Source organism: Photobacterium phosphoreum (assembly GCF_002954725.1).
GTDB classification, from domain to species: domain Bacteria; phylum Pseudomonadota; class Gammaproteobacteria; order Enterobacterales; family Vibrionaceae; genus Photobacterium; species Photobacterium phosphoreum.
On sequence record NZ_MSCQ01000001.1, the window covers coordinates 279,231 to 333,291 of the forward strand.

Here is a 54,061-nt window from a genome sequence, read left to right on the forward strand (position 1 = left end):
ACGTTGATATATGTTAACAATCAGTCCTCAATATAGATTCTGTCCATGTCTTTCTTGATGTTACCCGATATGAAATAATTTAGAGGGTATCTTATAGTTGTCTCTCTCTAATAGTGGGTGTTAATTAATTTATTGAAGTCGTATCAGTATTAATATTGTGATGCCATACAGATAGGAGTAGACCGTTAAGCATACAGCCCACGTCTATCTATATTTATACGTTATGCTTCTATGTTGAATACATTGGTCTTCAGTTCATCATGTAGTGTGACCATATCAACACCTGATGACCCATAGCGACCATAAGTAATACTTTGAGCATGACCTAAGAGCTTTCTTGTAAAGGCTTCAGGCATTCCCTTGTTGAGACATAGAGTTGACATCGAGTGTCTTAGACTATGAAACGTAGCAGTTTTAGGAAATGATTCATTGTTTTCTTTGTATCGTTTGAAAACCTTACTGAACAATTGAGTGATAGACCTTGTTGCTTGGGTCAGTCGGAAAATATAGTCAGAATTATCTTGGCAGGTTGAAACTACATCTTCCATGAAGTGTTGTAGATTAAAACCATACGCACCATCGATTAATGGAACACAGCGTTCACTGGTTGCATTCTTTAATGTATTACCTTCATGTTCAGCGTTAATTGAAATATAAACAACATCATCAATAGTTCTAATGTCAGCCTTGCGTAGTTGAAGAATCTCAGCTTGTCTTGCTCCTGTTATTGCCGCTAATGAGACAACCCTGAAGTGGCATAGTTAATTTGGCCACCTAGTTAGAGGTGATATCATCACCTCATAATTTAATAGGTGACACTATGACTAAAAGAATACGTCCTAATTTTACACCCGAATTTCGATTGGAATCTGCACAACTCGTTTTAGATCAAGGCTACTCGGTAAAAGAAGCTGCTGAAGCGATGAATGTTGGTAAATCAACAATGGATAAGTGGGTTCGACAGCTTAAAGATGAACGTGGTGGGATTACACCTAAAGCAACACCAATGACGCCTGACCAACTTAAAATTCGTGAATTAGAAAAGAAGATTAAACGGATTGAAATGGAGAAAGAAATACTAAAAAAAGCAACCGCTCTTTTGGTATCGGACTCATTCAAAACTTCATATTAGTTGATGAATTAAAAGCTTATTATCCTGTATCTATCATTTGCAATGTCTTTAATATTCATCGCAGTAGCTATAAATATTGGACTAAACGGCCTAAAACGCAGCCAAAAGAGCAAGTACTATTATCTAGTGAAGTGAAGGCTGCACATCGTGCCAGTGGTGGCTCTGCAGGAGCCAGAACGATTGCAGGTATCGTTACAACTAAAGGCGTGCCGTTAAGTCGCTATAAAGCCACTAACATCATGAAACAATTAGGGTTAGTTAGTTGCCAGGTTAAGAAGCATCGTTATAAAAAAGCAGAAAATGAACATCTAAATATCCCTAATACATTAGATCGCCAGTTTGCAGTTACTGAGCCTAATCAGGTTTGGTGTGGCGACGTGACATATATTTGGTCAGGACAACGCTGGTTGTACCTTGCTGTTGTGATTGATTTATTTGCCCGTAAAGTGATTGGTTGGGCAACGTCAGGCTCACCCAATACAGATCTAACAGGTAAAGCCCTTTCGATGGCTTATGAAGTTCGAGGAGCCCCTAAAGGTGTCATGTTTCATTCCGATCAAGGCTGTCATTACACAAGTAAACAATTTCGCCGATTACTTTGGCGGTATCAAATTACACAAAGTATGAGTCGACGTGGAAATTGTTGGGATAACGCCCCAATGGAACGCTTTTTTAGAAGTTTTAAAACAGAATGGATGCCAACTGCGGGTTATCGCTCATCGAATGAAGCTAAAGTGGCGATCACTAAATACATTATCCGATATTACAACCAAGTCAGGCCCCATCAATATAACGGTGGCTTGACGCCTAATGAATCAGAACGCCGATTTAATAATGAATACAAATCAGTGGCCAATTTTACTTGACCACTTCACCCATTTTAGGTATGGAGCAAAGTCTTGTTTTGAGTTGTGTTTATAGTCATTGTGCATATATTGGACGAATTTGTTTAATTCACCTTCAGGAATATGCTTATCGACAGCTTTATTTTTGTCTTTGATATTAAGCTTAATAGCTGGTGATTTGTTCGTTAATAGCTGACACATATCGGCATAGCTAAACAGACTGGTAATGTCAGACATTCTTGAATTGAGGGTTGAAGTCTTAAGTTTCTCTGCAAGTGTATCTCTTACCCTGATTAAATCATTACGTGTTATCGCATTGATGTCTGTTTCGTGTAGTTCACAAGCGGTAAATGACTGAATCAGAGTTACCCTAAATGATGTCTTACGGTTCTCAAGTGTTTTAGCTGACCATTCATTATTAGCTATTTTCTCGTTGATGTAGGTATCAATTAGTTGAACCATGTTTATGGTTTCTTTCTTCTTTATCATCGGTTGAGTGTTGCTGGTGGTCATGCTTTCGGTAAGCGATAAGTTATCATTAGAGATTGCCATTAATGGTTCATGTTGTTGGTTTTGTGCAAGTGTTAGTGTCTGTTTATAACGATTAAGAAATTCATGTTGCTCAATAGATGTTGCAGATTGCTGAGCTTCTTGAGCTACCATTAAGTGACCTTTGTAAAACCAGTCAGGTTTACTTGTAGTTAGTAGCTCTTTAGCAAATGAACGTATATAGGCTCTCATTTCATCAAAATCAATAAATGAACCAGCTTGCTGTAATAGTGCATCTTTTAAGTATTCTGAGTTGCTCATTGCAACATTCCTTCTATTTGTTCTAAGAGATATGGTGCATGACGACAGGTGAATGCCTTTATGCCCACGATGTGATAGCCGCATGTAGAAACCTTTTGAACCTCGATTCAGTATTGAAAAGTAGATACAAGTTTTCTCTGTAGTGTGACTATCGCTATGGTATGAGTTTGTCTTTCCATAGTGGGTGTTAAAGGCTGCAAGGTGACCTGATTGATGACCTTTGTGGTGACCTAACTCTCTTTCTAAAGGGGATTGTGTTGTCATGAGTGCTCACTATTCTACTTAGAACAATGACTTATAAATAAGTATGATGAATGGATATTATTGAGTGGGAATAACCACTGATTTGTTCACAATAATTGAATAATAAAAAGCACCTACGGGTGCTTTTTTTATGGCTGTTATTTAATGCTGCCAAAGCAAAATGACTCTTTTTATTTGGTGGTTGTTAATATCTTGTTTGGTTTATGTTTTTTGTAAGTTTCATATTAACGATTGGTTACAATATGTTGTGGTAGGTAGGTGTTATAAGTAGGTCTATAACACTGTTTGTTGTGGTAATTTCATTACAATCGTTCAGCGAATATTCAGATTATATTTGGGCGAAAAACACAATGAGATCGACTGCATGTAAGTAGATCCGCACCGCAAACACAACCAGCGTAAGGACATGGCATTACCATGAACGAAAAAACACTAAAGCAAGCACCACCTCCATCGACGAGTGCGATGGACAAGTTTTTAAATGGTATTGAGCGTGCAGGTAATAAGATTCCTGATCCCGCTTTACTGTTCTTTTGGGGTTTAGTAACCGTTTGGGTTCTTTCTGCTGTGTTATCGCAGTTTGATTTCGGCCTTGTACATCCAGTCACTAAAGAAGTGGTACAAGTCAATAACTTGCTAACTGGCGATGCACTCGCGAGCTTCTTGGCGAACATGGTGAAAAACTTCACTGGTTTTGCGCCATTAGGTATTGTTTTGGTTGCTATGTTAGGTGTTGGTGTTGCTGAAGCGTCAGGCTTTATTAATACTGGCCTTAAAAAAATGCTGAATGTGACACCGGCTAAGTTACTAACGCCGATGTTGATTTTAGTGGCTATCGTATCGCACACCGCTGCTGATGCAGGTTATGTGTTAGTTATCCCACTGGGTGGTATTATCTTCCACGCTGCTGGTCGTCACCCTCTAGCAGGTATTGCTGCAGCATTTGCGGGTGTTTCTGGTGGTTTCTCTGCTAACTTTATTCCTTCTGGTATCGACCCATTATTAGCGGGCTTCACTCAAGAAGCTGCACGTATCATGGATCCAACTTACATTGTTAACCCGTTAGCGAACCTAATGTTCACCGGTTTATCATCATTTATTATTGTTGGTATTGGCTGGTACATCACTGATAAAGTGATTGAGCCTCGCCTACAAAAAACAGCGATTGATGCTGATGCTGAAGAAGCGCCTGATATGGGTTCTTTTACGCCACTAGAAAGTAAAGCATTCTCATACGCTGGCTGGACAATGGTTGTAGGTATCGTGCTATTAGTTGCAGCAGTATGGCCTGAAACATCACCACTGCGTTCACCAACAGGTGAAGTAGCTGCCTTTAATGCGCCAGTGATGCAATCTATCGTACCGCTGATTTTCATCCTGTTTGTTATTCCAGGTATTATCTACGGTAAAGTGGCTGGTACGTTTAAGCAAAGTGCTGATGTGATTAAAGCAATGTCGACCACAATGGCGGGCATGGCTGGCTTTATGGTAATGGTGTTCTTTATTGCTCAGTTCTTGGTCGCGTTTACGCAATCAAACTTAGGTACGCTATTAGCACTTTCTGGTGCACAGCTACTGCAACAAATGAACTTACCTGGTCAAGTCACCATCGTTGGTATGATTTTACTAACAGCTAGTGTTAACTTATTGGTCGGCTCAGCGTCTGCTAAGTGGGCATTGATTGGTCCGATCATGGTACCAATGTTAATGGCAGTAGGTATCTCGCCTGAATTAACCCAAGCGGCTTACCGCGTAGGTGATTCTGTTTCTAACATTATTTCACCAATGATGGTGTTCTTCCCATTAGTGGTGGTTTACATGCAACGTTATGTGAAGAGTTCTGGTATTGGTACATTAGCATCAATGATGATGCCGTACTCAATTGCAATGCTTATTGGTTGGACTATCTTCCTATTAGTATTCTGGACCCTAGGCATTCCTCTAGGTGTTCAAGCACCTTACACTTACAGCATGTAATAAATAGACTGTAATAACGGTAGTTAGCTTTAATAGATAGTTAGTATTAATACAGCGTTATCGTGAAACAAATAAAAAGCCTCGAACAGTTTGACTGGTCGAGGCTTTTTTGTGTCTCATTAAACCCTGTCTGCAAAGAGGAATTTAATAAAAATTAGTGGTTATTTATTGAAATTTTCAACGTGGAAACGAAGATGATCGTCAATAAATGAAGCCATGAAGTAGTAGCTGTGGTCATAACCATCTTGCATACGTACTTCTAGTGGATAGCTATTTGCTTCCGCTGCCGCAACCAAGGTTTCAGTGCGAAGCTGACCATCATTGTAGAAATTATCGTGTGTACCTTGATCAACCAGCATCGGTAATTTAACGTCAGCAATACGCATCAATTCACTTGAATCATATTGCTTCCAGTTTTTAGTATTACTACCAAGGTACCCAGTAAGCGCTTTTTGTCCCCAGGCACTATTTATTGGATTAGCAATCGGACTAAATGCTGATGCAGAGCTATAACGCTCAGGATTACGTAATGCAATCATCAATGCACCATGTCCACCCATAGAGTGACCACTAATTGCACGCTGATTGGTTACAGGGAAGTGTGCTTCAATCAATGTTGGTAATTCATTCACAATGTAATCATACATATGGTAATGACGGTTCCACGGTGCTTCTGTTGCATTAACATAGAAACCAGCACCAAGGCCGAAGTCATACGCACCTTGTGGGTCGTCAGCAACACCTTCACCACGGGGACTTGTATCAGGGGCAACAATAGCAACACCTAACTCGGCAGCCATGCGTTGTGCTCCTGCTTTTTGCATAAAGTTTTCATCAGTACAGGTCAGCCCTGATAACCAGTAAATAACCGGTACTTTTTTTCCTGCGGCACATTGTGGTGGCAAGTAAATAGCAAAACGCATATCGCAATTAAGAGCTTCTGAGCGGTGAGTATATTGCTTATGCCAGCCGCCAGCACTTTTATTACAGCTAATATTTTCTAAAGGCATTGGATTTGATCTCTTGTTAAAGCTGCGCAGAGTGTCGATGCTCTGCGCATTTTTTATAGTATTCTTATAGTAAAGCGTACTTTATAAAATTTAACTTATAAATACTTACTTATCGAAGTGAATAACCGTACGGATACTCTTACCTTCGTGTAATAGGTCAAAAGACTTGTTGATGTCTTCTAGGCCCATGTTGAATGAGATGAAATCGTCAAGCTTGAACTCACCCGCCATGTAACGGTCAACGATACCTGGAAGCTCTGAACGGCCTTTAACACCACCGAATGCAGAACCACGCCATACACGACCAGTCACTAGTTGGAATGGACGGGTAGAGATCTCTTGACCCGCACCAGCAACACCGATGATTACTGATTCGCCCCAACCTTTATGACAACACTCAAGTGCAGAACGCATCACGTTAACGTTACCGATACACTCAAATGAGTAATCAACGCCGCCGTCAGTCATTTCAACAATTACTTCTTGAATTGGCTTGTCAAATTTCATTGGGTTGATGCATTCAGTTGCACCTAATTTCATTGCTAGGTCAAACTTACTTTCGTTGATATCAATCGCAATGATACGGCTAGCTTTAGCCATAGTACCACCGATGATTGCAGCAAGACCGATACCGCCAAGACCAAAGACAGCGATAGTGTCGCCTTCTTTAACTTTAGCTGTATTAAGGACTGCGCCCATACCTGTAGTTACGCCACAACCAAGCAGACATACTTCTTCAAGTGGTGCTTCTTTGCTGATTTTAGCGAGAGAAATTTCTGGAAGTACAGTGTACTCAGAGAAAGTAGAGCAACCCATGTAATGGAAGATAGGCTGACCGTCTTTGTAGAAACGGGTCGTGCCGTCTGGCATTAGGCCTTTACCTTGGGTTTCACGTACTGCCTGACAAAGGTTAGTTTTACCAGATAGGCAGTATTTACATTTGCCACACTCAGCAGTGTAAAGAGGGATAACGTGATCGCCAACTTCAACACTTGTTACGCCTTCACCGATCATTTCAACGATACCGCCACCTTCGTGACCAAGGATCGCAGGGAAGATACCTTCTGGATCGTCGCCTGATAATGTGAATGCATCAGTGTGACATACGCCAGTAGCAACGATGCGAACTAATACTTCGCCAGCACGAGGTAACATTACATCAATTTCTTCAACAGAAAGAGGTTGTTTAGGACCCCATGCGATAGCAGCTTTTGATTTGATAAATTTGTCAGTCATAATCTTCACTCTAGTTGTATTTATTTCTACTTCGTCAAAAGTAGATGAAAATTGGGTGAAAAGGAAAAATAATTATTTTATTGCTCCGTTTCGATGGTTGCTATTGTATTTGTTTCTCGAATAATGATAATTACCTAAAAGTGCAAATTACTTTTACATATGTGTAATAATCGATGGTGTAATCGTCATTTTGACGTTCGATCATGTTATCAGTAGGTATTGAAAATGTTTTTATGGGAAGGAGTAACCGAGTTTGTTGCTGTAGCAGAAACAGAAAGTTTCACGGCTGCATCTAAACGACTTGGTATTTCGACTGCGCAAGTGAGTCGACAGGTAAGTGCGTTAGAAAATAGACTTAATACTAAATTATTTTATCGTACTACGCGTAAGGTTTCATTAACTGAAGAGGGCAATGTTTATTATCAACATTGTCGTCAGGTATTAGATGGCCTTGAAGACGCTGAACGCGCGATCAGTAATTTACGCGGTAAACCACAGGGGTTGATCAAATTAACGGCGCCTGTGACTTATGGTGAAAAATACATTATGCCGTTGGTTAATGATTTTATGTTGCAGTACCCAGAAGTGGAAGTGACGATTGATTTTACTAACCGTCAAGTTGACTTAGTAGAAGGTAGCTTTGATTTAGCGATTCGATTAGGGCGTTTAACCAGTTCATCGATGATGGCTAAGCGTTTAACCAGTCGTACGATGTATGTTTGTGCTTCGCCCGCCTATTTACAGAAATTTGGTATTCCACATTCTTTATCTGAATTACGTCAACATAATTGCTTGATTGGTAATTATGATCATTGGCGCTTCCAAGAATCAGGCAAAGAAAAGAGTATTCGTGTGAGTGGTACGCTTAATTGTAATAGCGGTTATGGTTTACGAGATGCGGTTATTAAAGGTATCGGTTTAGCGCAGTTACCCGATTATTATATTGATAAAGATTTAGAGTCTGGCGATATAGTACCGATTTTGACTAATTACCAAGAGCCCGATGAAGGTATTTGGGCACTTTACCCGCATAACCGCCATTTATCACCTAAAGTGAGAATGCTGGTTGATTATCTTGCAGAGCAACTCCCTCATGTTAGCCATTATGATTTGTAAGTAGTGATAACTGATGTCAAATAAAATTCAAGAAACAGTATCGCCTACCGTTAGTGATGATGCATTTATGCGTCGTGCGATGGAGTTAGCGGCTCAAGCAGAAGCCGAGGGTGAGGTGCCTGTTGGCGCAGTTGTGGTGCATAAAGGGGTGATTATTGGCGAAGGCTGGAATCGTTCTATTGGCCATCATGATGCGACAGCCCATGCTGAAATGATGGCGTTACGCCAAGCAGGACAAACGCTACAGAACTACCGTCTGATTGATACTACTTTATATGTAACGTTAGAACCCTGTCCTATGTGTGCGGGGGCGATGGTGCATAGCCGAGTCGGAAAAGTGGTGTTTGGTGCGCATGATGCTAAAACGGGTGCTGCTGGAAGTACCATGAATTTACTCAGTTATGAGGGGGTCAATCATCATGTCTTATTTGAGGGGGATGTATTGGCGACTGAATGTCGCGCGCAGTTACAAGCTTTTTTTAAGCGTCGTCGAGCAGAGAAAAAAGCGGCTAAGATAACAGCAAGGCAACAACCTGACGTTTGAGATGGGAAATGTGAAACAAAAGAAGCTCGGCAGTCATTTATACACATATAAATTATTCCGAGCTTTTTTTTTATTATGAAAGGCAACCGTGTTCAGTGGTTGCGCTTAAAATGTAGCTACGTTGACGCCAGAGAATTTTTTTACGGATATTACTGCTGAGGCGCTTACGGCGGGTTGCTGCTGAAGTAAGACGTTTTGCGATATGTTGAGTTTTTGATCTTAATTGCGTGAATTTCATGGATCCATCCATTGAGTCGATATTACGGTGAAACAATAAACCCGTGGATAAGCTGTGCTGTCACCGCTAACAATGCCATTATTTACTGTTGTTGATTTTATTATGCATAACAGTGCGCATTTTGATAGTGATCTTTATAGGTTAATGATCAAACGTTGATCAAACTCCCACTGTGTGAAAAATCAGACGATTATTCTAACTACTGTGGGAGGAGGATGAGGTTATCTGCTCTTAATGATCTCTTTTTATCGCTATTATGGTAATAGTGACGCCTCTTTTTTTAGCGGTACGGGTGTGGGTGTGGGTGTTGGTTGTGTTTGTGGGGTACTAATCGTTTGCAGACCATCAACAATCTTCAAGTTATCATTTTCAAACTTATTGCTGTGAGCACGCTCGTAACCAATAATACTTTGATAGTAACGACGAATACCTTCAACATAATTTAACGCTTCATCGCCACGAGCATAACCATAACGAGACTGAGTGTAATATTTACGTTGCCCTAATAATGGTAGTCGTTGTTTAACATCAACCCAAGTATTGGGATTGCCCCCTTGTGATTTTGTCAATCGACGGGCATCCATTAAATGGCCAAAGCCGACATTATAAAAGGCGAGTGCAAACCAGACTTTCTCATGTTCTTCGACACTGTCAGGTACACGAGCGATCATCTTACGTAAATATTCACTGCCACCACGAATACTTTGTTCTGGATCTAAGCGGTTAGTCACCCCCACCGATTCTGCTGTTGGTAAAGTGAGCATCATCATGCCACGGACACCGGTTGGTGATACCGCTTGCGGGTTCCAATGTGATTCTTGATAAGACAGTGCTGCTAATAAACGCCAATCAAAGCCGTTGGCATGTTGTTTAAAGAGTGCTTCCCATTGAGGTAAGGTTGTATTTACAGCGCGTAAAAAAGCACGAGTATCAACATAGTCAAATTGATCGATATGACCAAAATATTTCTCTTCGAGTTGGGCCATGGTACCGTTTTGTTTCATCTGCCCAAAAAACTCAATTATTAACGCATACAAACTATCGTTACTGCTTTGTTTTACAAACCAACTTACAGGTTCATCTTGAGTTAATTCAAGCGCAACAGCAATATCTGGATGAATTCGTTGCAGTAATGCCACATCAACAGAATCGGCAACGGTATAATCGAGTTCACCTTTGGCGACTTTAATTAATAGATCATTGATGTCTGACTCTGGAATCGATTGCCATTGTAGGGTGGGATAATTTTCACGAATAAGCTGTAATTTTTGCTCGTGACTCGATCCACTGACTACCGCTAAGCGTTTTTTATTTTCAGCCAGTTCAGCGAGATTACGTGGTCGGCGTTGGCCTTTTTTATACACCACAATTTGGCTAGCGTAATAATAAGCGGGTGCAGGATGAAAACCTTGGAGGCGATCGGGGGTGACTGCCAGTCCTGCCGCAATAATATCAATATCACCACGCTCTAATGCAGGAAATAACTCAGATAAGGTAAACATCGCCGTTATTTCAAGTTTAACCCCAAGCTTTTTCGCAAATGCCTGTGCAAGTTCATAATCTAACCCTGTTGGTCCATCAGCCCCAATATAATAAGACAATTGGTTATTTAAAGTACCTACCCGTAATACGCCACTGTCCCGAATTTTCTCAAGGCTGGTGGGCTTGTTTTCTTGCCATTGGCAGCCGGCGGTGAGTATCGCTAATAATAGAATGCTCATAAAGCGACGTAGTAGAGTGAAGAATTTAATATTTATCAACTAAGCAGACCCACAGTAAAAATTAACGACTATTTATATCAAACCCTGCTAATTGCGCAAAGTTGAACTGTGAAGTTGATGAGCATAATTTAGAGATTGGAATAGATAAGTGAATATGTATGACTTTTATGGTTAAAAAATGACCCAAAAATAATAGGGGGGAGTATTTTTTTGATATTTTTATAAGGATTGAAAAAAAAACGCGCAAACGGTTGCGTCAGGTGTTACGTCACAAAAAAAATTCCATTATACTAGGTGCTCGTGAACAGTTGCGTAATAGTGAAGCAGTGCATAATGATGTACTAGGTGTTATTGAGGTAAGTTTCTATGTTAGTGGAATTTACCTCAATATCACTTTTTTTAACCTGCTAATCGAGAGACCTTTGCACATGGAAATTTTGCGTGGTTCACCCGCTTTGTCTGAGTTTCGCGTTAATAAGTTACTTGAGCGTTGCCATGAGTTAAATCTGCCAATTACCAGTATTTATGCTGAATTTGCGCATTTTGCTGATGTGGCAGCAACGTTAACAGCTGATGAACAAGCTAAACTTACAAGTCTACTCACATACGGCCCAACGATTGCAGAGCACGAGCCTAAAGGTTTATTGCTACTTGTTACTCCTCGTCCTGGCACTATCTCTCCTTGGTCTTCAAAATCGACCGATATCGCGCGTAACTGTGGTTTAAGTTCGATTAAACGTCTTGAGCGTGGCACAGCATATTATGTTGAATCATCATCCGCGCTAACCGCAGTACAATTAAATGCTTTAAAAACATTACTTCATGACCGCATGATGGAAGTGGTACTGGATAATGTTGATGCTGCTGCAGCGTTATTTATTCAAGCACAGCCTGCTGCAGTTAAAAGTGTTGATATTCTAACGGGTGGCCGTCAAGCATTAGAGCAAGCGAACCTCACCTTAGGTCTTGCATTGGCTGAAGATGAAATTGATTACTTAGTTGAAAATTTCACTACACTTGAACGTAATCCGAATGACATTGAATTAATGATGTTTGCTCAAGCGAACTCAGAACATTGTCGTCACAAGATTTTTAATGCTGATTGGACTATTGATGGTATCGATCAACCAAAATCATTATTTAAAATGATTAAAAACACCTATGAGCATAACCATGAACACGTATTGTCAGCGTATAAAGACAATGCTGCTGTAATGGAAGGTTCTCATGTCGGTCGTTTTTTCCCTGATCCACAATCTCGTCAATATAGTTATCATCAAGAAGATACCCATATTTTGATGAAAGTTGAAACCCATAATCACCCAACCGCAATTTCACCGTGGCCGGGCGCAGCAACAGGTTCTGGCGGTGAAATTCGTGATGAAGGCGCAACGGGGATTGGTGGTAAGCCTAAAGCAGGTTTAGTCGGCTTTACAGTATCTAACTTACGTGTACCTGGTTTTGAACAGCCATGGGAAACCGATTTTGGTAAGCCTGATCGTATCGTGACTGCGCTTGATATTATGCTGGAAGGTCCATTGGGTGGTGCGGCATTTAATAACGAATTTGGTCGTCCAAACTTATTGGGTTATTTCCGTACTTACGAAGAAAAAGTCACCTCTCATGCGGGTGAAGAAGTGCGTGGTTACCATAAGCCAATCATGATAGCGGGTGGCATGGGTAATATTCGTGCTGATCATGTGCAGAAGAAAGAAATTCCTGTTGGCGCGAAGTTAATTGTTCTTGGCGGTCCGGCAATGAACATTGGTCTTGGTGGTGGTGCGGCGTCATCAATGGCATCAGGCCAATCAGCAGAAGATTTAGATTTTGCTTCAGTACAACGTGAAAACCCAGAAATGGAACGTCGTTGTCAGGAAGTGATCGATGGCTGTTGGCAGATGGGTGATGACAACCCAATTGCTTTTATTCACGATGTAGGTGCTGGCGGTATTTCTAACGCCTTACCTGAGTTAGTCAATGACGGTGAGCGTGGCGGTAAATTCCAGTTACGTAATGTACCTAATGATGAACCAGGTATGAGCCCTCTTGAGATTTGGTGTAATGAATCACAGGAGCGCTATGTCCTCGCGATTGCTCCTGAAAATATGGCAACATTTGATGCGATTTGTGAGCGTGAACGTGCCCCTTATGCAGTAGTAGGTGAAGCAACGGCTGAGCGTCATTTAACCCTTGAAGATAATCATTTCGATAACACCCCGATTGATATGCCAATGGATATTCTATTGGGTAAAGCACCGAAAATGCACCGTGATGCACAAACATTAACCGTGATTGGGCAGCCTCTTGATCGCAGTGAAATGACGGTTGAAGATGCGACTCAGCGAGTACTACGTTTACCTGCGGTTGCCGAAAAAACGTTCTTGATCACTATTGGTGATCGCAGTGTGACCGGATTAGTTGCACGTGATCAGATGGTTGGTCCTTGGCAGGTGCCTGTGGCTAACTGTGCGGTAACAGCTGCAAGTTATGATAGCTACCACGGTGAAGCGATGTCGATGGGTGAGCGTACTCCAGTGGCATTACTTAATTTTGGTGCCTCTGCACGTTTAGCCGTTGGTGAAGCAATTACCAATATTGCAGGTACTGATATCGGTGATATGAAGCGGATTAACTTATCGGCTAACTGGATGTCACCTGCGGGTCACCCCGGTGAAGATGCCGGTTTATATGAAGCAGTGAAAGCCATTGGTGAAGAATTATGCCCAGCATTAGGGTTAACGATTCCAGTGGGTAAAGATTCAATGTCGATGAAAACTAAGTGGCAACAAGATGGTGAAGAAAAAGAAGTGACTTCGCCATTGTCATTAGTGATCACTGCTTTTGGTCGCGTTGAAGATGTTCGTAAAACCGTTACACCGCAATTACGCACTGATAAAGGCGAATCAAGCTTATTGCTGGTGGATCTTGGTTGTGGTCAAAACCGTCTTGGTGCGACCGCTTTAGCACAAGTTTATAAGCAGTTAGGTGATAAAGCCGCTGACGTTGATAGTCCTGAATTACTAAAAGGCTTCTTCTATGCGATGCAAACCTTGGTGCGTGATGAGAAATTATTAGCTTACCATGATCGTGGTGATGGTGGTCTGTATGTTACCTTAGCTGAAATGGCATTTGCGGGTCACACTGGTGTTGAAGTGGATATTAATACCACCGCAACCGATGGATGCAATGACGTATTAGCGGCGTTGTTTAGTGAAGAACTTGGCGCTGTGATTCAGGTACGTAGTGATGATGTTGAGGCAGTACAAGCAGTATTAGCCGCTCATGGTTTAGCAGCATGCAGCCATATTATTGGTACTGTGATTGATGAAGACACAATCCGTATTTGGAATGGTAATGATGTAGTGCTTGAGCAAAACCGCACTGAGTTACGCGCAATTTGGGCGGAAACAACTTACCAAATGCAAGCGATGCGTGATAACCCAGCAGGTGCATTACAAGAATTTGAAGCTAAGAAAGACAATCAAGACCCGGGTTTACATACCAAGTTAACGTTTGATATTAATGCCGATGTTGCAGCGCCATTTATGGCACCAGCGATTAACTTTGGCGCGAAACCGCAAATGGCAATTTTACGTGAGCAGGGCGTTAACTCTCATGTTGAAATGGCAGCGGCGTTTGATCGTGCTGGCTTTGAAGCTAAAGATGTTCATATGAGTGATATTCTTAGCGGGAAGATACAGCTTGATGGCTTTAATGGTTTAGTGGCTTGTGGTGGTTTCTCTTACGGTGACGTATTAGGTGCTGGTGAAGGCTGGGCGAAATCAGTGTTGTTTAACAATATTGCTCGTGACCAGTTTGCTGCATTCTTTAATCGTCCGGATACGTTGGCACTTGGTGTGTGTAATGGTTGTCAGATGATGTCTAACTTACACGAGCTTATTCCAGGTGCTGATTTATGGCCGCGTTTTGTACGCAATGAATCAGAGCGTTTTGAAGCGCGCTTTAGTTTGGTTGAAGTACAAAAGAGTGATTCGTTATTCTTTAATGAAATGGTTGGCTCACGGATGCCAATTGCAGTTTCACATGGCGAAGGTCGAGTAGAAGTCCGTAATGCTGAGCATTTGGCTGCGATTGAGCAATCTGGCACCATTGCGCTACGTTACCTTGATAACTACGGCAATGTGACTCAAAACTACCCGGCTAACCCAAATGGTTCGCCAAACGGTATTACAGGTTTAACCACTCAAGATGGCCGTGTCACTATTATGATGCCGCACCCTGAGCGTGTATTCCGCACGGTGGCTAACTCTTGGCACCCAGATGACTGGAGTGAAAATAGCCCATGGATGCGTATGTTCCGTAATGCACGGGTTAATTTAGGCTAAGGTCTGAGTCTGTTAAGTTAATCTAAAGCTGCCACCTACAGTGGCAGCTTTTTTGATACTGTTATTGTGACAATGATATAAATAAATATGAAATTGACATTGATCACATTAACCATCAATAAACATTGGGATAATTAACATAACCAATACGTAAAAATGGCCACGCTGTGGTTACAAGGATGAAACAATGGGATTGGATATTCCCAGCAATTACCGTCTAATTGGCGCGACTAAGCTACTCGCTATATTAGTAATTATAGGCTTGATCCAACATATTGAAATGTTAGTTCATGCATTAAGATTTGATTTGCTTGGTATGGCACCCGTGAGCGTCATTATATTAGTGTTGATCTCTGGAATTATAGCCTGTACTGGATTACTTCTTGGTAAAAAATGGGGTTTTATCCCACTTTACTTCTATATTCCAGCGGTAACATTATTTCTGCAATTTAGTCTAATTCCTTTCATACCCAATGTTTTTCCTGCTAAATATCATGATATTGCTATTATGGTGATCAATGGCTTGGTATTACTGTATTCAGTGTTGCTGCTTTTACGGCGCATGGAGACGAATTACATTCAAAAATATTAAATGTGATTAAATTACCGCATTGAATCTGTGATAATAACCCTAATTTAATCAAGTCGGTGATCGTAATCGCGGTGCCGATCTTCTGCTCAGCAAAGGATGATGATAATGAAAAAAATTGAAGCGATTATTAAGCCGTTTAAACTTGATGATGTCCGTGAAGCGTTAGCTGAAGTCGGTATCACGGGCATGACAGTGTCAGAAGTTAAAGGCTTTGGTCGTCAAAAAGGCCATACAGAACTTTATCGTGGTGCAGAATACATGGTTGATTTTTTGCCTAAAGTGAAAATTGAAATTGTAGTGACTGATGAAGTTGCCGAGCAATGTATTGAAACGATCGTCGAAACTGCGCAAACAGGCAAAATCGGTGATGGTAAAATCTTCATGTTTGATATTGAGCGTGTCGTGCGAATTCGTACTGGCGAAGAAGATGAAGATGCGATTTAAATTGTGATGGCTAAGCACGATTAAAATACCAAAGAGGGGCTGCGAATACGTAGCCTCTTTTTTATGGCTAAGTAGATAGCGTGAGATGAATCCGCGAGTATTCGTATTGATTGCTGTGATGCTAAAGAAAACCGTATTTAGGACTTTCTGATTTAGATCTATTTATGTAAGATAGTCGACAGATAAAAAGTAAAACGAAAACGTTTGCGTCCACGTGGCGTCTAGGTTTGTGGTTTTTCGTTTTTTACTTAAAATAGTATAAAACTTAGCTGAGTCAGGAGATACAGATGTTAAAGCGCGATATGAATATTGCTGATTATGATGCGGAACTATTTGCAGCGATTCAGGAAGAAACAGCCCGTCAGGAAGAACACATCGAGTTGATTGCTTCTGAAAACTATACTAGTCCGCGTGTAATGGAAGCACAAGGTTCTCAGCTGACAAATAAATATGCTGAAGGTTACCCTGGCAAGCGTTACTACGGCGGTTGTGAGTTTGTTGATAAAGCAGAGCAACTTGCGATTGATCGTGCGTGTCAGCTATTTGGTGCCGAATACGCAAACGTCCAGCCACACTCAGGCTCTCAAGCAAATAATGCTGTTTACATGGCATTATTGAATGCTGGCGATACAGTATTAGGTATGAGCTTGGCACATGGTGGTCACTTAACCCATGGTTCACCAGTAAATTTCTCTGGTAAGTTATACAACATCATTCCTTACGGCATTGATGAAAATGGTCAAATTGACTACCAAGAAATGGAAGCATTAGCGTTAGAGCATAAACCAAAAATGATCATTGGTGGTTTTTCTGCTTATTCTCAAGTTGTTGATTGGGAAAGAATGCGTGAAATTGCAGATAAGATCGGTGCATACCTGTTTGTTGATATGGCCCACGTTGCAGGTTTAATTGCCGCTGGCGTTTACCCTAACCCTGTTCCTCATGCGCATGTTGTAACAACAACAACCCATAAAACATTAGCCGGTCCTCGTGGTGGTTTGATTCTGTCAAACGAAGGCGAAGACCTTTACAAAAAGCTTAACTCTGCAGTCTTCCCTGGTGGTCAAGGTGGCCCATTAATGCATGTTATCGCTGCTAAAGCGGTGGCATTTAAAGAAGCCATGGAACCTGAGTTTAAAGTTTACCAAGCCAATGTGGTTGTAAACGCAAAAGCAATGGTTGAAGAGTTTATCAAGCGTGGTTATAACATCGTCTCTGGTAGCACTGAAAATCACCTATTTCTTGTCGATTTAATTGATAAAGGCATTACAGGTAAAGAAGCAGATGCAGCACTGGGTGCAGCGAACATTACTGTAAACAAAAACAGTGTACCTAATGACCCACGTAGCCCGTTTGTAACGTCAGGTATTCGTGTTGGTACGCCTTCTATTACTCGTCGTGGTTTTAATGCCGATGATGCACGTCAACTTGCGGGTTGGATGTGTGATGTGTTGGATAACATCAATGACGCTGCCGTTATTGAAGCGACTAAAGTGAAAGTGCTTGAAATTTGTAAGCGTCTTCCTGTTTACGCATAATTTAATACTGATACGGTAATTTCAGCGCCGTAATTGCACATCAATATAAGGCTTACCTGCTTAGAGGTGAGCCTTTTTTGTTTTGTAAATAACATAAGATGCATCATTATTAATGATTATTGTTACTTTTAAGGCGATTTTTTAGAAAAAAAAGGGTGATAGTCTTATTAAAGTGATGAAATGGGTTACACTGAGTCGATTGAATGTAGGAGGCTAAATGCATTGTCCTTTTTGCGGTGCAAATGACACCAAAGTAATCGATTCTCGATTGGTTGCAGATGGCCACCAAGTGCGTCGACGTCGCCAATGTTTAGCGTGTAATGAACGCTATACTACGTTTGAAACGGCAGAGCTTGTGATGCCTCGCGTAGTAAAAACCAACGGTAACCGTGATCCGTTTAATGAAGAAAAATTACGCGGTGGTATTCAACGTGCGTTAGAAAAACGCCCCGTGAGTACTGATGATATTGAACGTGCGATTAATAGCATTAAATCTTGCCTTCGTGCCACGGGTGAACGTGAAGTTCCGTCGGAGATGATTGGCAATTTAGTGATGGAAGCATTAAAAGAATTGGATAAAGTTGCTTATATCCGTTTTGCTTCTGTTTATCGCAGTTTTGAAGATATTCGTGAGTTTGGTGAAGAAATCGCCAAACTGGAGCGTTAAGATCCATAATCGTTAAGATCCATAATAATGACACCGACTGATCAACAAATGATGTTGCGAGCGATAACGCTTGCTAAGCATGGCCGTTATACCACAGCACCTAATCCTAAGGTTGGGTGTGTGATTGTTAATGATGGCGACATTGTCGGTGAAGGCTATCATTATCAAGCTGGACAACCCCATGCTGAAGTGTTTGCACTACGGCAGGCACAACATCGAGCACAAGGTGCAACGGTGTATGTTACTTTAGAACCTTGTTCTCATCATGGTCGAACGCCCCCTTGTGCTGAAGCATTAATTAATGCCAAGGTTGCGCGGGTTGTATGTGCGATGGTAGATCCTAATCCTAACGTTGCTGGGCGCGGTATTGCGTTGTTGAAAGCGGCAGGGATTGAGGTTGATGTCGGTGTTTTAGCAATAGAAGCTCAAACACTAAATCCTGGTTTTATTAAGCAAATGACCCATCAAATGCCGTATGTCGAACTTAAATTAGCCGCGAGCTTAGATGGAAGAACGGCATTAGCCAATGGTGTCAGTAAGTGGATAACCGGTCCTAAAGCGCGAGCAGATGTGCAACATTTTCGTGCACAGGCGGGGGCGATATTATCCACCAGTGCCACCGTCATCGCCGACAATCCATCACTGAATGTACGTTGGAGTGAATTGGGCGAGTCAGTACAACAAGCTTATCCTCAAGCTGCATTACGTCAGCCAACGCGGGTTATTATTGATAGTCAGAATCGACTCACACCCGAGTATCAACTCTTCAACTTACCAGGAGAGACCATTCTTGCTCGTGCTATGCTCGGCACAGAAGTATGGCCTGATTCCGTACAACAATGGCAAATTCCGACTCAAACCAACAGCCAACAACTTGATCTTGTGGCTTTACTGTCGCAATTGGCTGACTATGGTATTAATCATATTTGGGTTGAAGCGGGCGCGAGTTTAGCGGGCGCATTATTACAACAACAATTGGTTGATAGTTTGATTTTATATCAAGCACCAAAATTGATGGGCAGTGATAGTCGCGGTTTAATTGATATTAGCGGGCTGACCACAATGGCACAAACACCACTATTAACCATTACCGATGTGGCTATGGTTGGTGAAGATATTCGTATTATGGCAACAGTACAAAATAATAAATAAAATAGTGAAATTAAGGGTTTATCATGTTCACTGGAATTATAGAAGCTGTCGGTAAAATATCTGCACTAACACCGAAAGGTGCTGATATTTCTGTTACCGTTGATTCAGGTTCGTTAGATTTAGCGGATGTTAAGTTAGGCGATAGTATCGCGACTAACGGCGTATGTCTCACCGTCGTAAAACTAACAGGTAAAGGTTATGTTGCTGATCTTTCATTAGAAACATTGCACCGAACAGCTTTTGCGAATTATAAAGCCGGCCAAGTGGTTAATTTAGAAAAAGCCATGTTAGCGACCACTCGTTTTGGCGGCCATATGGTTTCTGGACATATTGATGCTGTGGCTGAAGTCATTGAGCGTCAACATATTGGTCGTGCGATTGAATTTTGGATCAAAGTACCGCCACAGCTTGCAAAATATATTTCAGAGAAAGGGTCAGTGGCTGTTGATGGTATCAGTTTAACGGTGAATGCTGTTCGTGGTGACGAGTTCAAATTAACGATTGTGCCACATACGGCAGCTGAAACGACCATGGCTGATTTTAGTGTTGGTCGTAAAATTAATCTTGAGGTTGATGTTATCGCGCGTTACCTTGAACGGCTAATGCTGGGCGATAAAGCCGCAGAGAAACAATCTCAAGTAACAATGGATTTATTGGCGAGAACAGGGTTTCTCGGTTAAGCATTGCTTTGTGGTCAATAGATCAACAAAAGCAACATAAGAATAAGGGTAGGATTATGGCTTTAAGTAGTGCAAAAGAAATCATTGATGATATTCGCCAAGGTAAAATGGTTATTCTGATGGATGATGAAGATCGCGAAAATGAAGGCGATCTGATTATTGCATCAGAGAAAATCACCCCTGAAGCTATTAATTTTATGGCTATGTATGGCCGTGGTTTAATTTGTTTAACATTAAGTAAAGCACGTTGTCAGCAATTGAGCCTGCCACTGATGGTTCAAGATAATACTGAACAATTTGGTACGCCTTTTACCATTTCTATTGAAGCTGCAACTGGAGTAACGACGGGTATTTCAGCCGCAGATCGTTCTCGTACAGTACAAGCTGCTGTTGCTGCTGATGCAACGGCTGCCAATATTGTTATGCCTGGCCATATTTTCCCATTGATGGCACAAGAAGGTGGCGTGTTAACTCGTGCAGGCCACACTGAAGCGGGTTGTGATATTGCACGTTTAGCGGGTCTTGAACCATCAAGTGTTATTGTCGAAATTCTCAATGAAGACGGCACTATGGCGCGCCGTCCACAATTAGAAGTTTTTGCTGAGAAACATGGTTTAAAGCTCGGTACTATTGCTGATCTTATTGAATACCGTAATCATCATGAAACCACCATAGAACGTGTGGGTGAATGTAAGCTCAATACTGAGTTTGGTGAGTTTGATATGATCACTTACCGCGATAAAATTGATGATCAAATTCATTATGCATTGTGTAAAGGTGATATTGAGGCCGATGCTGCCACATTAGTTCGCGTCCATTTACAAGATACCTTTAAAGATATTCTACAATCAGGTGCGACGCAGTGGACATTACCTGCAGCAATGCAACGTATTAGTGCTGAAAATGGCGTGCTAGTGGTGTTGAGTAAGCAAGAGCCTACTGATAGCATTATTAACAAAGTTAAAAATATTGCAGCTCAAAATGAAGGTCGACCACAAGTAAAGGCGAGTCCGTATAACCCATCACGTCAAGTGGGTATTGGTTCGCAAATTTTATCTGATTTAGGTATCGGTAAAATGCGTTTGTTGTCATCAAGTACACAACGTTATCATTCACTGTCAGGTTTTGGCCTTGAAGTGGTTGAATATATTTGCGAATAAGCAGTTATATTCACTTTTTGCCGTAAAGTATTGAGCATTATTATGTTTGATAATGCTCACTTATTGGTTAGTTCACTCACCAATAAGCAATAAATATTAACAAATCCTCTGAAACCGACGGTTGTGCATAGCAGACATATCGTAAAGTGTGTTAGACTCCCGCGGTTTCTCAAACTGGAAAGACATAGTCACAGGAAGGCCCATGAAGGTAATTGAAGGCGCCATCGCGGCACCAAACGCAAAAATTGCTATCGTAATTGCACGCTTTAATAGCTTTATTAACGAAAGTTTACTTTCAGGTGCATTAGATGCGCTGAAACGTCAAGGTCAGGTTAGTGAAGATAATATCACTGTTGTTCGTTGCCCTGGTGCTTATGAACTCCCGCTTGTTGCCCAGCAAGTCGCGAAGAGTGATCGCTATGATGCTATCGTAGCATTAGGCTCAGTTATTCGCGGTGGAACACCTCATTTTGACTATGTTGCCGGTGAGTGTAATAAAGGTCTAGCACAAGTTGCACTAGAGTATAATACTCCAGTTGCTTTTGGTGTATTGACTGTAGATTCTATAGAACAAGCCATTGAGCGTGCCGGTACCAAGGCTGGTAATAAAGGGGCAGAGGCTGCACTAAGCGCGCTCGAAATGGTAAATGTCCTGTCCCAAATCGAATCCTAATGGGGGTTACTGTGAAACCAGCCGCGCGTCGTAATGCACGTCAATTTGCTGTACAAGCAATTTATTCTTGGCAACTTACTAAAGGTAATGTTGCTGATATTGAGCAATATTTCCTTTCAGGCGATAAGTTTGAAGAAGAAGAACATCAAGCTGATGCGCCTGCATGTAAAGCGCCAGAAACTGATGTTGCTTATTTCCGTGATTTATTTGCAGGTGTTGTATTAAGCCATCAAGAACTTGATAGCAAAATGCGTCCATACTTGTCTCGTCCACTTCAGGATCTAGACCAGATGGAACTTGCGCTACTTCGTCTTGCAATGTATGAAATGGTTAAGCGTGAAGACGTACCATTTAAAGTTGTGATCAACGAAGCGATTGAATTAGCGAAACTCTTCGGTGCTGAAGATAGCCACAAATTCGTCAATGGCGTATTAGATAAAGCTGCGCCAACTCTACGTAAAAAAGATAAATAATTTTTTATTACGTTGAGTACGATGAAAGAAGTCAGCTTATTAGCTGGCTTTTTTTTATTTAGGGAAAAGAGAACTATGGCAAAAAATGAATTTGATATCATCAATTATTATTTCGCTCAACAACAATTGCAACGTGATGATGTCGTTTTAGCGATTGGTGATGATTGCGCATTAGTGGATGTGCCTGTTAATTATCATGTTGCGGTCAGTACCGATTCTTTGGTTGCTGGTACCCATTTTTTAGCCGATGCCGATCCTGCATTGGTTGCGTATAAAGCGTTAGCGTCGAATTTAAGTGATTTAGCCGCAATGGGAGCCACACCAGCATGGGTATCATTAGCGTTAACATTACCCACCATTGATGAAGCGTGGCTAGCGCCTTTTTGCCATAGTTTTTTTGAGTTAGCGAATAAGTATAATATTCAATTGATAGGTGGTGATACCACCAAGGGCCCATTGAGTATTACTTTAACCGTGCAAGGATTAGTACCTCGGGGGCAGGCATTAACCCGCCGTGGTGCGCAAGTCGGTGATGATGTTTATGTTACTGGTGATCTTGGTGATAGTGCTGCAGGGCTTGCATTAATCTTAAATCAATCGTCGTCACAACAATACAATGCTAACTTGGTGACAACACTTGTTGATCGGCATTTTAAAGCCCAGCCGCGGGTGAATGTGGGTGAGGCTTTGCGTGGTATTGCGTCGGCGGCATTGGATATCTCTGATGGTGTGATTGCCGATGTAAAACATATCGCTCAGGGATCTGAGGTCGCGATTGATATTGATGTTGAGCAGTTACCGTTATCTGCTGAATTATTGGCTTTTTGTGGTGAAGATCGCCAACGAGCACAACAGTTAGCATTAACCAGCGGTGAAGAATACGAACTGTGTTTTACAGCGTCAGTTGCCAATCGAGATGCATTAAAAGCGGCTTTAGCGCATACTAATGTGAAATATAGTTGCATTGGTAAAGTGAAAGCGGGTAGTGGTCTGTCATTACTGCAGTTAGGTAAACCACTAACGTGGCAATTATCTGGTTGGGATCATTTTGTCGAAACAAATAATTAAGGTATTCGCGTGAGCACAAATCCAAAAGATTTATTAAAAATGAACAATCCTTGGCACTTATTAGCCACAGGGTTTGGCAGTGGTTTAGCTAAATATATTCCTGGAACCATGGGAACGCTGGCTGCAATTCCGCTATACCTTATTCTGGCTCAATTACCGTTTGGTTGGTATTTAGTGGCGGTATTGGTGGCGGCTCTGATCGGGATTCGAATTTGTCACATTACGTCTAATGACATGAAAGTGCATGATCATGGCAGTATTGTGTGGGATGAATTTGTTGGATTTTGGATCACAATGGCAGTAGCACCTACCGTGTCATGGAAATGGATATTAGCCGGTTTTATTTTATTCCGCTTTTTTGACATGTTAAAACCATGGCCAATCAGTTGGTTAGATAAACATGTCGAAGGTGGCTTTGGGATCATGATTGATGATGTTCTGGCTGGCTTTATGGCAATGATTTCGTTGTGGTTTGTTGGTTATTGGTTAGGTTTCTAAGTTTCACCTTAACGAGCAAGCAATAAAAAAGCCATGAATAGTTTATTCTTCATGGCTTTTTTTGATACTTTTTTTAGGCGAATAATGCTAATTCACAATTATTGAGCAATGTACGCAAGGATTTGTTTTTCAATACCTGGGCCATCAAGTTCTAGCATCTGGTGTAACTCAGCTTGAGTACCTTGTTCAATGAAACGATCAGGTAGGCCAATAGTTAACACCGGTTTAATGCATTTTTGTTGCATCAAGAACTCAATCACACCGCTACCTGCACCGCCAGCAATGGCATTCTCTTCAACTGTTACTAACACATCGTGGGTAGCGGCAAGTTCAAGAATTAATGCTTCATCTAGAGGTTTTACAAACCGCATATCAGCGACAGTAGCATTTAAATTTTCAGCGGCATCTAAGCTATAGCCTAGCATTGCACCAAAGTTTAAAATAGCCACTTTCTCACCTTGACGACGAACAATACCTTTACCAATTTCAAGTGCTGTCATGGTGGTTTCAACTTCAGTCCCTAAGCCACAGCCACGCGGATAGCGTACTGCACTAGGACCTTGATGTTGATGGCCGGTATAAAGCATTTGACGACATTCGTTCTCATCGCTTGGCGCCATGATCACCATGTTGGGAATACAGCGCATAAAGCTAATATCAAATGCACCTTGGTGAGTTTGACCATCAGCACCCACTAATCCAGCACGATCAATCGCAAACATTACCGGTAAATTCATAATGGCAACATCATGAATGAGTTGGTCATAACCACGTTGTAAGAACGTTGAGTAAATTGCCACAATCGGATGATAACCACCAATTGCCATACCACTTGCTAGGGTAACTGCGTGTTGTTCGGCAATCGCAACATCAAAATATTGGTCAGGGTATTCTTTTGAAAAGCGTACCATGCCAGAGCCTTCACGCATGGCTGGTGTAATCGCCATCAGCTTGTCGTCCACAGCCGCCATGTCACACAGCCAGTCACCAAAAATTTTAGAAAAAGTGGGGCTAGTATTTTTGGCTTTAGGCAGAGGTTTTTCACTTAAATCAAATTTTGGAACGGCATGATAATTAATCGGATCGGCTTCTGCTGGTGCATAGCCTTTACCTTTTTTGGTCATGATATGTAGAAATTGCGGCCCTTTAAGGTGACGCATATTTTTGAGTGTTTTCACTAACTCATCAATATCATGACCATCAATGGGACCAATATAATTAAAGCCAAGCTCTTCAAACATCGTACTTGGAACAACCATACCTTTAATATGTTCTTCTGCGCGTTTAACGATTTCTTTAATCGGTGGCGCATTAGACAGTACTTTTTTGCCACTTTCACGAATAGAAGCGTAAAAGTTACCTGACAGTAAATGGGCTAAGTGGTTACTTAAACCACCAACATTTTCAGAAATAGACATCTCGTTGTCATTGAGAATAACTAACATATCACTGTGTATGTCACCAGCGTGGTTCATGGCTTCAAACGCCATGCCAGCGGTAAGTGCACCATCGCCAATAATGCTGACAACTTTACGCCCTAGCCCTTCTTTTTCTGCTGCAATCGCCATGCCTAAGCCGGCACTGATTGAGGTAGAAGAGTGGCCTACTGACAATACATCGTATTCACTCTCGTCACGCCAAGGAAAAGGATGCAGCCCATCTTTTTGGCGAATAGTTGACATCTTATCGCGACGACCCGTTAAAATCTTATGTGGGTAAGCTTGATGACCAACATCCCAGATCACATGATCAAATGGGGTATTATAGACATAGTGAAGCGCAACGGTCAGTTCGACTGTACCGAGTCCGGAGGCAAAGTGGCCGCTAGTTTGGCTAACCGTCTTGAGTAAATAAGTACGTAACTCATTACAGACTTGAGGCAGACTTTCTGCGGGCAATAATCGTAATTCATCTGGCGTATTTGCTAATGCGAGATGCGGGTATTTTGAGATATCCAAAGTCATAACTGTTCGGCGCTTTTACTTATTTTAGTTATTGCGCTCGATAACATATCGGGCAAAAACTTCCAATTGATAGGTATTGTAAGGTATTGCTGCTAACGCTTGTAGCGCCTCTTGATAAAGTTGTTGCGCTTTTTGTTGTGCGCCCTCTAGCCCAAGTAGTGCTGGGTAGGTACTTTTATCAAGCTCAATATCTGAGCCTTGAGGTTTGCCTAACGTTTCAGTGTCGCTGATAACATCTAAAATGTCATCTTGAACTTGAAATGCAAGGCCAATAGCGTCGGCATACTTATCTAGCTGAGGTAGAACTTGACGTCCTTTGTCGCCAGCAGCTAGTGCACCTAGGCGAACGGCACAACGGATTAATGCGCCTGTTTTGTGTTTATGTATTAATTCTAGTTGCTCAAGACCAACATGTTGGCCTTCTGCTTCTAAATCTAGTGCTTGTCCAAGACACATGCCAGCAGCACCAGAGGCTTGAGCTAATTCACTGACCATGGCAATGCGTTGTTGATGTCCTTCTGGACTCAATCGGCCTTGGGCAATAATCTCAAAAGCTAATGTTTGTAAGGCATCACCCGCTAAAATAGCGATCGCCTCATTAAATGCAATATGACAAGTCGGTTGGCCGCGGCGTAAGGCATCATTATCCATGGCGGGTAAATCGTCATGAATTAACGAATATGCATGAATGCATTCAACAGCCGCCGCCGCAGTATCGAGATCATCATAATCGACCCCCAACATTTCACCTGTTACATATGTCAGGTAAGGGCGTGCGCGCTTGCCACCGAGTAGAGTACCATGCTTCATTGCTTCTAGCAGGGTTTGATCTGAAAAAGGTTGTTTTGTTAACCAATCTATTAAGCATTGGTTATTACGTTGTTGCAGCGTTTTAAGCGTCTGCGATAGCGGTACACTATTCGTCATGGCTTGGCTCAAAGTCTGTTAGTGGTGCATTATCGTCAGCGCGTAATAGGATTTCTACTCGCTGCTCTGCTTGGGTTAACTTTAACTGACTGTTACGAGCCAATGAAATACCACGCTCAAATTTCTTTAGCGCGTCTTCCAGTGGGATATCACCCGATTCTAGTTCATTGACAATGGCATCTAGCTCATCAAGTGCGGCTTCGAATGCCATATTTTCTGGTTTTTTTGCTGCCATATCATTTTCACTCTTATCTAGGTGCAAGAAAAATAACGTAGTGACTATCTAAGGTCAAATTATGTCACAGTAATCTGTGCCACAGACAGTAGTTTTCATCGTTGATAACGATAAAAATCACTTAATAATAGAAATAAAACCCTAAATGAAACGTGATGATGGTCGATAAAGAGTTAGCTTGCGGTAGATAGTGCTATTGATGTTTATCCTATGGTCGCAATATTTTGTTTTATGGGCGATATGGCGCTGTTATTTAATGAACAGTGAACAATATCCTATAAATTATTGTTCTATGTTAATTGGCTGTCAGATCGTTAGATTAATCATCAAAAAGGACAGTTAAGGAGACTTTGCGTGGATTTGGCAACACTGATTGGATTATTTGGTGCGTTCGCTTTTATTTTAATGGCGATGCTCGTAGGCGGTGATTTGGTGATGTTTGCTGATACATCGTCAGTCTTCATTGTTATTGGTGGTAGCTTATTTGTGGTACTGATGAAATATAATGTCAGTCAGTTTTTTGGCGCCGCTAAGATTGCTGCTAAAGCGTTTATATTTAAAACTGATAAACCCGATGATCTTATCGCTCAAATTGTCACGATGGCAGATTCTGCACGAAAAGGTGGCTTTTTAGCGCTTGAAGAAATGGAAGTCGAAAATCCTTTTTTACGCAAAGGCATTGATTTACTTGTTGATGGTCATGATGCCGATACGGTGCGAATGATGTTAAGAAAAGACATTGCCTTAACCAATGAGCGCCATGAACAAGGGGCGAGTATTTTTTCATCGTTAGGTGATGTTGCGCCAGCAATGGGAATGATTGGCACCCTAATTGGCTTGGTCGCAATGCTGTCGAATATGGATGATCCTAAATCAATTGGTCCAGCAATGGCTGTAGCATTGTTAACCACATTATATGGTTCTATCTTGGCGAATATGGTGGCATTACCTATCGCCGATAAATTGATGCTACGTAAAAATGAAGAACGCTTGAATCGACTGTTGATCCTTGATGGGGTATTGGCTATTCAAGAAGGCCAAAATCCGCGAGTGATAGATAGTTATTTAAAAAATTATCTGCATGAGAAAAAACGTCGCTTAAATTTTGATGAATAAGAGCTAACGATGGATTCTTTACCACCAAAGTATAAAAAGGGTTCGCCACCATGGATGGCAACTTTTGCGGATCTAGCAACGCTGTTGATGTGCTTTTTCGTCTTGCTGTTATCATTTTCTGAAATGGATGTACTAAAATTTCAACAAATTGCGGGCTCGATGAAAAATGCTTTTGGGGTTCAAAATGTATTAAATGTTAATGATATTCCCAAAGGCACCAGTGTTATCGCCCAAGAATTTCGACCAGGTCGTCCAGAGCCAACCCCGATTGAAGTGATTATGCAGCAGACGATAGATATCACTAAAAACGGATTAGATTTTCAAGTAGGTCATGCCGAACGTGAAGGGGGATCGCGTAAAGATGTTAGCACATTAGATAGTGGTAACAATGATCAGACCTCTGAACAACCTCAGCAGCAACAAGAACAGTCTCAAGCACAAGCAGAGATAACGGAAGCATTAACCCAAGCGTTAGCACGAGAGATCAGTGACAATACAGTAGAAATTGAATCGTTTGGACAGCAGTTGGTGATCCGCATTAAAGAAAAAGGTGCGTTTCCAGAGGGGTCTGCATTTTTGCAGCCTAAATTTATTCCGCTTATTCAGCAAGTGACTGAGTTAGTAAAAGATGTACCCGGTATGATTCGAATCAGTGGTCATACTGATAACCAACCCCTAGATTCTGAACTTTACCGTTCAAATTGGGATATATCATCGCAACGTGCTGTTTCCGTTGCTCAAGCGATGGAGCAAGTAAAAGGCTTTGATCGCCAACGGATGCGGGTTGTTGGTATGGCAGATACTGCGCCGCTTGCGGATAATAAAACCTCGCAAGGTCGAAGTCGTAATCGGCGGGTTGAAATTTCGATCGTACAAGGTAAACCGCATTATTCTGAGGACGTCAGCGCCAAAAAATAATCAGTGATGGTTTTTTTAGCGTGATATTTGCTGGTTGGCATGATTATGACTAAGGTAAACACTACATAAATACCAATAATAATCGCGTGACTCCGTAAGATAAGTGATGCTGTTAGCATATCCTTGTTTCAGTGGCAGACACCTTGCTGTATAATTTGCGCCTTTAATTCCGTTTGGTACTTTATTCTGTTTGGTACTTTAGACCCAGTGAAGCGAAGTGTGTTATGAAATTTATAGTTAAACCACATCCAGAGATTTTTGTTAAAAGTGATTCAGTACGTAAGCGTTTTATCAAAATTCTTGAGTCTAACCTGCGCATTATTTTAAAGCGTCAGTCTGAGTCTGTTAGCGTTTATAACCGTCGTTTTTCGTTAGAAGTGAACGAACCTGATGAAACTAAACGCGACATGGTGCTTGCAGTCTTAACGCAAACGCCTGGTATTCACCATTCACTTGAAGTTCAACAGACGGAATTTACTGATCTTCATAATATCTTTGAGAAAACACTAGAACTTGTTGGTGATAGTCTTGAAGGTAAAACATTCTGTGTACGCGCAAAGCGTGTGGGTAAACATGACTTTACCTCGATTGAAGCAGAACGTTATGTTGGTGGTGGTCTTAATCAAGCGATTGAGTCTGCAAAAGTAAAACTTAAAAAACCTGACATTACGGTTAATATTGAAATTGAAAATAACTTACTTAACCAGGTGTTATTCCGCCATAAAGGTTTAGGTGGTTTCCCGCTTGGTACTCAGGAAGATGTATTAAGCCTGATTTCTGGTGGTTTTGATTCGGGCGTTTCAAGTTACCTTCATATTAAACGTGGCAGTAAAGTACATTACTGTTTCTTTAATCTTGGTGGTCCTGTCCATGAGATTGGTGTTAAGCAAGTTTCCCATTTCTTATGGAAAAAATACGGTTCATCTGCCAAAGTTAAATTCATTGCAGTTGATTTTGATCCTGTTGTTGGCGAGATCTTAGAAAAAGTCGATGATGGTCAAATGGGCGTGATCCTTAAGCGTATGTTTATGCGTGCTGCGGGTCGTGTTGCTGAGAAGTTTGGTATTCAAGCATTAGTGACGGGTGAAGCGTTAGGTCAAGTATCTAGTCAAACGCTAACGAATTTACGTCATATTGATAACGTGACAGATACTTTGATTCTGCGTCCACTGATCAACTGGGATAAAGAAGATATTATCGATGTCTCGCGTCAGATTGGTACCGAAGATTTTGCGGCAACGATGCCAGAATTTTGTGGTGTGATTTCAAAGAGCCCAACAGTTAAAGCTGTAAAATCAAAGCTTGAGATTGAAGAAGCTAAATTTGATTTTACTATTCTTGATCGCGTTATAGATGAGGCACGAGTGATGGATATTCGTGAAATCGAAAAACAGAGCCAAGAACAAGCCCCTGAAATTGAACTCGTCGAGCAAATCTTAGAAGATGCTGTGGTACTTGATATTCGTAGCCCAGATGAAGAAGATGAAAGTCCGCTTGAATTAGACGGTATAGAAGTGAAGCATATTCCATTCTATAAGTTAGCGACTCAATTTGGTGACTTACCAAAAGATAAGACTTACTTACTTTACTGTGCCCATGGTGTGATGAGTCGTTTACAAGCCTTATACTTGAAAGAGAATGGCTTCGAAAACGTAAAAGTGTATCGCCCATTATAATTTAAATAAATGACATATTGGCAGGAGTAACTCTGTCGTTATGACATTAAAAAAGCCCTTAATGATCTGATCATTGAGGGCTTTTTTTATGCTAAAAACAAGATGATTATTAACGCTCAGGCATAATATCGTAATGCATATTTGGCCACACAACCATTGATTCAGCGATAGTCGCTGTTTTGGCTTTGTTGGTGAGTTGAGTAACGATATCAAGCGCAAATTCTTGGGCAGTGCCCGGACCTTGGCTGGTCAGTAATTGCGCATGCTTGTCATAAACCACGCGCTTAGGACGTAATTGTGCCGCTGGAATTTGATCATGAAAAGCGGGGTGACAGGTCATTAACGCTTTAGTAAACATGTCATTAGCAGCAAACATAATCGCAGGAGTCGCACAAATAGCGGCGATTAATTTACCATCATAATGGTGCTGTTTAACAAACTCGACCACCAATGGACTATCACGGAAATGTTCTGCACCTGCTACACCACCCGGTAATACCACGGCATCAAATTGTTCATCGGCAATAGCGATCAATGCGGTATCGGCCACCAATTTAATGCCGCGCGAGCCATCGACAATTAATGCGCCATCTTCTGCAGCACTGGCAACCGTTACATCAAATTGAGCTCGTTTTAAAATTGCGATAGTGTTAATCGCTTCCATCTCTTCAGTGCCGGGGGCAATACACACTACGATTCGAGGACATAATTCATTCATGGTCTTGTGACTCCCTATGTTTAATCGCCTGCCACAGTTGCTGATTTACTGGTGTATTAATGTGGTGGTGCTGGGCTTGTTGGACTAAATAACCGCTAATATAGTCGATTTCTGTTAAGCGGTGATGATAAATATCACGATTCATTGATGAATAGTTATTTGCGGTTGCCTTGATAACAGTATCGACTTGGTGACGTAATTGTTGTGGGGTAGTGCTAAAACCTTCGGCAGTCATTACTTGGGCGACTTCGAAGCAAATACTGTCTAGCGGTGAGTGATAGCAAGAGTGTGCTAAGTCACCATTGGAGCATTGATTTATGGCTGTCAGTGGATTAATGGCACAATTGATGGCCAGTTTTTGCCAAAGAGGCTGATAGATAGTGGCATGCCATTGGCTCGGGGATAATGCCGCATTAAACAGCCCTGCTATATGGGATTGAGCTTGTGCTTGCTCGTTGATTGCCCCGAGCCATGTTTGACCTAAACCTGTGTGTTGGATTGTTGTAGGGGTCGGTTTAAATGCAGCTTGAGAGGTAGTGGCATAGATAATTGGGTTATGCGGTAATAACTGTTGAACTTGTTGCTGGCTACCAATGCCGTTATGCATAATAACCACCACACAATCAGTGCTCAAATAAGGCAAGAGTGGGGTAAGTGCTGTGATGACTTGAAATGCTTTGACGGTAACAATCAGTAACTCACTGGCTGCGAGAGCATGTGGATCATTACAGTTGAAATGATAGTTATTTGTTGTGGTTGACGAGGTTAACTCACTAAAATGGAGTGTTGTTTCTGTCTCAGAATTTCTGGTCCATAACTGCACATTGTGTTGCTGTTGGGTTAGTTTTATTGCCCACAGTGCGCCAATCGCACCAGCACCTAACAGGGTTATGTTCACTTTATAGTCCGTTATTAGCTTAATTTTTTATTATAATAACATTATGACTAATCGTGGTGATCAAAAAAGGCGCCATCAGCGCCTTTTTTATGGTGTTATACCGTCAGCTTAGAACTTGTAAGATAGGCTGAAGTATTGTGAAACACCTGATGATTTAAAACCAGCAGAGTCTTTAATACCGTAGACATTATGGTAAGCCTTTAGACCGTAACCAACTGCGTAGCGATCTGTGTGCCATACGATACCGTTGTACATCACGCCGCCATTGCTTGCTGTTGCTCCGTACTTCTCTTTCATACCAAATTGGTAATCAATGTAACCTTGGTAAGAGATGAAAGTACCGTTTTCAAAGGTGTAAACAGGCTTGAACCAGTTAGTTGATACTTGGTAACCGTTCCAGTCTTTAACGTTCATGTCATATAATGAGTAAACGTTAAAGCCCATTTTGCCTAACCATGGCACTTCAATATCAGAGCCTAGACCAACGAAGTAGTTATTTACGCCGCCGTTGTTACCGCCCCAGTTAAATAGTGTTGCTACATAAAGTTCTTTTACTGGACCGAAAGATAGATCTTTACCTGTTAATGCGTCAAGAGAGATGCGCGGTGCAAATTTCATGAACATTTTATCTGGAGCTGATGCTTTATCGCTGCTATCTGAGTTAGTCAGGTTAAAGACATCAACATAACCATAAAGATCAAAAATTCCTGAGCGACCGCCAAATTCCATTTCTAGGTAGTCATGACCTGAATGTGCATCTGCTGGGCGAGGTAATTCTTTTAGCGCGTACATTAAGTTGAACTGCATCCATTTGAAATCATTTTTATGGATGTTGTCAGAGTAATCTGCTGCATTAGCTAACGAAGGTAGTGCTGTTGCTGCTAAAACGCTTAATGCTACTAGTGATTTGCGCATTTTGTTATCTCGCTCATGTTGATCTAGATGGTGGGATTTTGGCCGCCCCGTTTTGTTGGCGCTGATTCTAGTGCTTTATTACGCATTTGGGAATGAAACGATTGCGCAATCCTTTTCTATTTGTGATCACGATCCAGTGTAATCGATTACACTAGTTAAAAATGTGACATTGATCCATGAGGTAATGATTAAAATGAACTTTAATTCGCATAAATAGACTAACGAGTTCGCGTTATTTGGCATGTTTTTTGGGGCGATAAAAAATAGGAAGTTAACCGTAATGGCTAACTTCCTTTGGTATACTTGCTTTTATTAAGGATATTTAAGGCTGGTGGGTTGGTGTCGCTGTAATATTAAGCGCTGAATTATTAGCTAATAGACGAATTAATATCAGTACCGGAATACCCATTAAAGCGGTGGTGAAGAAAAATACATTATAGCCAAAGTGATCGATGTAAACTCCCGAGAAGCCAGCAATGAATTTCGGGAATAACACCATTATCGAGCTAAAGAGTGCGTATTGGGTGGCAGAGAATGCGACATTGGTAAGACTCGACATAAAGGTAATAAACGCCGCCGTCGCAATGCCAGCACCAAGGTTGTCAGCTGAAATAACCACCGTTAACATTTCAAGATTATTGCCGACATAGCTAAATACGATAAACAGCAGATTAGTGATTGCAGATAATACCGCACCTAATGCCAATATCTTGAGGGTGCCAAATTTGCTGACCAAGATCCCGCCAAGTCCGGCCCCTGCAATGGTCATTACAACCCCAAAAACTTTAGAGATTGAAGCGACTTCATTTTTAGTAAAACCCATATCGACGTAGAACACATTTGCCATTACGCCCATTACAATATCTGAAATACGGTAACAGCTAATCAGCAGTAATATAAGTAACGCATTTTTGCCGTAACGCTGAAAGAAATCCTGAAATGGCATAATAACCGCGGTGTAGAACCACGCACTTAAATTAGCATGATGTTTGTTATAACCTTTATTGATAAGTTTCTGTTTGTAATCTTTTTCGATGGTATTTATCGCGTGATTATCAATGATCGGTTCTTTGACGATTAAAGTGGTAATTACACCAATTAACATCATTGCAGCCATCATAAAGTAAGCACTTTTCCAACCACTAGGATCATAGTCAGTATCTGAACCAAACCAAGCGGCAAAAGCTAATGCGCCCGCGCCTGCCATGATCATCGCTAAGCGGTAACCGGCTAAATAGGTTGCTGATAATGCAGCTTGCATGCGCTCGGTCGCGAGTTCAATACGAAATGCATCAATAACAATATCTTGGGTTGCAGAGGCAAAAGCCACCATGATGGCAAAGATAGCAAATTGAAATAAGTCGGTTTGGGGATTACTTAATGCCATACCGCATAACGACAAAATAATCACAATTTGTGAAAATAACATCCAGCCGCGACGACGGCCAAATAATCGTGAAAATATCGGTAATGGAAAACGGTCAACCAAAGGAGACCATGCCCACTTAAAGCCGTAAGCTAATGCGACCCAACTAAAAAAACCAATACTTGTTTTACTTACGCCCGCTTCGCGTAGCCAAAAAGACAGGGTTCCAAACACTAATAAGATTGGTAATCCTGATGAAAATCCAAGTGCTAACATGATCAAGGCTTTAGGGTTTGCGTATACACGCCAGCCTTGGATATTTTCTTGGGATGTCGCTTTGTCCATAAATTCCTCTGGAAACCAACGTAACAATAGTTGTCGCTAGCATACTGAATATTTGAGATTTTGCCGTGAAATTAAAGCTTAGCAGTTATCAAATTTATGCGCATTGACTTGATGGTTATCAGACAAATATTTTATGGTTTAATTCTATTTTATAGCATGTTTTATAGAAATTATTGCACCAGAGTGATGAATGGATATCAAGGACGATTAACGGGAGCAAGCGTTGGACAAGGGCCAATGTTGAGTAAATAACAGCTGAGGGCGGCGACTTTGTGTTGGATAAAGTTATTTCCCATTAATTGATAATCACTAATGCCATTTAATGTTTCGACTAACGACCAGTAGCTGACTTCATATTGATTTGCTGGCTGTGGATTATCGTGGGGGAGGGCCCACCATTGAGCCAATTGATGGTTAAATAAGTTTTGCAGTTGAAGGTACGTAATATCACCATGGCTAGCGGCAATGGCATTGAGCGCTAAAATGGGGGCATTATCGACAACAAATTGTTGTAAATACTGTTCTTGTTGTTGTTCTGGTATCGTTGGTCGATTATAAGCAAGTGTTAACATAAGACGTCACCTGTTACGTGAGTGACTACGCACAGGCGACGTAATCACATTATTTAATGACTTTCATAGCCTCAATAATAATAGGCTGTTGTGGAACATCACTCATACCTGTGCGTGGATCTGAGCCTGTTGGTATGGTTGCCATTTTTTCAACAACAGGAAAACCTTTTATTACCTTACCAAATACAGCATAGCCTGTTCGGCTGCCTTGAGTGTTTAAGAAATCATTATTTGCGAGGTTGATATAAAATTGACGCGTGGCTGAATCTGGATTTTGAGTGCGAGCCATTGCAATGGTAGCGATATTGTTAGGTAAGCCATTGTCAGCTTCATTTTTGATTGCTGGGTAGCTAGGACGTTGCTTTAGTGCTTGATCAAAGCCACCGCCTTGCGCCATAAAACCAGGGATAACCCGATGAAAAATAGTACCCACATAGCTACCATCATCGACATAGCGTAAAAAGTTTTTGGTAGTAATAGGCGCTTTAGCCTCATTGAGTTCAACCGTAAATTGACCTAAATTTGTGGTGACAAGTACTTTGGTTGCAGCGCTAACAGGTAATGCAACCAATAAGCATAAAGCTAATAAAAAACGCGACATTATATATTCTCCTTAAGGTATTTATTTAATTCACTATCGCTAGCGATTTCATTGAGTACAGAATCCATGAGTTTATTCATGCTTGTTGCAATATCTTTAGGTGATGCTTTTAGTGCGTCTTCACGGCTTGAACGACCAGAATAACGCTTTATAAATTGTCCATCAGGGGTATTTACTGTCAGTGTTAATTGTAACTCACTGTGCATGTTATATTTTACGAGCTTTTGCTTAACAGTCACTAAGGCTTTTTCAACCGTAATGACCATGGTGGATGTCGCATTGTCGGTAATGCGAAATCCTTGGCCGCTAAGCTGCTGTGTTAATGCTTGGCGTAATGTGGTTGAAACAGGCTGTTGAGGTTGAATAACTTGCACATTTTCAGTACCGCTATCAATGGCTGCAATATAGCGATTGGGGGCTTTATCTACACTCGTAAGGTTGAGGGCTTTATGGTTAGCCCATGGCTTTGAGGTAAAGACAGCGGTTGGCGTTAATGTCAGTGGTGGTGGGGGCTGTGTAGCTGCACAGGCACTCAAGATTAATGTTGATGCTAGAATAACGTATTTTTTTATCATAAAGCATTCCCTTTGCTTATCTGTGTAGTCAGTAGTTACTGCCGTGTAAAGATTGATTTAGACGGCAATAAGTCTCGGTTTATTTTATTGCGCGTAAGACAACAAATTTATCGTTATGGCCAACGGTATCGACTTTATCGAAAATACGATTTAATTTTTCATGGTACTTTAACTGGCGATTACCAATGATGATTAACTCACCCTGTGGGCGTAATACTCGTTGGGCGTCACAGAACATTTGCCAAGCAATATGATCGGTAATGGTGTTGTTTTGGTGGAACGGTGGGTTACATAACACCAGATCGGCACTTTGATTGTTAAAGTCATCTAAGCAGTTGGCGACCATAACATTGAAGTTTTTTGTACTAGTAAGATTTAGTTGTGCATTTTCTCGACAAGAAGCGGCAGCCATAAAACTTTCATCAACACAGGTAATATTAGCATGTGGATTTAAGCGCGCAGCTTTAATACCGATGACGCCATTACCACAGCCAAGATCAATAATGTCTTTATATTGAGGTTTTGATGGAATGAAATCTAACAAAAATCGACCACCAATATCTAAACTATCACTTGAAAATACATTGGCATAGTTAGTAATGGTTAAATCATGCTCAGGTACCGTCCAGCTTGTTGGCTGTGGCATTGGGGCTGCTAATGATTTATTGACGGTAGTAAAAATCAAACGCGCTTTTTTAACCGCCAGTGATGTTTTAGTTTGACCTAAATATTTTTCAAACAATTTTAAAGTCGATGAATGAATATCTTTTACTTTACCTGCGGTAATCACCACACAATCTTGTGGTAATAAATGGCACAGTTGCTGTAGTTGCCAACTAAGCAGGCGATTATTTTTAGGTTGCTTAACCAAAACCAATTGTGGGTTAGTGGGTAAATCGGCTAAACAATCGAGAATAGTAATGGCCGGTAAATTATTTTCGTTGAGGTTATTAGTAATGGCTTGTTGAGTAATAAATGAATCAGTCACAGTGGTAACAGGGGCTTGATTTGCAAACCAACAACTCAATGCACCAAAATTATCATTGATGATTAAGATCGGACGTTGAGGATCAAGCGCCATTGCATGGCAATGATTGATCAAATATTCATCTGCGGCATCCCATGCTTGCAGGGTTTCATTTTTGCGTACAGGAAAACGGGTTAGCGTTAAAGTACGTTGGTGCAAGGTTAGCTCTGGTTTCATTAATAATAACTTTCGAGTATGTTGACGAAATGATAGAGCATTTTCGCAGAACAGTGAAAAGCTTGAAAGGAAATCTATCAAGTTAACACCATAATAATGAGCGATTGTTGTGGTTCGTGGCCTAAATCGCTTTTTTAGCTGAGGATATTATGATTCAACCCCAAATAGAGACAAAGTTAATGCACAGTTTTGATCCTGTGTATGTTGACGTAATCAATGAAAGTTACATGCACAATGTACCTGAAGGCTCTGAAAGTCATTTCAAAGTTGTGGTCGTGAGTGCTCAGTTTGAAGGTCAACGTCTTATTACCCGTCATCGTGCGGTAAATCAGTGCTTAGCGAATGAATTAGCAAATCATATTCATGCACTTGCAATTCATACTTATACAGAATCAGAATGGCAGCAACAACTGAATGCACCGGCATCACCCAAATGTCATGGTGGATCAACACTCGATAAGTAATAAGAGAATTAATTATCAAAAAGTCGTTAATAATACGGCTTTTTTTTGTCATTTTGAAGCGCTTACAGTGCTAACAGTGGTTGATAAAATTAAGGGTATAATGTTAATGGCATCGTTAAAATAATACTGAATATCTCATGGTTGATAATAACTTTGCCGTCATGTTGATGTGATGTGTTATTGATTGGTGTTTTTTGCAGCATTGTTAATAAAATGATTGGATTTAAAAATTCATATTTATGTAAAAATATCCTGTAAATGTGCAGTTGATCATATTTATTGGTTAATAAACCTATTGCGTCTTATTTGTTGCGTGGTTTTCACACGGAATCGCGTGGATTACCATAGAAAAAACGACTTAATTAATGGTAGAATCGCGGGCTGAAAAATTACTCGTTTATTAGTGTTTGTAGCGAGATAGTTAACTGGATGTTGCGATACAGAGTCGTTTAGTGGTTGTTATCACTGCCTGTTCATCGATATCAGGCCAAGAAACGTAGTGTCTTAAATGCGCAATATGAAAATTCTTTTTTCCCTTTAATGTAGTGCAAGTGCGTATGATTACAATAAAAAAGGGTTTGGATATCCCAATCTCAGGGACTCCTGCCCAGGCGATACACGATGGTAATGCCATCTCTAAAGTCGCCTTGCTTGGCGAAGAATATGTTGGTATGCGTCCTACAATGCATACTCGCGTAGGGGATGTAGTGAAAAAAGGTCAGATTCTTTTTGAAGATAAGAAGAATCCGGGTGTTAAATTCACTGCACCAGCTAGCGGCAAGGTAATTGAAGTTAATCGTGGTGCTAAGCGCGTTCTACAATCAGTGGTTATTGATGTAGAAGGTGATGAGCAAATCACATTTAATAAATATGATGCAGCGCAATTAGCACAGTTAAGCCGTGCGGTTGTGGTTGATCAATTAGTTGAATCAGGTATGTGGACTGCGCTTCGTACGCGTCCGTTTAGCAAAGTACCTGCTGTAGGCTCAGAGTCGAAAGCAATTTTTGTTACAGCAATGGATACTAATCCACTGGCTGCTAACCCAGAAGTTATCATCAATGAGCAAAATGATGCGTTCATTGCTGGTTTAACTGTGCTTTCACGTTTGACTAGTGGCAAGGTTTACGTTTGTAAATCAGGTGCAAGCCTACCTCGTTCAGCGGAAGCGAATGTGGAAGAGCATGTATTTAACGGTCCACACCCTGCAGGTTTAGCCGGTACACATATTCATATGTTGTTCGGTGCGGATGCTAAAAATATTGCCTGGAACATTAATTACCAAGACGTGATTGCGTTTGGTAAGTTGTTCCTTACTGGTGAAATTTTTACTGATCGTGTAGTAGCGCTTGCTGGTCCTGTTGTTACTAATCCGCGTTTAGTTCGCACACGAATCGGTGCGTCTATTTCTGATATCACTGATTCAGAAATGATGCCAGGTCAATTGCGCGTACTATCAGGTTCAGTACTTAACGGTGTTAAGGCAGAAGGTGTTCATGGATACCTTGGTCGTTACCACTTACAAGTTTCTGCACTACGTGAAGGCTATGAAAAAGAATTCTTGGGCTGGATTGTTCCAGGTAAAAACAAGTTTTCTGTTACTCGCGCCTTTATGAGCCAGTTCTTCCCTGGTCAGTTGTTCAATATGACAACAACGACGAACGGTAGTGAACGTGCGATGGTGCCAATCGGTAATTACGAAAAAGTAATGCCGCTTGATATTGAACCAACGTTATTACTGCGTGATTTATGTGCAGGTGATATTGACAGTGCACAACAGTTGGGCTTACTAGAACTGGATGAAGAAGATCTAGCGCTATGTACGTTCGTGTGTCCTGGTAAATATGAGTTTGGTCCAATGATGCGTGAGTGTCTGGACAAAATTGAGAAGGAAGGGTAATTCATGGGTTTCAAGAATTTCCTCGAAGATATCGAGCACCACTTTGAACCAGGTGGTAAGCATGAGCGTTGGTTTGCGCTATATGAAGCGTTTGCCACTCTTATGTATACGCCAGGACAAGTGACGCGTTCATCTGCGCATGTTCGTGACAGTATCGATCTAAAACGTATCATGATCATGGTATGGTTTGCGGTATTCCCAGCGATGTTCTGGGGTATGTATAACGTAGGTGATCAAGCTATTGCTGGTCTTAACCACTTATACACAGCAGACAAACTAACAGCAGTTATTGCTGCTGACTGGCATTACTGGTTTACCCAAATGTTAGGTGGCACGCTATCAGCGTCTGCTGGCTGGGGTAGCAAAATGCTACTGGGTGCAACATATTTCCTTCCTATCTACGCAGTGGTATTTGCAGTAGGCGGTTTCTGGGAAGTGTTGTTCTGTATGGTGCGTAAGCATGAAGTTAACGAAGGCTTCTTCGTAACCTCAATCTTATTTGCTTTGATCGTTCCGCCAACACTACCACTTTGGCAAGCAGCTTTAGGTATTACCTTTGGTGTCGTTGTCGCAAAAGAAATTTTTGGTGGTACCGGTCGTAACTTCCTTAACCCAGCACTTGCTGGTCGTGCTTTCCTATTCTTCGCATACCCAGGTCAGATTTCTGGCGACCTAGTATGGAATGCGGCGGATGGTTTCTCTGGCGCGACACCGCTAAGTCAGTGGTCTCAAGGTGGTCAAGCAGACGTAGTTAACACTATTACTGGTCAATCAATCACTTGGATGGACGCTTTCGTTGGTCATCTTCCAGGTTCAATTGGTGAAGTATCAACACTTGCTATCCTTATTGGTGGTGCATTTATTGTTATTATGGGCATTGCTTCATGGCGCATCATCGCCGGTACAATGATCGGTATGATCGTTGCTGCAACGCTATTTAATATCATTGGTTCAGATACTAATCCAATGTTCAACATGCCTTGGCAGTGGCACCTAGTTCTAGGTGGTTTTGCATTTGGTATGATGTTTATGGCGACAGATCCAGTGTCAGCTGCGTTCACCAATAAAGCAAAATGGTGGTATGGCGCATTGATCGGTGCAATGGCTGTAATGGTACGTGTAGTTAACCCTGCATATCCTGAAGGTATGATGCTAGCAATTCTATTTGCTAACCTATTTGCACCTCTATTTGACAATCTAGTTGTTCAAGGCAACATCAAACGGAGACTGGCTCGTCATGGCAAGTAATAAGGATAGCTTCTCAAGAACGCTGATTTTTGTGGTGGTATTGAGCCTAGTGTGTTCAATCATCGTATCTACAGCAGCCGTTGTTCTACGTCCAAAGCAGCAAGAAAATGCGGTACTTGACGTACAACGCAACATTCTTGCTGTTGCAGGTCTGTTGAATAAAGACACTAACATTCAGCAAACCTATAAGCAGTTTATCGAGCCTAAGCTGGTAAACATTGATACAGGTAACTATGTTGCTGAAGTTGCTGGTGAAAATGCAGCTAAATATAATCAACGTGACGCCGCGAAGAATGATAAAGAATCTATCAAACTTCCAGCAAACGAAGATTTCGCGAAGATTATTCGTCGTGCAAACGTAGCGACTGTTTATCTTGTTAAAGATGCAGCAGGTACACTGACTAAAGTGATCCTACCTATTCACGGTAACGGTTTATGGTCAATGATGTATGCATTCGTTGCTGTTGCAACCGATGGTAATACTATTGACGGCATCACTTACTACGATCAGGCGGAAACTCCTGGACTAGGTGGTGAAGTTGAAAACCCTACATGGCGTGAGCAGTTTGTTGGTAAGAAGTTGTATGATATGAACTTCAAGCCTGCAATTAAGATCCTTAAGGGTGGCGCACCTGTAGGTACTGATCACCAAGTTGATGGTCTTTCTGGTGCAACGCTAACAAGTAACGGCGTACAGCATACCTTCGATTTCTGGTTCGGTGCACAGGGCTTTGGTCCTTACCTTGCTAAGTTACGTGCAGGAGATCTGAATAATGGCTGATACTAAAGAAATGAAAAAGATCCTATTTGGACCTTTTATCAGCAATAACCCAATTGCATTACAAATTCTTGGTGTTTGTTCAGCGTTAGCGGTAACTACTAAGTTAGAAACTGCGTTTGTAATGACAATTGCAGTAACATTGGTAACTGCATTTTCGAACTTCTTCGTATCATTAGTTCGTAATCAAATTCCAAACAGCGTCCGTATTATTGCGCAAATGGCGATTATCGCTTCATTGGTAATCGTAGTTGACGAAGTATTACGTGCATACCTTTACGATGTATCAAAGCAGCTATCTGTATTTGTTGGCTTGATCATTACTAACTGTATCGTAATGGGTCGTGCGGAAGCATACGCAATGAAATCACCACCAATTCCGGCATTTATTGACGGTATTGGTAACGGTTTAGGTTACGGTTTTGTACTTATTACTGTGGCTTTCTTCCGTGAGCTTTTAGGCTCAGGTAAGTTATTTGGTATGCAGGTATTGCCACTGGCTTCTGATGGCGGTTGGTATCATCCGAACGGTCTAATGCTATTAGCTCCTTCTGCATTCTTCCTAATTGGTTTCATGATCTGGATTATTCGTACTTTCCGTCCAGAACAAATAGAATCGAAGGAGTAAGAGGAATATGGAACATTATTTAAGCCTATTGATTCGTTCGATTTTTATCGAGAACATGGCGTTATCTTTCTTCTTGGGTATGTGTACTTTCTTAGCAGTGTCTAAGAAAGTTAAGACCTCTTTTGGTCTGGGTGTTGCGGTAATCGTAGTACTTACATTATCAGTACCGTTAAACAATCTTGTGTACAACTATGTACTTAAAGATGGTGCGATTTTCCCAGGTGTAGACCTTACCTTCTTGAACTTTATTACGTTCATTGGTGTTATCGCGGCATTGGTTCAGATCCTTGAAATGGTTCTTGACCGCTTTTTCCCGCCGCTATACAACGCACTAGGTATTTTCTTACCGTTGATCACAGTTAACTGTGCAATCTTCGGTGGTGTATCTTTCATGGTGCAGCGTGATTACAACTTCACAGAATCAATCGTCTATGGCTTCGGCTCTGGTGTTGGTTGGATGTTGGCAATTGTTGCGCTTGCGGGTATCCGTGAGAAGATGAAATACTCAGATGTACCTGCGGGTCTACGTGGTTTAGGTATTACCTTTATCACTGTAGGTCTTATGGCGCTAGGCTTTATGTCGTTCTCTGGCGTACAGCTGTAATCAGGATAAGGAAGGAATAGTCAATGGATATTATTCTTGGCGTAGGCATGTTTACCTTGATTATCCTGGCTCTAGTTTTAGTGATTTTATTCGCTAAATCTAAGCTAGTACCATCAGGTGACATTACTATTTCAGTAAACGGCGATCCAGAAAAAGCGATCACTACAGGTGCGGGCGGTAAATTACTGACAGCACTTTCTGCTAACGGTATTTTTGTATCTTCAGCATGTGGTGGCGGTGGTTCTTGTGGTCAGTGTCGTGTAAAAATCAAATCTGGCGGTGGTGATATTCTACCAACAGAACTTGATCACATTTCTAAAGGTGAAGCACGTGAAGGCGAACGTCTAGCGTGTCAGGTTAACGTTAAATCTGACATGGACATCGAGCTTCCTGAAGAAATTTTTGGTGTGAAGAAGTGGGAATGTTCAGTTATCTCTAACGATAACAAAGCAACCTTCATCAAAGAGCTTAAGCTTCAAATTCCAGATGGCGAAACAGTACCTTTCCGTGCTGGTGGTTACATCCAGATTGAAGCACCTGCTCACCACATTAAATACTCTGACTTTGATGTACCAGAAGAGTACCGTGGCGACTGGGATAAGTTTAACTTGTTCCGCTACGAGTCTAAGGTTGATGAAGATATCATCCGTGCTTACTCAATGGCTAACTACCCAGAAGAGTTCGGTATTATTATGCTAAACGTGCGTATCGCTACGCCGCCGCCGAATAATCCTGATGTAACGCCTGGTCAAATGTCATCATTCATCTGGTCGCTTAAAGAAGGCGACAAGTGTACTATTTCGGGTCCTTTTGGTGAGTTCTTCGCTAAAGACACTGACAATGAAATGGTATTCGTAGGTGGTGGTGCAGGTATGGCGCCAATGCGTTCTCATATCTTCGACCAACTTAAGCGTCTGCACTCTAAGCGCAAGATGTCTTACTGGTATGGTGCGCGTTCTAAGCGTGAAATGTTCTATGAAGAAGATTTTGACTCACTAGCAGCTGAAAATCCTAACTTTGTATGGCATTGTGCGTTGTCTGATCCACAGCCTGAAGATAACTGGGATGGCTACACTGGCTTTATTCACAACGTTCTTTATGAAAACTACTTACGTGATCATGAAGCACCTGAAGATTGTGAGTACTACATGTGTGGTCCACCAATGATGAACGCAGCTGTTATCAGCATGCTGAAAGATCTTGGTGTTGAAGATGAAAACATTCTATTGGATGATTTCGGTGGCTAATTACTAGCCCTTCGCCTTGAAAGAAGGCTGGCCTATTAAGGTCAGCCTTTTTCATTATTAATGAATAATAATGTTATTTTTATTGTGGTTATTATCTATAAGTCATTGCTAATGATGGTTACTAGAGTAAAAATTACCTTTATTTCATTGGAGTAGTTGAATGAAAATGTTCCTTATTCGGGCTGTAGTTGTCGTTACAGCATTGTTAGCGCTTGCTGGCTGTGGTGAACAACGTCAGCAAATCACTATTAATGGCTCGACGATGGGAACCTATTATTCAATTAAAATAATTGATCAAGACGGTTTACCAACCGCGAAAGTGATTCAACAAGAGATTGATCGTCGCTTAGAGTTGGTTAACGATCAAATGTCGACTTACCGTCCAAATTCAGAATTGAGTTTATTTAATCAAGCCCCAGCCAATAAGCCTTTTCCAGTCTCAGCAGCAACGGCTAAAGTGATCACTGAAGCTCTGCGAATTTCTAACGTCAGTAATGGGGCTTATGATGTAACCGTCGGCCCGGTGGTTAACTTATGGAGTTTTGGCCCTGAAGCGCGCCCTGAATCGATTCCAACCGATAAAGAGGTTGCTACTCGTCTTTCAGAAGTGGGTTATCAACATCTGCAAGTGTTAGCGGGTAATAAATTAGTCAAAGATGAAGCTAAGCTATATGTGGATTTATCTTCAATTGCGAAAGGCTATGGGGTAGATGTTGTAGCCGACTATCTAAAAGATGATTTGCATGTTAAGAATTTCATGGTCGATATCGGCGGTGAATTACGCTTACAAGGTAAAAATAAAGCCAATATCTTATGGCGGATTGCGGTAGAAAAACCGGTTGAGAATGAACGTGCTGTACAAGAAATTCTGCAAGCGGGTGATATGGCGATTGCAACCTCAGGTGATTACCGTAATTACTTTGATGAAAACGGCGTGCGTTATTCGCATTTGATTAATCCTAAAACCGGTCGTCCTATTGAGAATCATGTGGTGTCGGTAACGGTTATTGCGCCATCATGTATGACTGCCGATGCTTACGCGACCACATTCTCTGTAATGGGTGAGGATGAATCAATTGCATTAGCTAACCAAGAAAATATTCCAGTGATGTTGATTGTAAAAACCAAAGATGGTTTTGTTGAATACAAATCAAACACCTTTGAGCAATACGTAGATAAAAAATAATAGAGGCATCATCCATGGCAATTTATTTAGTAACATTTGGTGTTTTTCTACTGGTTATTTTGGCAATGGCAGTAGGGTATATTTTCCAACGTAAATCAGTGAGTGGCAGTTGTGGCGGATTAGATGGGATTGGGATCGTGAAAGAATGTGATTGTCCTGAACCATGTGATGCCCGTAAAAAGCGTGAAGCACGCGCAGAACGTCAAGCTGAATGGAAGAAAAATCAGATTATATAATTGGTTTTAATTACATTATGTAAGTTCTTACTTACTCTGAAACCTAGGTACGACAAAGAAATTGTCATGCCTAGGTTTTTTTATGGGTGTAATTTAAGTGAAATCAAAGCCGATAAAGAAGTGCACTGATATACCTCATCTCATATTATCAATTGTCCCTATTTTGAAAAATAGATCATTGCGATATTGGCACCGATTCAGTAAATTGACGTATAATAGCTGTATATAAAAACAGTTATTTGCTGTGTTCATTAATGAGTATTTACTGTGACCAATCCATTGCCTATCCAACGTAAAATTATCCATGTTGATATGGATTGCTTTTATGCCGCCGTAGAAATGCGTGATGATCCCACTTTACGCGATATACCGATTGCTATTGGTGGACGATCTGAGCAACGTGGTGTGGTCAGTACCTGTAACTATCTAGCACGTCAATACGGTGTACATTCAGCAATGCCAACCGCACAAGCGATGAAACTGTGCCCACATTTAACCTTGGTTCGTGGTCGAATGGAGGTTTATCGCCAAGTTTCCCAGCAAATACGCGCTATCTTTGCCCGTTATACCGATAAAATTGAGCCGCTGTCATTGGATGAAGCTTATTTAGATGTCACAGAGTGTGAAATTCTCCATGGCTCTGCAACATTAATAGCACAACATATTCGTCAAACGATTGAACAAGAGTTGCAACTTACGGCCTCTGCTGGGGTTGCACCGGTTAAGTTTATCGCTAAAGTGGCTTCGGATCTTAATAAGCCCAATGGTCAATATGTGGTAACCCCCGAACAAGTGGATGATTTTGTTGCTGAGCTTAAACTGGAGAAAATTCCAGGCGTGGGCAAAGTGACTATTCAAAAACTGCACCAGCAAGGATTATATGTTGGTCGAGATGTGCAAAATTATGCGCAACAGCAGTTGTTACAGCAGTTTGGCAAGTTTGGACAATCATTATGGTTGCGTGCTCATGGTATCGATGAGCGAGAAGTAATTGTTGAACGTCAGCGGAAATCGGTTGGGGTTGAGCGGACGTTTAATAAAAATATTAGTAGTTATGATGAGTGTTGGCAGGTGATTGAGCACTTACATTTAGAACTTGAACAGCGATTGCGAAAAGTACGGCCCCAATTGAATATTGCTAAACAAGGGGTGAAAGTAAAATTTGCCGATTTTCAGCAAACGACAGTAGAACATAGTTGCCCTAAACTGGATAAACAACAATTTGTGACACTCTTAAAAGAAGCATTGACGCGTCAACAAGGTCGAGAGATTCGTCTGATTGGGTTAAGTGTCGGGTTAGAGCAAGGATTAAAAGCCCAGCAATTATCATTTAGTTTTTGATTGTGTTTGCGATCACCAGAATGCTGAATAATAAAAACGGGCGCAAGGCCCGTTTTTGATCTGGTTTTCAAATGAACTATTCGCGTTATTTTTTAACAGGAATATTTTTTAGAATCGCTAACATTTGATCCCAGAACATTTGTACCGTATCAATTTTCACTTTCTCATCAGGAGAGTGTGGGAATTTGATTGTAGGACCAAATGATAACATGTCCATTTCTGGGTACGGTTCTTTAAATAGACCGCACTCAAGACCTGCGTGGATCACCATGATGTTAGGTTTATTACCATACATCTGCTGGTAGGTATCACGGAATACTTGCATGATTTCAGAATCAGCATCAGGTTTCCAACCTGGGTATGCACCCGATGAAACACACTGTGCGCCAGTAATTGTCGCTAATGATTGCAGCATACCTTCAACGTAGCTACGACCAGAATCGATCAATGAACGAATCAGACATAGGATCGTTACTGTGTTTGTTTCGGTAGTGATTACACCCATGTTTAATGATGTTTCTACTACGCCTTCAATGTCATCGCTCATGCGAATAACACCGTTAGGACAAACATTTAACGTATGCATTAAACGTGTTTGATCGGTTAGTACCATTACATCGTTAGGCTGTGCACATGCTTCAGTAAATAAGGTAATGTCTGTTTCAACATGGCCTAATTCAGCACTCACGATTTGTTGGTATTCAGCAAATAATGCATTAAGTTTGTCGATGTTTGCTGCCGGTAATGTTGCAACAACGCTTGCTTCACGTGGCAGGGCATTACGTAAGCTACCACCGGTGAAATTGTTGATGCGTAAATCAAGCTCATTAGCATGACCCACTAAGAAACGCGCCATTATTTTATTTGCGTTGCCACGACCTGTGTGAATATCACAGCCTGAGTGACCGCCTTTTAGGCCTTTAACGACTAATTTAATTGGTTGATGTTCCGCCGGAATAGCTTCGCGTTGAATATCAATGGTCAACGCAACATCGACACCGCCTGCGCAACCCATGTAAACTTCGCCTTCTTGCTCAGAGTCAGTATTCAATAGAATATCACCCTCAAGCCAACCCGCTTCTAAGCCAAAAGCGCCTGTCATGCCTGTTTCTTCATCGATGGTCAATAAGACTTCTAATGGACCATGTTCGATGTCTTTAGCCGCTAGAATAGCTAGACAAGTCGCCATGCCCATGCCGTTATCAGCACCTAATGTTGTCCCTGTTGCTGTTACCCATTCACCATCAATAAATGGCAGAATTGGATCTTGGGTAAAGTCGTGTACTGTGTCTTCATTTTTTTGTGGCACCATATCAATGTGTGCTTGAAGTACAACACCTTTACGGTTTTCCATACCAGCGGTTGCTGGCTTTTTGATAATTACGTTGCCAGTATTATCACGGCGAACATCTAGCCCTTCAGCTTGCGCAAATGACACAATATATTGTGCCAGTTGCTCTTCATATTTAGATGGGTGCGGGATAGAACAAATCTGATCAAAGAAATGCCAAACAGCTGTTGGTGATAGTTGAGTAATTTCAGACACGGTAGCCTTCCTTTTTATATACGAGATTGGGCTAGTGTCATTTTGTAGGGTTTTAGCCGTAAAATGACAAAATAAGGTAGCGAGTATGTGTATCGCTTTGGTTTTAGCATATCACTCTGGCTTTAGGGGAGATAGCGCAAATAATAAAATCTTAGACCACTGATTTCTGTAGTTATAGTGTCAATGATAGCGTCATCCTCAGTTTGCAGTATGGTTATGCATATTTTGTAATCAAAAAGGCGTTAAATCGAAACAGAACTAAACGGTGATGTAATAAAGTTACCACAAAGATGATGTTTCAAGTGATTGATCCAAAAAGTGTGATCTAGTTAAAATAAATATTGTAATTTTATTTCATTTTGGCTATAGTTTAGACAAGCCATAATGATTGGCACGATAATTAACACGACATGTTCAGGATGAACCCGAGATATCGCCTCCAAGGAACCGAGAATAAGTGGGCCATGATGGCAACCCGCCAACAGTTATATGTTGGTGTACTTATGATTAAGGTGATTTAAATGAAAATTTTTTCTTCAATGACACATTTTTGGAATAACCGTGCGGTATATACCAGCAATTTCCATTACCCGTCTCCATACCGTTACTAACCCGTTTTCATTGTTTGGTTGTTCTTCAACGAGACAAAATATAAGTTTGTTCATTCCCTTAATTTAAGAATATATCGATAACGTTATTCTGTTATCTGCAACATTCTGCCGCCACTTCTTATTTGAAGTGGCGTTTTTTTTAGCTGTTTTTTAGGTTATATCCTCATTTTTGTTCTGGTTATCGGTCTTTGTTAACTCTTATTTAGTGGTTTAAAAACAAAATGCTCAAAAAACAGCCATGACGGCTTTGTTTCTAATTTACTGATAAATATACTTTAAATTGACCTTGCTTCGGTTGTGTAAAGACAGATAGTTATTGTTTTACGCTTTTCAACGATAAAATCTGGAAATTGCGTTATCGCATGATTATAATCAGCGCCGAAATGGATTGCGCAATCGTTTTCTATTTCTTAACTTTGTTTGTTACTTTATTGCGTCTCTCTAAGGAACCGAGAAACATGCTAGAAAAGTTATTTAAACTCAAAGAACATGGCACAACAGTACGCACTGAAATTATGGCTGGTGTAACTACTTTCCTGACAATGGCTTATATTATTTTTGTAAACCCCACTATGCTAGCCAGCACAGGAATGGACCAAGGTGCAGTGTTTGTTGCAACTTGTTTAGCAGCAATGATTGGCTGCTTTGTAATGGGTTTTTATGCTAATTATCCAGTGGCACAAGCGCCAGGCATGGGACTTAACGCATTTTTTACCTATACCGTTGTGTTAGGCATGGGGCATACATGGCAAGTAGCATTAGCCGCGGTGTTCTTATCGGGTTTATGTTTTATTGCACTTAGCGTCATGCGAGTACGTGAGTGGATCATCAACGCCATTCCGCATTCATTACGTATCGGTATTTCAGCCGGTATTGGTTTGTTTTTAGCATTTATTGCTCTGCAAACATCAGGCATTGTCGTTGCAAGCCCTGCAACATTAGTGACGGCAGGTGATTTAACTAGCTTCTCTGCAATTATGGCGGCGTTAGGTTTCTTTTTAACGATTGGTTTAGTACAGCGTGGCTTTAAAGCGGCGGTGTTAATTGCGATTTTAATTGTAACGACGATCAGTATTATTGTCGGAGAAGTTGATTACAACGGCATTATGTCTATGCCACCAAGTATTGCACCGACTTTTATGCAACTTGATTTTTCAGGTGCAATGGAAGTGGGTTTAATTTCAATTGTGTTTGCGTTTTTGTTTGTCGATTTATTTGATACCGCGGGCACATTAGTCGGTGTTGCGACCAAAGCAAACTTGATTGGTGAAGACGGTAAATTACCGCGTTTAAACCGCGCACTATTAGCAGATAGTACAGCGACTTCAATTGGTGCATTGCTGGGTACCTCAAATACCACATCTTTTGTTGAGAGTGTGTCGGGTGTCGCAGTTGGCGGTCGTACAGGTCTAACTGCCGTTACGGTTGGCGTGTTATTCTTATTAGCGTTATTTTTTGCACCATTGGCTGGTATGGTTCCGGTGTACGCTACTGCTGGTGCGCTATTTTATGTTGCCATTTTGATGATGTCAGGTTTGGTGTCTATTGATTGGCGAGATTTAACAGAAGCAGCGCCTGTTGTGGTTGTGTGTTTGCTGATGCCTTTAACGTACTCGATTGCAGAAGGTATTGGTCTTGGTTTCATTACTTTTGCGGTAGTTAAAGCATTAAGTGGCAAGGGACGCGAAGTAAATATCAGTGTTTGGGTTATTTCAGCGTTATTCCTTGCGAAGATTATTTTCTTATAAGCGTAATATTATTCACGTTTATATAAATTTATGCGATTTTTTAATCGCAGTTTCAGAGGTTGTTTTACTATGAGTAATAAATTCGTCATCACTTGGGATAACATGCAGATGTACACACGCCAGCTAGCAGAGAAATTGCTACCGGCTGAACAGTGGACTGGTATTATTGCAGTTAGCCGTGGCGGTTTAGTGCCTGCAGCTATTTTGGCGCGTGAATTAGGTATTCGTCATATTGATACCGTATGTATTGCAAGCTATGATCATGATCATCAACGTGATATGAATGTGATCAAAAAAGCTGATGGTGATGGTGAAGGTTTTATCGTGGTTGACGATTTAGTTGATACTGGCGGTACTGCAGAAAAAATCCGTGAAATGTACCCACGTGCTAAATTTGTGACAGTATGTGCAAAGCCTGCGGGTCAACATTTAGTGGATGATTTTGTTGTCAGCATTCCACAAGACACTTGGATTGAACAACCTTGGGATATGGCGGTTACTTACGTTGATCCGATTGCTAAAAAATAATTATGTTGTCTGAGGCTAATTAATTGACGCTGTGATTTGATGTTGATGATCGGCTTTGGAAACTAAGTTTTATTGAAGATGCCACCTTGTTGGCGTCTTTTTTTATGGATTTTATTTATTGGCTGCGGTTTAGGTATATTATCTAAGTCTATTAAGTGAAGTGATATATACGCTGGAGGATACCGTGTCTGAACCATCAAAACAAAATTTATCAGAGAAGTTATTTGCACCACGTCAAACCAGCAAAGAGACATCGAATATTGTTAAAATTGCACATGTCCGTAGTGGTGATGTAAACAATGCATTTGATGGTGAAAGTCAGCTGGGATGGTATCGTGTTTTGCGACGCCCACAATGGATATGGCAAGGTGTTGATCCTATTGAGCAAGAAGCGGTATTGGCACGGATAGCAGCTTCAACTGCACCACGTACGAGTGAGCATTTGTTAGATACGGTTATTGGTTACCGTTCTGGTAATTGGACTTATGAATGGTCACAAGTTGCATCTAGTTATCAGCAATTAGCGCGTACGGCTGTCATCAATGGCGATAAGCTAGCAGCATCAGAATTATTGTTCAAAGCGAGTACTCACTACAGTATTGCCGCATATCCTTATATAAAAGGCGATCAACTGGCTGATCAAGCTGAGCTACAAGCCAATCAAAGTTACCGTGAAGCGATTGAGCTTCGACCGCATGATATGCGTAAAATTGATGTTAAATATGAAAATAAGACCTTTGAGGCATTCATTCATTTACCACGCACCGATAAGTTATTGCCAACGGTTATTGTCAGTGGTGGTTTAGCGACATTACAAAGTGATTTGTGGCGATTATATAAAGATTATTTAGGCCCAGCAGGGTATGCGATGGTAACGCTCGACATGCCATCTGTTGGCCATAGTGACCGCTGGAATTTAACCGAAGATACCAGCCGTTTACATCAAGCATTATTACAACAGATCCGTGATGTACCTTGGGTTGATAACCGTAATGTCGCGATGGTGGGATTACGTATGGGCGGTAATGCTGCGATCCGTCTGGGCTTTATGGAGCCGACACGTTTAAAAACTTGTGTCAGTATTGGTGGTGCAATTAATAGCTTTCTTACTCAACCCAAGTTATTAGATAAAATGCCACGGATGTATTTAGATGTTCTAGCTTCTCGAATGGGGAAGAGTGGCCAAGCAGAAGCCAGCATTAAATCTCATCTGCCTGCATGGTCATTAAAAAATCAAGGTATTTTAGGTCGTCGTCGAGTTGATATTCCGATGTTAGGTATTAGTTTGAAAAATGATCCGATTTGCCCAGAAATGGATAATCAACTTATTGCATTATCAAGTTATGGCGGTAAAGCGATTACGTTACCTGAAAAACCCATTTATGATGGTTATCATCGAGTGATGACCGAAGTGGTTAACTGGTTAGATGATAAAATGCAGTAGCTATCACGCTAACAGATAATATTTATAATAACGGAATTGCATTATGGTGCGATTCCGTTTTTTTATAAGTAATATATTGTCATGATATTGTTAGCAAAATTAGCGACTATGGTTTGTTATTTTGTTAAATTGTATCCATACTATAATAAATTATGCTAAGCGTATTTATGACGCTATGGGTAATAAAAGGATAGTAAGTCTTACTCGTGTATCAAATACTGCTGACTATGGATGGAGAATACAATGACAATAGCAACAAGCTTTCCACCACATGGACGTTTAATGTCTAAACTGACCGCAATTGGTCCTTATCTTCGTGAAAAAAAATCACAGCCACAAC

At 41.2% G+C, this 54,061-nt stretch carries 49 protein-coding genes and 1 pseudogene; 32 read left to right on the top strand and 18 right to left on the bottom strand.

Features of this window, described 5'->3' with window-relative positions; translation table 11 throughout:
• Positions 1-221: 221 nt before the first annotated feature.
• Positions 222-731, bottom strand: a pseudogene (locus tag BTO21_RS01130) (tyrosine-type recombinase/integrase); the annotation flags it as partial.
• An 89-nt stretch (positions 732-820) separates the two neighbouring features.
• Between BTO21_RS01130 and BTO21_RS01135 the strand changes: the two are divergent.
• A protein-coding gene (locus tag BTO21_RS01135) for an IS3 family transposase (RefSeq protein WP_420874928.1) occupies positions 821-1,998 on the top strand; the annotation gives its coding sequence in 2 pieces (ribosomal slippage) (positions 821-1,079 and positions 1,079-1,998; 1,179 coding nt in all).
• On the opposite strand, the gene BTO21_RS01140 is transcribed toward BTO21_RS01135, so the two are convergent.
• A complete protein-coding gene (locus tag BTO21_RS01140; protein WP_045032784.1) occupies positions 1,978-2,787 on the bottom strand; it encodes a hypothetical protein in 810 nt (269 codons plus the stop codon). The genes BTO21_RS01135 and BTO21_RS01140 overlap by 21 nt on opposite strands.
• A gap of 681 nt (positions 2,788-3,468) precedes the next feature.
• On the opposite strand from BTO21_RS01140, the gene BTO21_RS01145 reads away from it, so the two are divergent.
• Positions 3,469-5,028: an AbgT family transporter gene (locus BTO21_RS01145; protein WP_045032783.1), complete on the top strand. Its 1,560-nt coding sequence runs from the start codon at positions 3,469-3,471 to the stop codon at positions 5,026-5,028.
• 161 nt (positions 5,029-5,189) lie between these two features.
• Here BTO21_RS01145 and fghA read toward each other — a convergent pair whose 3' ends face one another.
• Complete coding sequence (fghA, locus tag BTO21_RS01150; protein ID WP_045032781.1) at positions 5,190-6,038, bottom strand: S-formylglutathione hydrolase; 849 nt, start codon at positions 6,036-6,038, stop codon at positions 5,190-5,192.
• A gap of 105 nt (positions 6,039-6,143) precedes the next feature.
• Positions 6,144-7,274 carry an S-(hydroxymethyl)glutathione dehydrogenase/class III alcohol dehydrogenase gene (locus tag BTO21_RS01155; RefSeq protein ID WP_045039084.1) on the bottom strand — a complete coding sequence of 377 codons (1,131 nt, stop codon included), beginning with the start codon at positions 7,272-7,274 and terminating at the stop codon, positions 6,144-6,146.
• A 225-nt stretch (positions 7,275-7,499) separates the two neighbouring features.
• Between BTO21_RS01155 and BTO21_RS01160 the strand changes: the two genes are divergently transcribed.
• Positions 7,500-8,390 (top strand): LysR substrate-binding domain-containing protein, encoded by an 891-nt coding sequence (locus BTO21_RS01160; protein ID WP_045031212.1) that lies wholly within the window; start codon positions 7,500-7,502, stop codon positions 8,388-8,390.
• A gap of 13 nt (positions 8,391-8,403) precedes the next feature.
• Entirely contained in the window at positions 8,404-8,934 is a 531-nt protein-coding gene (gene tadA, locus BTO21_RS01165) for a tRNA adenosine(34) deaminase TadA (RefSeq protein ID WP_045031211.1), read from the top strand.
• A gap of 73 nt (positions 8,935-9,007) precedes the next feature.
• Here tadA and BTO21_RS20005 read toward each other — a convergent pair whose 3' ends face one another.
• Together BTO21_RS20005 and mltF are read right to left on the bottom strand one after the other, a co-directional pair.
• Positions 9,008-9,172, bottom strand: coding sequence for a hypothetical protein (locus BTO21_RS20005; RefSeq protein ID WP_170064490.1), 165 nt, complete (start codon positions 9,170-9,172; stop codon positions 9,008-9,010).
• 254 nt (positions 9,173-9,426) lie between these two features.
• A complete protein-coding gene (gene mltF / locus BTO21_RS01170) occupies positions 9,427-10,929 on the bottom strand; it encodes a membrane-bound lytic murein transglycosylase MltF (RefSeq protein WP_420874930.1) in 1,503 nt (500 codons plus the stop codon).
• A 392-nt stretch (positions 10,930-11,321) separates the two neighbouring features.
• On the opposite strand from mltF, the gene purL reads away from it, so the two are divergent.
• The 12 genes from purL (at position 11,322) to pgpA (ending at position 24,184) form a co-directional block, all read left to right on the top strand.
• Positions 11,322-15,239, top strand: coding sequence for a phosphoribosylformylglycinamidine synthase (gene purL, locus BTO21_RS01175; protein ID WP_045031208.1), 3,918 nt, complete (start codon positions 11,322-11,324; stop codon positions 15,237-15,239).
• A gap of 187 nt (positions 15,240-15,426) precedes the next feature.
• Complete coding sequence (locus BTO21_RS01180; protein WP_045031206.1) at positions 15,427-15,831, top strand: hypothetical protein; 405 nt, start codon at positions 15,427-15,429, stop codon at positions 15,829-15,831.
• Positions 15,832-15,936: 105 nt separating this feature from the next.
• Positions 15,937-16,275 (top strand): nitrogen regulatory protein P-II, encoded by a 339-nt coding sequence (gene glnB, locus BTO21_RS01185; protein ID WP_036795812.1) that lies wholly within the window; start codon positions 15,937-15,939, stop codon positions 16,273-16,275.
• A gap of 287 nt (positions 16,276-16,562) precedes the next feature.
• Positions 16,563-17,813 (top strand): serine hydroxymethyltransferase, encoded by a 1,251-nt coding sequence (glyA, locus tag BTO21_RS01190; RefSeq protein WP_045031205.1) that lies wholly within the window; start codon positions 16,563-16,565, stop codon positions 17,811-17,813.
• A gap of 217 nt (positions 17,814-18,030) precedes the next feature.
• Entirely contained in the window at positions 18,031-18,480 is a 450-nt protein-coding gene (nrdR, locus tag BTO21_RS01195; protein ID WP_045031203.1) for a transcriptional regulator NrdR, read from the top strand.
• 27 nt (positions 18,481-18,507) lie between these two features.
• Complete coding sequence (gene ribD / locus BTO21_RS01200; RefSeq protein WP_045031200.1) at positions 18,508-19,632, top strand: bifunctional diaminohydroxyphosphoribosylaminopyrimidine deaminase/5-amino-6-(5-phosphoribosylamino)uracil reductase RibD; 1,125 nt, start codon at positions 18,508-18,510, stop codon at positions 19,630-19,632.
• A 23-nt stretch (positions 19,633-19,655) separates the two neighbouring features.
• Complete coding sequence (locus BTO21_RS01205) at positions 19,656-20,312, top strand: riboflavin synthase (RefSeq protein WP_045031198.1); 657 nt, start codon at positions 19,656-19,658, stop codon at positions 20,310-20,312.
• A gap of 56 nt (positions 20,313-20,368) precedes the next feature.
• Positions 20,369-21,472, top strand: a complete 1,104-nt coding sequence (ribBA, locus tag BTO21_RS01210) for a bifunctional 3,4-dihydroxy-2-butanone-4-phosphate synthase/GTP cyclohydrolase II (protein ID WP_045031197.1) — start codon at positions 20,369-20,371, stop codon at positions 21,470-21,472.
• Between the two features lie 202 nt (positions 21,473-21,674).
• On the top strand, positions 21,675-22,145 hold the full coding sequence (ribH, locus tag BTO21_RS01215; protein WP_036795804.1) for a 6,7-dimethyl-8-ribityllumazine synthase: 471 nt from the start codon (positions 21,675-21,677) through the stop codon (positions 22,143-22,145).
• Positions 22,145-22,618 carry a transcription antitermination factor NusB gene (nusB, locus tag BTO21_RS01220; RefSeq protein WP_045031194.1) on the top strand — a complete coding sequence of 158 codons (474 nt, stop codon included), beginning with the start codon at positions 22,145-22,147 and terminating at the stop codon, positions 22,616-22,618. The genes ribH and nusB overlap by 1 nt, the downstream gene beginning before the upstream one ends.
• Positions 22,619-22,693: 75 nt before the next feature.
• Positions 22,694-23,686, top strand: a complete 993-nt coding sequence (gene thiL / locus BTO21_RS01225; protein ID WP_045031193.1) for a thiamine-phosphate kinase — start codon at positions 22,694-22,696, stop codon at positions 23,684-23,686.
• Positions 23,687-23,695: 9 nt separating this feature from the next.
• The gene (gene pgpA, locus BTO21_RS01230) at positions 23,696-24,184 is read left to right on the top strand and encodes a phosphatidylglycerophosphatase A (protein ID WP_082056895.1); all 489 of its coding nucleotides are present in this window, start codon (positions 23,696-23,698) and stop codon (positions 24,182-24,184) included.
• A 98-nt stretch (positions 24,185-24,282) separates the two neighbouring features.
• On the opposite strand, the gene dxs is transcribed toward pgpA, so the two are convergent.
• The 3 genes from dxs to xseB are packed head-to-tail and all read right to left on the bottom strand — an operon-like array spanning position 24,283 to position 27,310.
• The gene (dxs, locus tag BTO21_RS01235; protein WP_045031190.1) at positions 24,283-26,148 is read right to left on the bottom strand and encodes a 1-deoxy-D-xylulose-5-phosphate synthase; all 1,866 of its coding nucleotides are present in this window, start codon (positions 26,146-26,148) and stop codon (positions 24,283-24,285) included.
• 24 nt (positions 26,149-26,172) lie between these two features.
• Positions 26,173-27,075, bottom strand: a complete 903-nt coding sequence (ispA, locus tag BTO21_RS01240) for a (2E,6E)-farnesyl diphosphate synthase (protein WP_045031188.1) — start codon at positions 27,073-27,075, stop codon at positions 26,173-26,175.
• Entirely contained in the window at positions 27,065-27,310 is a 246-nt protein-coding gene (xseB, locus tag BTO21_RS01245) for an exodeoxyribonuclease VII small subunit (protein ID WP_036795796.1), read from the bottom strand. Before xseB ends, ispA begins: the two co-directional genes overlap by 11 nt.
• 354 nt (positions 27,311-27,664) lie before the next feature.
• Here xseB and pomA point away from each other — a divergent pair, with 354 nt between their 5' ends.
• The 3 genes from pomA (at position 27,665) to thiI (ending at position 31,020) form a co-directional block, all read left to right on the top strand.
• The gene (pomA, locus tag BTO21_RS01250; protein WP_065193042.1) at positions 27,665-28,426 is read left to right on the top strand and encodes a flagellar motor protein PomA; all 762 of its coding nucleotides are present in this window, start codon (positions 27,665-27,667) and stop codon (positions 28,424-28,426) included.
• A gap of 9 nt (positions 28,427-28,435) precedes the next feature.
• Entirely contained in the window at positions 28,436-29,344 is a 909-nt protein-coding gene (locus BTO21_RS01255) for a flagellar motor protein MotB (RefSeq protein WP_045031186.1), read from the top strand.
• 224 nt (positions 29,345-29,568) lie between these two features.
• Positions 29,569-31,020 (top strand): tRNA uracil 4-sulfurtransferase ThiI, encoded by a 1,452-nt coding sequence (thiI, locus tag BTO21_RS01260; RefSeq protein ID WP_045031184.1) that lies wholly within the window; start codon positions 29,569-29,571, stop codon positions 31,018-31,020.
• Between the two features lie 109 nt (positions 31,021-31,129).
• On the opposite strand, the gene BTO21_RS01265 is transcribed toward thiI, so the two are convergent.
• The 8 genes from BTO21_RS01265 to BTO21_RS01300 all read right to left on the bottom strand — a co-directional run bounded on the left by BTO21_RS01265 (position 31,130) and on the right by BTO21_RS01300 (position 38,214).
• Positions 31,130-31,738, bottom strand: coding sequence for a DJ-1 family glyoxalase III (locus BTO21_RS01265; protein WP_045031182.1), 609 nt, complete (start codon positions 31,736-31,738; stop codon positions 31,130-31,132).
• The gene (gene panE / locus BTO21_RS01270) at positions 31,731-32,636 is read right to left on the bottom strand and encodes a 2-dehydropantoate 2-reductase (RefSeq protein WP_045031180.1); all 906 of its coding nucleotides are present in this window, start codon (positions 32,634-32,636) and stop codon (positions 31,731-31,733) included. Before panE ends, BTO21_RS01265 begins: the two co-directional genes overlap by 8 nt.
• Before the next feature lie 108 nt (positions 32,637-32,744).
• Positions 32,745-33,551, bottom strand: coding sequence for a nucleoside-specific channel-forming Tsx family protein (locus BTO21_RS01275; RefSeq protein WP_045031179.1), 807 nt, complete (start codon positions 33,549-33,551; stop codon positions 32,745-32,747).
• A 322-nt stretch (positions 33,552-33,873) separates the two neighbouring features.
• Complete coding sequence (locus BTO21_RS01280) at positions 33,874-35,262, bottom strand: AmpG family muropeptide MFS transporter (RefSeq protein WP_045031177.1); 1,389 nt, start codon at positions 35,260-35,262, stop codon at positions 33,874-33,876.
• 197 nt (positions 35,263-35,459) lie between these two features.
• Positions 35,460-35,834 (bottom strand): hypothetical protein, encoded by a 375-nt coding sequence (locus BTO21_RS01285; RefSeq protein WP_045031176.1) that lies wholly within the window; start codon positions 35,832-35,834, stop codon positions 35,460-35,462.
• A 49-nt stretch (positions 35,835-35,883) separates the two neighbouring features.
• Entirely contained in the window at positions 35,884-36,435 is a 552-nt protein-coding gene (locus tag BTO21_RS01290; RefSeq protein ID WP_045031173.1) for a peptidylprolyl isomerase, read from the bottom strand.
• The gene (locus BTO21_RS01295) at positions 36,435-37,010 is read right to left on the bottom strand and encodes a YajG family lipoprotein (protein ID WP_052672697.1); all 576 of its coding nucleotides are present in this window, start codon (positions 37,008-37,010) and stop codon (positions 36,435-36,437) included. The genes BTO21_RS01290 and BTO21_RS01295 overlap by 1 nt, the downstream gene beginning before the upstream one ends.
• Before the next feature lie 79 nt (positions 37,011-37,089).
• The gene (locus tag BTO21_RS01300; protein WP_045031171.1) at positions 37,090-38,214 is read right to left on the bottom strand and encodes a methyltransferase; all 1,125 of its coding nucleotides are present in this window, start codon (positions 38,212-38,214) and stop codon (positions 37,090-37,092) included.
• A gap of 149 nt (positions 38,215-38,363) precedes the next feature.
• Between BTO21_RS01300 and bolA the strand changes: the two genes are divergently transcribed.
• From bolA to dinB, 10 genes are all read left to right on the top strand, one after another.
• Positions 38,364-38,678, top strand: a complete 315-nt coding sequence (gene bolA / locus BTO21_RS01305; RefSeq protein WP_045031169.1) for a transcriptional regulator BolA — start codon at positions 38,364-38,366, stop codon at positions 38,676-38,678.
• 557 nt (positions 38,679-39,235) lie between these two features.
• A complete protein-coding gene (locus BTO21_RS01310) occupies positions 39,236-40,576 on the top strand; it encodes a Na(+)-translocating NADH-quinone reductase subunit A (RefSeq protein ID WP_045031214.1) in 1,341 nt (446 codons plus the stop codon).
• A gap of 3 nt (positions 40,577-40,579) precedes the next feature.
• Positions 40,580-41,824, top strand: coding sequence for an NADH:ubiquinone reductase (Na(+)-transporting) subunit B (locus BTO21_RS01315; RefSeq protein WP_045031167.1), 1,245 nt, complete (start codon positions 40,580-40,582; stop codon positions 41,822-41,824).
• Positions 41,814-42,605 (top strand): Na(+)-translocating NADH-quinone reductase subunit C, encoded by a 792-nt coding sequence (locus BTO21_RS01320; protein ID WP_045031165.1) that lies wholly within the window; start codon positions 41,814-41,816, stop codon positions 42,603-42,605. The genes BTO21_RS01315 and BTO21_RS01320 overlap by 11 nt, the downstream gene beginning before the upstream one ends.
• Positions 42,598-43,230, top strand: coding sequence for an NADH:ubiquinone reductase (Na(+)-transporting) subunit D (locus BTO21_RS01325; RefSeq protein WP_045031163.1), 633 nt, complete (start codon positions 42,598-42,600; stop codon positions 43,228-43,230). Before BTO21_RS01320 ends, BTO21_RS01325 begins: the two co-directional genes overlap by 8 nt.
• 7 nt (positions 43,231-43,237) lie before the next feature.
• Positions 43,238-43,834: an NADH:ubiquinone reductase (Na(+)-transporting) subunit E gene (nqrE, locus tag BTO21_RS01330; protein WP_045031161.1), complete on the top strand. Its 597-nt coding sequence runs from the start codon at positions 43,238-43,240 to the stop codon at positions 43,832-43,834.
• Positions 43,835-43,857: 23 nt separating this feature from the next.
• Positions 43,858-45,081 carry an NADH:ubiquinone reductase (Na(+)-transporting) subunit F gene (gene nqrF / locus BTO21_RS01335; protein WP_045031159.1) on the top strand — a complete coding sequence of 408 codons (1,224 nt, stop codon included), beginning with the start codon at positions 43,858-43,860 and terminating at the stop codon, positions 45,079-45,081.
• A gap of 160 nt (positions 45,082-45,241) precedes the next feature.
• Positions 45,242-46,267, top strand: a complete 1,026-nt coding sequence (locus BTO21_RS01340) for an FAD:protein FMN transferase (RefSeq protein WP_045031157.1) — start codon at positions 45,242-45,244, stop codon at positions 46,265-46,267.
• 14 nt (positions 46,268-46,281) lie between these two features.
• The gene (nqrM, locus tag BTO21_RS01345; RefSeq protein ID WP_045031155.1) at positions 46,282-46,503 is read left to right on the top strand and encodes a (Na+)-NQR maturation NqrM; all 222 of its coding nucleotides are present in this window, start codon (positions 46,282-46,284) and stop codon (positions 46,501-46,503) included.
• 267 nt (positions 46,504-46,770) lie between these two features.
• On the top strand, positions 46,771-47,844 hold the full coding sequence (dinB, locus tag BTO21_RS01350; RefSeq protein ID WP_045031153.1) for a DNA polymerase IV: 1,074 nt from the start codon (positions 46,771-46,773) through the stop codon (positions 47,842-47,844).
• An 85-nt stretch (positions 47,845-47,929) separates the two neighbouring features.
• Here the strand turns inward: dinB and BTO21_RS01355 are convergent, their stop codons facing one another.
• Complete coding sequence (locus BTO21_RS01355) at positions 47,930-49,390, bottom strand: aminoacyl-histidine dipeptidase (protein WP_045031152.1); 1,461 nt, start codon at positions 49,388-49,390, stop codon at positions 47,930-47,932.
• 1,069 nt (positions 49,391-50,459) lie between these two features.
• Here BTO21_RS01355 and BTO21_RS01360 point away from each other — a divergent pair.
• The 3 genes from BTO21_RS01360 (at position 50,460) to frsA (ending at position 53,721) form a co-directional block, all read left to right on the top strand.
• Complete coding sequence (locus BTO21_RS01360) at positions 50,460-51,749, top strand: NCS2 family permease (RefSeq protein WP_045031150.1); 1,290 nt, start codon at positions 50,460-50,462, stop codon at positions 51,747-51,749.
• 69 nt (positions 51,750-51,818) lie between these two features.
• Positions 51,819-52,277: a xanthine phosphoribosyltransferase gene (gene gpt, locus BTO21_RS01365; protein WP_045031148.1), complete on the top strand. Its 459-nt coding sequence runs from the start codon at positions 51,819-51,821 to the stop codon at positions 52,275-52,277.
• Between the two features lie 184 nt (positions 52,278-52,461).
• Positions 52,462-53,721: an esterase FrsA gene (gene frsA, locus BTO21_RS01370; protein WP_045031147.1), complete on the top strand. Its 1,260-nt coding sequence runs from the start codon at positions 52,462-52,464 to the stop codon at positions 53,719-53,721.
• Positions 53,722-54,061: the final 340 nt, after the last annotated feature.

Coding starts and splice junctions, on each gene's coding strand:
- BTO21_RS01140 (WP_045032784.1), bottom strand. CDS start 2,787: ATGAGCAACTCAGAATACTTAAAAGATGCACTATTACAGCAAGCTGGT.
- BTO21_RS01145 (WP_045032783.1), top strand. CDS start 3,469: ATGAACGAAAAAACACTAAAGCAAGCACCACCTCCATCGACGAGTGCG.
- fghA (WP_045032781.1), bottom strand. CDS start 6,038: ATGCCTTTAGAAAATATTAGCTGTAATAAAAGTGCTGGCGGCTGGCAT.
- BTO21_RS01155 (WP_045039084.1), bottom strand. CDS start 7,274: ATGACTGACAAATTTATCAAATCAAAAGCTGCTATCGCATGGGGTCCT.
- BTO21_RS01160 (WP_045031212.1), top strand. CDS start 7,500: ATGTTTTTATGGGAAGGAGTAACCGAGTTTGTTGCTGTAGCAGAAACA.
- tadA (WP_045031211.1), top strand. CDS start 8,404: ATGTCAAATAAAATTCAAGAAACAGTATCGCCTACCGTTAGTGATGAT.
- BTO21_RS20005 (WP_170064490.1), bottom strand. CDS start 9,172: ATGAAATTCACGCAATTAAGATCAAAAACTCAACATATCGCAAAACGT.
- purL (WP_045031208.1), top strand. CDS start 11,322: ATGGAAATTTTGCGTGGTTCACCCGCTTTGTCTGAGTTTCGCGTTAAT.
- BTO21_RS01180 (WP_045031206.1), top strand. CDS start 15,427: ATGGGATTGGATATTCCCAGCAATTACCGTCTAATTGGCGCGACTAAG.
- glnB (WP_036795812.1), top strand. CDS start 15,937: ATGAAAAAAATTGAAGCGATTATTAAGCCGTTTAAACTTGATGATGTC.
- glyA (WP_045031205.1), top strand. CDS start 16,563: ATGTTAAAGCGCGATATGAATATTGCTGATTATGATGCGGAACTATTT.
- nrdR (WP_045031203.1), top strand. CDS start 18,031: ATGCATTGTCCTTTTTGCGGTGCAAATGACACCAAAGTAATCGATTCT.
- ribD (WP_045031200.1), top strand. CDS start 18,508: ATGACACCGACTGATCAACAAATGATGTTGCGAGCGATAACGCTTGCT.
- BTO21_RS01205 (WP_045031198.1), top strand. CDS start 19,656: ATGTTCACTGGAATTATAGAAGCTGTCGGTAAAATATCTGCACTAACA.
- ribBA (WP_045031197.1), top strand. CDS start 20,369: ATGGCTTTAAGTAGTGCAAAAGAAATCATTGATGATATTCGCCAAGGT.
- ribH (WP_036795804.1), top strand. CDS start 21,675: ATGAAGGTAATTGAAGGCGCCATCGCGGCACCAAACGCAAAAATTGCT.
- nusB (WP_045031194.1), top strand. CDS start 22,145: ATGGGGGTTACTGTGAAACCAGCCGCGCGTCGTAATGCACGTCAATTT.
- thiL (WP_045031193.1), top strand. CDS start 22,694: ATGGCAAAAAATGAATTTGATATCATCAATTATTATTTCGCTCAACAA.
- dxs (WP_045031190.1), bottom strand. CDS start 26,148: ATGACTTTGGATATCTCAAAATACCCGCATCTCGCATTAGCAAATACG.
- ispA (WP_045031188.1), bottom strand. CDS start 27,075: ATGACGAATAGTGTACCGCTATCGCAGACGCTTAAAACGCTGCAACAA.
- xseB (WP_036795796.1), bottom strand. CDS start 27,310: ATGGCAGCAAAAAAACCAGAAAATATGGCATTCGAAGCCGCACTTGAT.
- BTO21_RS01255 (WP_045031186.1), top strand. CDS start 28,436: ATGGATTCTTTACCACCAAAGTATAAAAAGGGTTCGCCACCATGGATG.
- thiI (WP_045031184.1), top strand. CDS start 29,569: ATGAAATTTATAGTTAAACCACATCCAGAGATTTTTGTTAAAAGTGAT.
- BTO21_RS01265 (WP_045031182.1), bottom strand. CDS start 31,738: ATGAATGAATTATGTCCTCGAATCGTAGTGTGTATTGCCCCCGGCACT.
- BTO21_RS01275 (WP_045031179.1), bottom strand. CDS start 33,551: ATGCGCAAATCACTAGTAGCATTAAGCGTTTTAGCAGCAACAGCACTA.
- BTO21_RS01280 (WP_045031177.1), bottom strand. CDS start 35,262: ATGGACAAAGCGACATCCCAAGAAAATATCCAAGGCTGGCGTGTATAC.
- BTO21_RS01285 (WP_045031176.1), bottom strand. CDS start 35,834: ATGTTAACACTTGCTTATAATCGACCAACGATACCAGAACAACAACAA.
- BTO21_RS01290 (WP_045031173.1), bottom strand. CDS start 36,435: ATGTCGCGTTTTTTATTAGCTTTATGCTTATTGGTTGCATTACCTGTT.
- BTO21_RS01295 (WP_052672697.1), bottom strand. CDS start 37,010: ATGATAAAAAAATACGTTATTCTAGCATCAACATTAATCTTGAGTGCC.
- BTO21_RS01300 (WP_045031171.1), bottom strand. CDS start 38,214: ATGAAACCAGAGCTAACCTTGCACCAACGTACTTTAACGCTAACCCGT.
- bolA (WP_045031169.1), top strand. CDS start 38,364: ATGATTCAACCCCAAATAGAGACAAAGTTAATGCACAGTTTTGATCCT.
- BTO21_RS01310 (WP_045031214.1), top strand. CDS start 39,236: ATGATTACAATAAAAAAGGGTTTGGATATCCCAATCTCAGGGACTCCT.
- BTO21_RS01315 (WP_045031167.1), top strand. CDS start 40,580: ATGGGTTTCAAGAATTTCCTCGAAGATATCGAGCACCACTTTGAACCA.
- BTO21_RS01320 (WP_045031165.1), top strand. CDS start 41,814: ATGGCAAGTAATAAGGATAGCTTCTCAAGAACGCTGATTTTTGTGGTG.
- BTO21_RS01325 (WP_045031163.1), top strand. CDS start 42,598: ATGGCTGATACTAAAGAAATGAAAAAGATCCTATTTGGACCTTTTATC.
- nqrE (WP_045031161.1), top strand. CDS start 43,238: ATGGAACATTATTTAAGCCTATTGATTCGTTCGATTTTTATCGAGAAC.
- nqrF (WP_045031159.1), top strand. CDS start 43,858: ATGGATATTATTCTTGGCGTAGGCATGTTTACCTTGATTATCCTGGCT.
- BTO21_RS01340 (WP_045031157.1), top strand. CDS start 45,242: ATGAAAATGTTCCTTATTCGGGCTGTAGTTGTCGTTACAGCATTGTTA.
- nqrM (WP_045031155.1), top strand. CDS start 46,282: ATGGCAATTTATTTAGTAACATTTGGTGTTTTTCTACTGGTTATTTTG.
- BTO21_RS01360 (WP_045031150.1), top strand. CDS start 50,460: ATGCTAGAAAAGTTATTTAAACTCAAAGAACATGGCACAACAGTACGC.
- gpt (WP_045031148.1), top strand. CDS start 51,819: ATGAGTAATAAATTCGTCATCACTTGGGATAACATGCAGATGTACACA.